The 57,671-nt window shown below is 69.9% G+C and carries 49 protein-coding genes (1 of these 49 running past the window's edge); 21 read left to right on the top strand and 28 right to left on the bottom strand.

Translation table 11 applies throughout. The features are described from left to right. Positions 1-15: 15 nt before the first annotated feature. A complete protein-coding gene (locus RAC69_RS11845) occupies positions 16-432 on the bottom strand; it encodes an ArsR/SmtB family transcription factor (protein WP_375086978.1) in 417 nt (138 codons plus the stop codon). 104 nt (positions 433-536) lie between these two features. Here RAC69_RS11845 and RAC69_RS11850 point away from each other — a divergent pair, with 104 nt between their 5' ends. Then, positions 537-1,967 (top strand): potassium transporter TrkG, encoded by a 1,431-nt coding sequence (locus tag RAC69_RS11850; RefSeq protein ID WP_341935429.1) that lies wholly within the window; start codon positions 537-539, stop codon positions 1,965-1,967. Further along, positions 1,960-2,631 carry a TrkA family potassium uptake protein gene (locus RAC69_RS11855; RefSeq protein ID WP_047520565.1) on the top strand — a complete coding sequence of 224 codons (672 nt, stop codon included), beginning with the start codon at positions 1,960-1,962 and terminating at the stop codon, positions 2,629-2,631. Before RAC69_RS11850 ends, RAC69_RS11855 begins: the two co-directional genes overlap by 8 nt. A 33-nt stretch (positions 2,632-2,664) precedes the next feature. Here RAC69_RS11855 and proC read toward each other — a convergent pair whose 3' ends face one another. Further along, positions 2,665-3,504, bottom strand: a complete 840-nt coding sequence (proC, locus tag RAC69_RS11860) for a pyrroline-5-carboxylate reductase (RefSeq protein ID WP_375086979.1) — start codon at positions 3,502-3,504, stop codon at positions 2,665-2,667. Between the two features lie 60 nt (positions 3,505-3,564). Here proC and RAC69_RS11865 point away from each other — a divergent pair, with 60 nt between their 5' ends. Continuing rightward, the gene (locus RAC69_RS11865; RefSeq protein WP_341935431.1) at positions 3,565-4,536 is read left to right on the top strand and encodes a cation diffusion facilitator family transporter; all 972 of its coding nucleotides are present in this window, start codon (positions 3,565-3,567) and stop codon (positions 4,534-4,536) included. Positions 4,537-4,575: 39 nt separating this feature from the next. On the opposite strand, the gene tadA is transcribed toward RAC69_RS11865, so the two are convergent. Continuing rightward, positions 4,576-5,031, bottom strand: coding sequence for a tRNA adenosine(34) deaminase TadA (gene tadA, locus RAC69_RS11870; protein WP_375086980.1), 456 nt, complete (start codon positions 5,029-5,031; stop codon positions 4,576-4,578). Between the two features lie 59 nt (positions 5,032-5,090). On the opposite strand from tadA, the gene upp reads away from it, so the two are divergent. Further along, the gene (upp, locus tag RAC69_RS11875; RefSeq protein WP_341935433.1) at positions 5,091-5,723 is read left to right on the top strand and encodes a uracil phosphoribosyltransferase; all 633 of its coding nucleotides are present in this window, start codon (positions 5,091-5,093) and stop codon (positions 5,721-5,723) included. 10 nt (positions 5,724-5,733) lie between these two features. Here upp and RAC69_RS11880 read toward each other — a convergent pair whose 3' ends face one another. The 3 genes from RAC69_RS11880 to nadE form a co-directional block, all read right to left on the bottom strand. Then, positions 5,734-6,600 carry a GNAT family N-acetyltransferase gene (locus tag RAC69_RS11880; RefSeq protein ID WP_375086981.1) on the bottom strand — a complete coding sequence of 289 codons (867 nt, stop codon included), beginning with the start codon at positions 6,598-6,600 and terminating at the stop codon, positions 5,734-5,736. Beyond that, complete coding sequence (locus RAC69_RS11885) at positions 6,597-10,067, bottom strand: TM0106 family RecB-like putative nuclease (RefSeq protein ID WP_375086982.1); 3,471 nt, start codon at positions 10,065-10,067, stop codon at positions 6,597-6,599. The genes RAC69_RS11880 and RAC69_RS11885 overlap by 4 nt, the downstream gene beginning before the upstream one ends. A gap of 74 nt (positions 10,068-10,141) precedes the next feature. Beyond that, positions 10,142-10,960 (bottom strand): ammonia-dependent NAD(+) synthetase, encoded by an 819-nt coding sequence (gene nadE / locus RAC69_RS11890; RefSeq protein WP_375086983.1) that lies wholly within the window; start codon positions 10,958-10,960, stop codon positions 10,142-10,144. A gap of 111 nt (positions 10,961-11,071) precedes the next feature. On the opposite strand from nadE, the gene RAC69_RS11895 reads away from it, so the two are divergent. Then, positions 11,072-11,629 (top strand): nucleoside phosphorylase, encoded by a 558-nt coding sequence (locus RAC69_RS11895; RefSeq protein ID WP_375086984.1) that lies wholly within the window; start codon positions 11,072-11,074, stop codon positions 11,627-11,629. A 3-nt stretch (positions 11,630-11,632) separates the two neighbouring features. Here the strand turns inward: RAC69_RS11895 and RAC69_RS11900 are convergent, their stop codons facing one another. From RAC69_RS11900 to RAC69_RS11915, 4 genes are all read right to left on the bottom strand, one after another. Beyond that, positions 11,633-14,638, bottom strand: a complete 3,006-nt coding sequence (locus RAC69_RS11900) for an AAA family ATPase (protein ID WP_375086985.1) — start codon at positions 14,636-14,638, stop codon at positions 11,633-11,635. A gap of 14 nt (positions 14,639-14,652) precedes the next feature. Beyond that, positions 14,653-15,807: an exonuclease SbcCD subunit D gene (locus RAC69_RS11905; RefSeq protein ID WP_375086986.1), complete on the bottom strand. Its 1,155-nt coding sequence runs from the start codon at positions 15,805-15,807 to the stop codon at positions 14,653-14,655. A 280-nt stretch (positions 15,808-16,087) separates the two neighbouring features. Next, positions 16,088-16,555, bottom strand: coding sequence for a DIP1984 family protein (locus tag RAC69_RS11910; RefSeq protein ID WP_341935440.1), 468 nt, complete (start codon positions 16,553-16,555; stop codon positions 16,088-16,090). A gap of 54 nt (positions 16,556-16,609) precedes the next feature. Next, the gene (locus RAC69_RS11915; protein WP_341935441.1) at positions 16,610-16,918 is read right to left on the bottom strand and encodes a GNAT family N-acetyltransferase; all 309 of its coding nucleotides are present in this window, start codon (positions 16,916-16,918) and stop codon (positions 16,610-16,612) included. 327 nt (positions 16,919-17,245) lie between these two features. On the opposite strand from RAC69_RS11915, the gene RAC69_RS11920 reads away from it, so the two are divergent. The 3 genes from RAC69_RS11920 to RAC69_RS11930 are packed head-to-tail and all read left to right on the top strand — an operon-like array spanning position 17,246 to position 19,163. Then, positions 17,246-17,938 carry a winged helix-turn-helix domain-containing protein gene (locus tag RAC69_RS11920; RefSeq protein WP_375086987.1) on the top strand — a complete coding sequence of 231 codons (693 nt, stop codon included), beginning with the start codon at positions 17,246-17,248 and terminating at the stop codon, positions 17,936-17,938. 34 nt (positions 17,939-17,972) lie between these two features. Continuing rightward, a complete protein-coding gene (locus RAC69_RS11925; protein ID WP_375086988.1) occupies positions 17,973-18,929 on the top strand; it encodes a DNA-3-methyladenine glycosylase family protein in 957 nt (318 codons plus the stop codon). Between the two features lie 36 nt (positions 18,930-18,965). Next, a complete protein-coding gene (locus RAC69_RS11930; RefSeq protein ID WP_251589022.1) occupies positions 18,966-19,163 on the top strand; it encodes a hypothetical protein in 198 nt (65 codons plus the stop codon). 19 nt (positions 19,164-19,182) lie between these two features. On the opposite strand, the gene RAC69_RS11935 is transcribed toward RAC69_RS11930, so the two are convergent. The 4 genes from RAC69_RS11935 to RAC69_RS11950 form a co-directional block, all read right to left on the bottom strand. After that, positions 19,183-19,938 carry an ABC transporter ATP-binding protein gene (locus RAC69_RS11935; protein ID WP_375086989.1) on the bottom strand — a complete coding sequence of 252 codons (756 nt, stop codon included), beginning with the start codon at positions 19,936-19,938 and terminating at the stop codon, positions 19,183-19,185. Continuing rightward, positions 19,935-20,966, bottom strand: coding sequence for an iron chelate uptake ABC transporter family permease subunit (locus RAC69_RS11940; protein ID WP_375086990.1), 1,032 nt, complete (start codon positions 20,964-20,966; stop codon positions 19,935-19,937). The genes RAC69_RS11935 and RAC69_RS11940 overlap by 4 nt, the downstream gene beginning before the upstream one ends. After that, positions 20,956-22,005, bottom strand: coding sequence for an ABC transporter permease (locus RAC69_RS11945; RefSeq protein ID WP_375086991.1), 1,050 nt, complete (start codon positions 22,003-22,005; stop codon positions 20,956-20,958). Before RAC69_RS11945 ends, RAC69_RS11940 begins: the two co-directional genes overlap by 11 nt. A gap of 71 nt (positions 22,006-22,076) precedes the next feature. Continuing rightward, on the bottom strand, positions 22,077-23,075 hold the full coding sequence (locus RAC69_RS11950) for an ABC transporter substrate-binding protein (protein ID WP_375086992.1): 999 nt from the start codon (positions 23,073-23,075) through the stop codon (positions 22,077-22,079). A gap of 98 nt (positions 23,076-23,173) precedes the next feature. On the opposite strand from RAC69_RS11950, the gene RAC69_RS11955 reads away from it, so the two are divergent. The 3 genes from RAC69_RS11955 to RAC69_RS11965 all read left to right on the top strand — a co-directional run bounded on the left by RAC69_RS11955 (position 23,174) and on the right by RAC69_RS11965 (position 25,920). Beyond that, positions 23,174-23,941, top strand: coding sequence for a siderophore-interacting protein (locus RAC69_RS11955; RefSeq protein WP_375086993.1), 768 nt, complete (start codon positions 23,174-23,176; stop codon positions 23,939-23,941). Positions 23,942-24,127: 186 nt separating this feature from the next. Continuing rightward, positions 24,128-24,457 carry a hypothetical protein gene (locus RAC69_RS11960; RefSeq protein WP_375086994.1) on the top strand — a complete coding sequence of 110 codons (330 nt, stop codon included), beginning with the start codon at positions 24,128-24,130 and terminating at the stop codon, positions 24,455-24,457. 293 nt (positions 24,458-24,750) lie between these two features. Continuing rightward, entirely contained in the window at positions 24,751-25,920 is a 1,170-nt protein-coding gene (locus RAC69_RS11965) for an RtcB family protein (protein WP_375086995.1), read from the top strand. 37 nt (positions 25,921-25,957) lie between these two features. Here the strand turns inward: RAC69_RS11965 and RAC69_RS11970 are convergent, their stop codons facing one another. Both RAC69_RS11970 and RAC69_RS11975 read right to left on the bottom strand, forming a co-directional pair. Next, a complete protein-coding gene (locus tag RAC69_RS11970; protein WP_375086996.1) occupies positions 25,958-27,412 on the bottom strand; it encodes an MFS transporter in 1,455 nt (484 codons plus the stop codon). Positions 27,413-27,470: 58 nt separating this feature from the next. Then, positions 27,471-28,805 (bottom strand): M20/M25/M40 family metallo-hydrolase, encoded by a 1,335-nt coding sequence (locus tag RAC69_RS11975; protein WP_375086997.1) that lies wholly within the window; start codon positions 28,803-28,805, stop codon positions 27,471-27,473. A 52-nt stretch (positions 28,806-28,857) separates the two neighbouring features. Between RAC69_RS11975 and RAC69_RS11980 the strand changes: the two genes are divergently transcribed. From RAC69_RS11980 to RAC69_RS11990, 3 genes are read left to right on the top strand one after another with little or no spacing between them, the layout of a single operon-like run. Then, the gene (locus RAC69_RS11980; protein WP_375086998.1) at positions 28,858-29,865 is read left to right on the top strand and encodes an FUSC family protein; all 1,008 of its coding nucleotides are present in this window, start codon (positions 28,858-28,860) and stop codon (positions 29,863-29,865) included. 60 nt (positions 29,866-29,925) lie between these two features. Beyond that, positions 29,926-30,189, top strand: a complete 264-nt coding sequence (locus RAC69_RS11985) for a glutaredoxin family protein (RefSeq protein ID WP_375086999.1) — start codon at positions 29,926-29,928, stop codon at positions 30,187-30,189. Then, positions 30,104-30,508, top strand: coding sequence for a VOC family protein (locus RAC69_RS11990; protein WP_375087000.1), 405 nt, complete (start codon positions 30,104-30,106; stop codon positions 30,506-30,508). The genes RAC69_RS11985 and RAC69_RS11990 overlap by 86 nt, the downstream gene beginning before the upstream one ends. 25 nt (positions 30,509-30,533) lie before the next feature. On the opposite strand, the gene thrC is transcribed toward RAC69_RS11990, so the two are convergent. Together thrC and erm are read right to left on the bottom strand one after the other, a co-directional pair. Further along, a complete protein-coding gene (gene thrC, locus RAC69_RS11995; RefSeq protein WP_375087001.1) occupies positions 30,534-31,937 on the bottom strand; it encodes a threonine synthase in 1,404 nt (467 codons plus the stop codon). Positions 31,938-32,000: 63 nt separating this feature from the next. Then, on the bottom strand, positions 32,001-32,774 hold the full coding sequence (gene erm, locus RAC69_RS12000; RefSeq protein WP_375087002.1) for a 23S ribosomal RNA methyltransferase Erm: 774 nt from the start codon (positions 32,772-32,774) through the stop codon (positions 32,001-32,003). A gap of 384 nt (positions 32,775-33,158) precedes the next feature. Here erm and RAC69_RS12005 point away from each other — a divergent pair, with 384 nt between their 5' ends. From RAC69_RS12005 to treZ, 5 genes are all read left to right on the top strand, one after another. Continuing rightward, positions 33,159-37,313, top strand: coding sequence for a discoidin domain-containing protein (locus RAC69_RS12005; protein ID WP_375087003.1), 4,155 nt, complete (start codon positions 33,159-33,161; stop codon positions 37,311-37,313). 152 nt (positions 37,314-37,465) lie between these two features. Continuing rightward, entirely contained in the window at positions 37,466-37,750 is a 285-nt protein-coding gene (locus RAC69_RS12010; protein WP_375087004.1) for a hypothetical protein, read from the top strand. After that, entirely contained in the window at positions 37,747-39,957 is a 2,211-nt protein-coding gene (gene glgX / locus RAC69_RS12015; RefSeq protein ID WP_375087005.1) for a glycogen debranching protein GlgX, read from the top strand. The genes RAC69_RS12010 and glgX overlap by 4 nt, the downstream gene beginning before the upstream one ends. Next, entirely contained in the window at positions 39,954-42,302 is a 2,349-nt protein-coding gene (gene treY / locus RAC69_RS12020) for a malto-oligosyltrehalose synthase (protein WP_375087006.1), read from the top strand. The genes glgX and treY overlap by 4 nt, the downstream gene beginning before the upstream one ends. After that, positions 42,299-44,056, top strand: coding sequence for a malto-oligosyltrehalose trehalohydrolase (gene treZ / locus RAC69_RS12025; protein WP_375087007.1), 1,758 nt, complete (start codon positions 42,299-42,301; stop codon positions 44,054-44,056). The genes treY and treZ overlap by 4 nt, the downstream gene beginning before the upstream one ends. Before the next feature lie 23 nt (positions 44,057-44,079). Here the strand turns inward: treZ and RAC69_RS12030 are convergent, their stop codons facing one another. The 3 genes from RAC69_RS12030 to RAC69_RS12040 all read right to left on the bottom strand — a co-directional run bounded on the left by RAC69_RS12030 (position 44,080) and on the right by RAC69_RS12040 (position 46,451). Next, positions 44,080-44,556 (bottom strand): GNAT family N-acetyltransferase, encoded by a 477-nt coding sequence (locus RAC69_RS12030; protein ID WP_375087008.1) that lies wholly within the window; start codon positions 44,554-44,556, stop codon positions 44,080-44,082. An 81-nt stretch (positions 44,557-44,637) separates the two neighbouring features. Continuing rightward, a complete protein-coding gene (locus RAC69_RS12035) occupies positions 44,638-45,240 on the bottom strand; it encodes a response regulator (protein ID WP_375087009.1) in 603 nt (200 codons plus the stop codon). Continuing rightward, the gene (locus RAC69_RS12040) at positions 45,237-46,451 is read right to left on the bottom strand and encodes a sensor histidine kinase (RefSeq protein ID WP_375087010.1); all 1,215 of its coding nucleotides are present in this window, start codon (positions 46,449-46,451) and stop codon (positions 45,237-45,239) included. The genes RAC69_RS12035 and RAC69_RS12040 overlap by 4 nt, the downstream gene beginning before the upstream one ends. A 156-nt stretch (positions 46,452-46,607) precedes the next feature. Here RAC69_RS12040 and RAC69_RS12045 point away from each other — a divergent pair, with 156 nt between their 5' ends. Continuing rightward, a complete protein-coding gene (locus tag RAC69_RS12045; RefSeq protein WP_341935463.1) occupies positions 46,608-47,141 on the top strand; it encodes a small multidrug efflux protein in 534 nt (177 codons plus the stop codon). Positions 47,142-47,225: 84 nt separating this feature from the next. Here RAC69_RS12045 and RAC69_RS12050 read toward each other — a convergent pair whose 3' ends face one another. Further along, positions 47,226-48,068 (bottom strand): helix-turn-helix transcriptional regulator, encoded by an 843-nt coding sequence (locus RAC69_RS12050; RefSeq protein WP_375087011.1) that lies wholly within the window; start codon positions 48,066-48,068, stop codon positions 47,226-47,228. Between the two features lie 122 nt (positions 48,069-48,190). On the opposite strand from RAC69_RS12050, the gene RAC69_RS12055 reads away from it, so the two are divergent. Beyond that, the gene (locus tag RAC69_RS12055) at positions 48,191-49,135 is read left to right on the top strand and encodes an SDR family oxidoreductase (protein WP_375087012.1); all 945 of its coding nucleotides are present in this window, start codon (positions 48,191-48,193) and stop codon (positions 49,133-49,135) included. A gap of 91 nt (positions 49,136-49,226) precedes the next feature. Here the strand turns inward: RAC69_RS12055 and RAC69_RS12060 are convergent, their stop codons facing one another. The 6 genes from RAC69_RS12060 to RAC69_RS12085 form a co-directional block, all read right to left on the bottom strand. Continuing rightward, on the bottom strand, positions 49,227-53,384 hold the full coding sequence (locus RAC69_RS12060; RefSeq protein WP_375087013.1) for a PQQ-dependent sugar dehydrogenase: 4,158 nt from the start codon (positions 53,382-53,384) through the stop codon (positions 49,227-49,229). A gap of 177 nt (positions 53,385-53,561) precedes the next feature. Next, positions 53,562-54,308, bottom strand: a complete 747-nt coding sequence (locus RAC69_RS12065) for an ABC transporter ATP-binding protein (RefSeq protein ID WP_375087014.1) — start codon at positions 54,306-54,308, stop codon at positions 53,562-53,564. After that, a complete protein-coding gene (locus RAC69_RS12070) occupies positions 54,298-55,050 on the bottom strand; it encodes an ABC transporter ATP-binding protein (RefSeq protein ID WP_341935468.1) in 753 nt (250 codons plus the stop codon). Before RAC69_RS12070 ends, RAC69_RS12065 begins: the two co-directional genes overlap by 11 nt. Further along, on the bottom strand, positions 55,047-56,165 hold the full coding sequence (locus tag RAC69_RS12075; protein WP_375087015.1) for a branched-chain amino acid ABC transporter permease: 1,119 nt from the start codon (positions 56,163-56,165) through the stop codon (positions 55,047-55,049). The genes RAC69_RS12070 and RAC69_RS12075 overlap by 4 nt, the downstream gene beginning before the upstream one ends. Next, the gene (locus RAC69_RS12080) at positions 56,149-57,033 is read right to left on the bottom strand and encodes a branched-chain amino acid ABC transporter permease (protein WP_375087016.1); all 885 of its coding nucleotides are present in this window, start codon (positions 57,031-57,033) and stop codon (positions 56,149-56,151) included. Before RAC69_RS12080 ends, RAC69_RS12075 begins: the two co-directional genes overlap by 17 nt. A gap of 10 nt (positions 57,034-57,043) precedes the next feature. Then, positions 57,044-57,671, bottom strand: partial view of an amino acid ABC transporter substrate-binding protein gene (locus tag RAC69_RS12085; protein ID WP_341935471.1) — the 3' portion only. Its footprint extends 608 nt past the window's final position; the window shows 628 of its 1,236 coding nt (coding positions 609-1,236); its start codon lies off the right edge, out of view; the stop codon is at positions 57,044-57,046.

Raw genomic sequence — 57,671 nt, forward strand, 5'->3', positions numbered from 1 at the left:
CCGTGTCGGGGTGGTTCAGGTGCCGAGGCGCTTCAGCGCCGCCGTGACGACGTGCTTCGCGGATGCCGCGGCGCGGCCGACCACCTCGGCGGCGTGCGCCGCCCCGTCGGGGAGCGGCTGACCCGGGTAGTCGATGTCGGGGGCGCCGTCGCCGTAGGCGTCGACGAGGAACGGGACCAGCCAGTCGTCGACGGCCTCGAGCGGCTCGACGGCCAGGCTGTAGTAGCGGCGCTGACCGTCTTCGCGCACGCTCACGAGCTCCGCCTCGCGGAGGACCTTCAGGTGCTTCGACACGGTCGGCTGACTGATACCGAGGTCGGCGACGATGTGGCTCACGCTGGTACCGGCATCGCCTTCCGAGGTGCGTCGCAGGAGGAGCTGGAGGATGTCGCGCCTCGTGCCGTCTGCGATCACGTCGAAGATGTCGGTCATGTGATCAGGGTAGTCGTCCCCGGCACGGAGTACCATGACGAAGGCTCGGCGAACGCCGCCGTGCCGCCGCCGCTGGGGTGGGGAGTCGGACGAAGGGGGACGCGATGTCGGGCATCGTGTCGGCGTCGTCCCCCGGCCATCGCCTCAAGACCGCCGCGTCCTGGGGCAAGCACATCATCACGTCGTCGCCGTCGCGGTTCGCGATCGTGATCTTCGCCCTCCTGATCCTCGTCTTCACGGTGCTGCTGTCGCTGCCGATCTCGTCGGCGTCACGAACCGTCACACCCCTCGCCGACGCGCTGTTCACGGCCGTGTCGACCATCTGCGTCACGGGTCTCGCGACCGTCGACATGGCGACCCACTGGTCGCCGTTCGGTCACGTGCTGATCTTCATCGGCGTCAACATCGGCGCTCTCGGCGTGCTCACGCTGGCCTCTCTCATGGGCATGCTCATCTCGAAGCGACTGGGGCTCCGCGCCAAACTGCTCGCGGCAGGCGACACGAACCCGCTGCGCGCACACGGCGGCGTCGTGAACGAGAGCCAGACCGTGCGCCTCGGCGAGGTCGGCCAGCTGCTCACCACCGTCGCCCTGTCGGCCCTCATCATCGAGGGCGCACTGGCCGTGCTCCTCTACCCCGCCCTCGTGATGGCGGGCGTCGACCCGATCGCCGCCCTCTGGGAGGCCCCGTACTTCTCGGCCATGGCGTTCACGAACACCGGCTTCGCTCCCAACGACGGGGGCGTGGCGGTGTTCGCCGACGACTACCTCGTGCTGTCGCTGCTCATGGTGGGAGTGTTCCTCGGCAGCATCGGCTTCCCCGTCATCTACACCCTCGCCAAGCATGTGTGGCACGTGCAGAAGTGGTCGCTGCACACCAAGCTCACGCTCGTCACGACCGTGCTCCTCTTCATCCTCGGCGCCGCCGTGTTCCTCGTGCTCGAGTACAACAATCCGAAGACCTTCGGATCGATGGATGCCGCGGACACCACGTTCCAGGCGTTCTTCCTGTCTGCGATGACGCGTTCGGGCGGATTCAGCGTCATCGAGATCGACGACATGAACGGCTCGTCGCTGCTCGCCGCGAGCATGCTCATGTTCGTGGGCGGCGGCTCGGCATCCACCGCCGGCGGCATCAAGGTGACCACCCTCGCGGTGCTCGCCATCGCCGTGTGGTCGGAGGCCAAGGGCCGCCAGTCGGTCGAGGCGTTCGGCCGCCGCATCCCGAGCGACGTGCAGCGCGTGGCGCTCAGCGTCGTCGCCTGGGGCGCGACGATCGTGGCCCTGTCGACGATCGTCATCGCGCAGATCACGAAAGCCGACATCAGTCATGTGCTGTTCGACGTGATCTCCGCGTTCGCGACCGTCGGCCTGTCGTCGGGTCTCACGGCCGAGCTGCCGGACGCCGGCGCCTACGTGCTCGCGGCCACCATCTTCATGGGGCGCGTTGGTACAGTGACACTCGCCGCGGCCGTCGCCGCGACATCGCGAACGCAGTACTACTCACTGCCCGTGGAAAGGCCGATCGTTGGTTGAAGTCCTCCGGGGCGACGCTCCCGTCCTCGTCATCGGTCTCGGCCGTTTCGGTGCAGCCTGCGCCGGCGAGCTCGACCGCCTCGACCGCGAGGTGCTCGCGATCGACGACAACCTCGAACTCGTGCAGAAGTGGTCGGACCGGGTCACCCACACCGTGCAGGCCGATGCGAAGAACATCGACGCCCTGCGTCAGATCGGCGCCCAGGACTTCCAGGTCGCCGTGGTCGCGGTCGGATCGTCGATCGAGGCGTCGGTGCTCATCACCGCGAACCTCGTCGACCTGAAGGTGCCGCAGATCTGGGCGAAGGCCGTGTCGCAGTCGCACGGCAAGATCCTCGCCCGCGTCGGCGCGAACCATGTGATCTACCCGGAGCGCGAGGCGGGTGAACGCGTCGCTCACCTCGTCTCGGGACGGATGCTGGACTTCATCCGCTTCGACGACGACTTCGTGCTCGCGAAGATGTACCCGCCGAAGTTCATCCGCGGAGTCGGTCTCAACGAATCGGGCGTGCGCAGCAAGTACAAGGTGACGGTGGTCGGCGTGAAGAGCCCCGGCAAGCCGTTCCGCTACGCGGAGGCGAACACGATCGTCACCAACCACGACCTCATCATCGTGTCGGGCACCAACAGCGACATCGAGCGCTTCGCCGCCCTCGACCGCTGATATCCGAGCGCTGACGCGCTCGGCGCCCGCCGGTCAGGCGCCTGCGGCGAGCTCCTTGGCCCTGGCGAGAGCCGCCGCCGCGGCATCCGCGAAAGTGCGGTCGAGGTGAGCATCCTGCAGCACGGCGACCGCCCGCTCCGTCGTGCCCTTCGGGCTGGTGACGCGTCGACGCAGCTCAGCGGGCTCCTCCCCCGAGGCGTCGAGCAGCGCGGTCGCGCCGATGAACGTCTGCTCGGCCATGAGCCGCGCGTCGGCACGCTCGAACCCCATGCCCTCCGCCGCCTTGGTGAGCTCCTCGATGAGGAGGAAGACGTACGCCGGGCCGGAGCCCGAGATGGTCGACAGCGCATCGATCTGCGACTCCGGGACCTCCACCACGGCGCCGACGGTCTCGAACAGCCGGCGCACGAGGGCGAGGTCGTCGTCGGAGGCACCGCTGCCGGCCGCGAGGCCGGTGACCGCCTTGCCGACCGTGGCCGGGGTGTTCGGCATGGATCGGATGACGCGGGCGTCCGCCCCCAGTCCCTCGGCGAACGTCGCGAGGGTCACTCCCGCGGCGAGGCTCACAACGATGGTGTCGTCGCCGAGCGACGGGGCGATCTCGCGGAGGAGGTCGGGCACCATGGCCGGCTTGACGCCGACGAGCACGATGCGCGCGTCGGCGACCGCCGCGGCGTTGCCGTCCGGCTGCTCGGAGAGAGCGATGCTGGTGACGCCGTCGAGGTCGGCGAGGGCCGCGGCCTTCTCGGCCGTGCGGTTGGTGGCGGTGATCCCGCCGTCGACGCGGATGCCGGAGGCGACCACTCCGCGGAGGATGGCTCCTCCCATCGATCCGGCACCGACGAACGCGAGAGAGGGAAGAGAGTCAGCCATGTCGTCATCCTACGGCGGGCTCACCCGGCATCCTCCGACAGGCGGTTCTAGACTCGGACCATGAGTGCTTCCGGCGGCAGCAAGGCGATCATCGCGGCGTTCCTGGCGAACCTGGGCATCGCCCTCGCGAAGTTCCTCGCGTGGGCGCTCTCGGGTTCGGCGTCCATGCTCGCCGAGGCCATCCACTCCGTCGCCGACTCCGGCAACCAGCTGCTCCTGATGCTCGGCGGGCGCAAGGCGAAGCGCGAGGCCGACCGCGCGCACCCGTTCGGGTACGGGCGAGAGCGCTACGTGTATGCGTTCGTCGTGTCGATCATCCTCTTCTCCGTCGGCGGTCTGTTCGCCATCTACGAGGGCGTCGAGAAGCTCACGCATCCGCACGAGCTCGACCAGACGTGGTGGTGGCTGCCGATCGTGGTGCTGCTCGTGGCGATCGGACTCGAGTCTTTCTCGCTGCGCACCGCCGTCAAGGAGAGCAACCTCGTCCGCGAAAAGGGCCAGTCGTGGGTGTCGTTCGTGCGCCGTGCGAAGGCGCCGGAACTGCCCGTCGTGCTGCTCGAGGACGTCGGGGCTCTGACGGGTCTCAGCTTCGCGCTGCTCGGCGTCGGTCTCACCGTGATCACCGGCAACCCGGTCTTCGACGCTCTCGGAACCCTCATGATCGGCACACTGCTCGTGCTCATCGCGATCGTGCTGGGCGTCGAGACGAAGAGCCTCCTGATCGGCGAAGGGGCCACGGCCGCCGACCACGATCGTATCGTCGACGCGATCAACGCGGGCGACGAGATCGAGAAGATCATCCACATGAAGACCCTGTACCTGGGTCCGGACGAGCTGATGGTCGCGGTGAAGATCGCCCTCAATGCCGACAAGCCCCTGCGCGAGGCCGCCGACGACATCGACGTGATCGAGGCGCGCATCCGCGAGGCCGTGCCGATCGCCCGAGTCATCTACATCGAGCCCGACGTGTACCGCCCGTCGCTGGACCCCGAGCCGTCGACCGACGTCTTCGTGCTGAAGTCCTCCGACTGAGTCGAGGATCGCCGAGGGATCGCCGAGGGATCGCCGGCGTCAGCGGCGCTGCTCGAAGAAGTCCCGGAGCAGCGCCGTCGCGGCATCCGCCTCCATGCCGGCGACGACCTCGGCGCGGTAGGGCAGTCGCCGATCGCGCAGCACGTCGTACATGGAGCCGGCGGCCCCCGCCTTGTCGTCCCATGCTCCGAACACCACGCGCGCGACGCGCGCCTGCAGGATCGCGCCCGCGCACATCACACACGGTTCGAGCGTGACGACCAGGGTGCACCCCTGCAGATTCCAGGAGCCGAGGGATGCCGCAGCGCGACGCAGCGCCTCGATCTCGGCGTGTCCCGTCGGGTCGTGCGACTCTTCGCGGGTGTTGCGCCCCTCGGCGATGACACGACCGGTCCGGTCGAGGATCACGGCGCCGACGGGGATCTCGTCGACGGCGGCCGCCTCGGCGGCGAGTTCGAGCGCGCGCTGCATGGCTGCGGTGTCGGCCTCGGTCATGCGTCGAGCCTAGGGGGTCGGATGTCGTGCGCGGGCCCGCGGCGCATTAGCCTGTATCCATGCGTGTCCACGTCGCCGACCACCCTCTCATCACCCACAAGCTCTCGGTGCTGCGCGACCATCGCACGCCGTCGCCGGTGTTCCGTCAGCTCACCGAGGAGCTCGTGACGCTCCTCGCGTATGAGGCGACCCGCAGCGTCAAGGTCAGCCCGATCGAGATCACGACCCCGGTCACCACGACCATGGGCGTGAAGATCTCGGAGCCCCGCCCCATCGTGGTCCCCATCCTGCGCGCCGGTCTCGGCATGCTCGAGGGCCTCGTCAAGCTGCTGCCCACCGCCGAGGTCGGCTTCCTCGGCATGGTGCGCGACGAGCAGACGTTCGAGCCCACGACCTACGCCGAGCGCCTTCCCGACGACCTCAGCGACCGCCAGTGCTTCGCGATCGACCCGATGCTCGCCACCGGCGGCTCGCTCGCCGCCGCGATCCAGTTCCTGTTCGACCGCGGGGCCAAGGACGTCACCGCCATCTGCCTGCTCGGCACTCCCGAGGGCGTGGCCGCGATCGAGGAGATGGCCGGCGACCGCGATGTCACACTCGTGCTCGGTGCTCTCGACGAGCGACTGAACGAGAAGGGCTACATCGTTCCCGGACTCGGCGACGCGGGTGACCGCCTCTACGGCACGGTCTGACGCGCACTCCTCACACGGCCAGGCGGTACGCCCGCTCGTCGCCGTAGTGCACGAATCCCGCACGACGGAGGATCGGCGCCGACGTCGAGACCCGGCCCTTCACGAGCGCGGTGGTCGCGCCTCTCTCTGCGCTCGCGCGCAGGCGTTCGGCGAGCACGGCGCGGTACGCCCCGCGTCCCCGCGCGTGCTCCAGAGTCGCCGCTCCCCAGAGTCGGGCGAAGCCGTCGACGATCGTGCAGCCGCCGGTACTGACGGGCATGCCGTCGAGGCGGGCAAGCACACGCAGACCCTCTCCGGCGTCGAGCGCGGCGCTGACCTCGGCGAGCTCGGTGCGGAGTCCCTCGTCGTCGAGCGCGGCCTGTCCCCACACCGGCACGTTCACGCTGTCGACGTCGCGCACCTGCTCGAGGGTGCGCACGATCTCGGCGGTGATACCGGGCGGTACGTCGATCGCCGGGCGGTCGATCGCGCGTGCGAAGACCGCGACCGTGTCGATGTGGTCGGCGCCGCGGCGGCGGAGCTCGTCTTCGAGGTCGGGGGAATCGGACTCGTTCGTCCAGAACGTGAACACGCTCTCACCCCACGCCTGCGTCCGCTCCAGTGCGTGGTCGATCACGGTACTCGAGTCGGCGCGCGAGTCGACCTGCGATCCGCGGACCCCGCCGCCGAAGCGCGCGGGGTAGCGGACGAGCTGCAGGTGGATCTTCTCCTGTTCGCTGTCGCGCGGGAACCACGCCCACGCAGCGGCGGCGCGCAGGATCTGCTCGGTGGTGTGCGCGGTCGGTGCCGCGTCGCCGTGGAGTCCTCGGCGATCGAGAGCCGCGCCGGTCGGCTCCGGCCGCTCCGCGGCGTACTCGCGCGACGCGGAGGCGGTCACGCCACCGCCCCCACGAGTCGTGCGAAGGCGCTGAGCCGCGCGACCCCCTCGGGCGTGCGGGGGAGGTCGTCGAGAAGCGCCGGTGAGTGGATCAGGTAGGCCGCGACCTGCGCCCGAGAGATGGCGACGTTCAGGCGGTTCTGCATGAGCAGGAACTCCGGTCCTCGCGGGGCATCCTTGCCGCTCGACGCCGCGAGCGACGTGATCGAGACGACGGCCTCCTTGCCCTGGAAGTTGTCGACCGTGCCCACGGGCACGTCGGGGAACCCTGCGGCAGCCAGAGCGTCGTGCACGAGCTGCCGTTGCGCGTTGTACGGCGTGACCACGATGATGTCGCTCTGGGTCAGGGGGCGTGTGGGCGTCTCAGCCGTGTGGTCGGTGACGGTGCGGCCCAGCAGCTCCCGCACGAGCGCCACGACCGCATCGGCCTCCTCGGTCGACTGGGTGGCGTTGCCGCGGTGACGCAGCGGAACCACGTGGAGCCCGGGATCGATGCCCTCGATCGAGCGCTTCTCGGTCCCCGGGGCCGACGCCAGACGTCCGGCGTACGCGAGGCGCGAGACCGGGGCCGCGACGAACGGGTGCATGCGCCACGAGCGTTCGAGGAAGTACCCGTATTCCGGCCGCACGACCTCGTCGCCGTCCATGACCCAGCCGAGCGCGGAGGTATCGACAGGCTCGGGGTGCGCGCCCTGACTGACCTGCGGCAGCTGCTGCGGGTCTCCGAGGAGCAGGAGGCTCTTCGCGCCCGCGGCGACGGCGATGGTCGACGCGAGGGAGAACTGGCCGGCCTCATCGACGACGAGCAGGTCGAGCCCGTGCCGGTCGACCCTGGTCGTGTTGCTGAAATCCCAGGCCGTACCGCCGACGACGACGCCCCGGCCCTCGTTCTCGGCGAGGAACGACGCCATGCCGGTCTTGGGGATGACGGTGTACCCCGGCTCGGCGGACGGGTCCTTCGGAGCCTTCCCCACCTGACCAGGCGGCACCCCGTCGGCGACCACGCGCTCGAGCAGGTTCTCGATGATCGAGTGCGACTGGGCCACCACGCCGATGCGGTAGCCGTGCTCGTTCACGAGCCGCGCGATGACCTGCGATCCCGTGTAGGTCTTGCCTGTGCCGGGAGGACCCTGCACAGCCAGGTAGCTGTCGTCGAGATCGAGGACGGCTCGGACGATCGCGTCGACCGTGTCGTCGCCCTGTGCGGGAAGGCTCTGCCCCGACCGCGTGCGCGGCGGGATCCGCCGCAGGATGTCGGTGGCCGCGTCCCGCGGATAGCCGGGTGCGGCGGCGTGCACGGCATCCGCCCACTCGTCGATCGCTCCCTGCAGCGACACGACCCGCGGAGGGGCGGCCGGCGTCAGCGCGAGGGGCAGGTCGTCCCACGTCTGTCCCTGGATCGCCGACTCGGTCACGACGTAGCCGTCATCGAGCACGCCCGTGACCGAGACGGAGTGCGGCACGTGCACGGCGCGTGACGGCACCTCGAGGTCGAACGGAGCAGGGACCTCGTAGAGCGCGAACGGCTGGCCGCCCTCGCCGAGGGTCGTGCCGGGAGAGACCTCGCCCCGGATCTCGATGTCGCGAGACATCACGCGGCGCCCTTCCCCGACGCTCCACTCACGGACCACGCGGGACGCGAGGCGATCGACGCGGACGACGTCACGCGTGTGGTCCCACATCGTGACGGGCTCCCGCAGCCGCTGGAAGTGCGACACCCAGAAGCTCTTCGCCTCTCGGGGGAAGTAGTCGATGGCCGCGGCCGCGATGCGGTGCACCTGGCCGTCGGACCCCGCGGCGACCGCGCGCTCCGCGTCGGCGAGCAGCGCGACAGACCGCGGGGACGGCTCGTAGATCACCTCGTCCGCTTCGTCGGGCGGGGCCGGGTTCACGCCCTCGCGGCGGGCGATCTCGATCAGCCAGTCGCGGAGGCGCCTGGTCGAGACGCAGTCGTACCGGTTGTAGTCGGCGAGGTCGGCGAGCACGGCGTCGGCATCGGCCTGCTCCCCCGCCGCGGCGAGCTCGCGGGCTGCGACGTACTGCACGATCGAGTCGTCGCCCTTCTGCACGTCGCTCGTGCGCACATCGTCGCCCATGTAGAGCGGCTCGAGCTTCTTGATCGAGTACGAGCGCGAACCGACGCGCACGGTCCGCAGCACGAGCGGGTAGAGGTCGACGAACACGCCCTCGCGCAACAACCTGTCGACCTCGGCCTCTCGCACGCCGTACCGAGCGGCCATCGCGATGAGGTGCGACGTCTCGTACGGCGCGTAATGGTAGATGTGCATGCCGGGATGGGCGGTCCGCCGCACGTTCACGAAGTCGAGGAACTGCTCGAAGGCCCGCTTCTCGGCCGCGAAGTCGTGCGCCCACAGTGCCGAGTACTGGTCGTGGTTGTCCACCCAGCCGAAGAGGTAGTCGAGTCCCCACTGCGCCTGACCGTCTGCAGCGGGCTCGGTGTACAGCGGGTCGCCCTCGAAGTCGAAGAAGATGTCGCCGAGGCTCGGCACGGGAAGCGTGTGGATCGCTGCGGCGTAGTGCACGTCGTAGGCGGCCACGCCCTCGGCATCCGCCCGCAGTTGCACACGCGCCTGCGAGCGCAGCGTTTCGAACGTGTCGACGTTCATGCCGTCGGGGGCGGTCGTCGCCGCGGCGAGAGCGTCTATGGTCTCGATCCCCGCCGCGCGGAGTCGCGCTCGCTGCACGGGCCGCATGCGCGCGACCATGAGCAGGTCGCGATGGGCGATCACCTGCTCCTCGCAGGTCGCGCACCGGCCGCAGGCGACGACGTCGAGATCGCCGCGATCGTCTCCCCAGGCGAGCGCGGCGTCGGGACTCGGGTCGTCGATGCGGCGGTCGGCGATCAGGGCGCGCAGCCGAGCGCGGCGGACCTGGAACAGAGGCAGCAGGTCGTCGACGCGATGCGTGCTGAGGGTGCCGTCGCCGAGGATCAGGTCGACCTCATCGGAGCGGGGGACACCGAGGCGATCGAGCTGATCGACGTATGCCGCCAGCTGCATGAGCGCCGTGACTCGCGCCGTTCGGGCCAGCTTGGAATCCTGCACCCGCCAGCGCCCGTCATCATCGCGCTTCAGGAAGTCGGCGAATCCGACGAACTCGTCTGTCGAGAACGCCGCCTGGAACACGACGACCGCATCGGACCCGAGGGCGTCGATCGTCTCGTCGACGGCTGCGGCGAGGGCGTCGGCATCGATCGACGACACCTTCTCGATCCGGTGCACCCGATCATCGCCGAGCTCGGCGATGTAGCGGTCGAGCACGTTCTGCTCGTGCACGTCTCCGAGACGCGCAGCCCGCGCCAGCGTCGCGTCCTCCGGCTCATCGACCGCCGGTACGCGCCCCAGCTTCGCATCGATCGCTCGACACCAGGCGAACTCGCACTCGGCGGCCGCCTTGAGATCACTCGCGCTCCAGATGACGCGCTGCGCCAGGGTGTCGATCCGCACGTTGCTCCCGTTCCTTCGGATGCTTCGACACTAGCCGCGGCATCCGACACGGGCGTTCGATCGGCTCGGACCGGTCAGCGCCACCAGGTGTCGTCCGGCGTGACCGGGAGGTGACGCTTGTGCTGTGTCGCGAGGTACCGGGACTCGATGCGCCCGGCGACATCGGCGTCGACCTGCTCGCCCTCGAGGAACGCGTCGATCTGCTCGTAGGTGAGTCCCAGTTCGTCTTCGTCGGCACGACCGGGCTGCCCGTCGAGCAGGTCAGCGGTGGGCACCTTGTAGGCGAGCCGTTCCGGCGCGTCGAGATGCAGCAGCAGGGACCGCCCCTGGCGCTTGGTCAGGCCGGAGAGCGGCAGGATGTCTGCCGCTCCGTCGCCGAACTTCGTGTAGAAACCGGTCACGGCCTCCGCCGCATGGTCGGTGCCGATCACGAGCAGCCCGTCGTGGCCTGCGAGGGCGTACTGGGTCACCATGCGCAGACGCGCCTTGATGTTCCCCCTGTTGAAGTCGGTGATGTCGCTCGTCACAGCGAACTCGATGTCCTCCTCGACACCGTCGACGCCGTTCTGGATGTTCACCTCGACCGAGGAGTCGGGTTCGATGAACGCCAGCGCCGCCGCCGCGTCCTCCGCGTCGTGCTGCACGCGGTACGGGAGCCGCACGGCGAGGAAGCCGGCCTCGCCGCCTTCGGCGCGCACGCGCTCGACCGCGAGCTGAGCCAGGCGGCCTGCCAGAGTCGAGTCCTGTCCGCCGGAGATGCCGAGGACGAACCCCTTGGCTCCGGTCGTGCGCAGGTAGTCGACGAGGAACTGCACCCGGCGTTCCACTTCGGCTTCCGGGTCGATCTCGGGCTTCACGCCGAGCGCTTCCGCGATCTGCTGCTGCAGGGTCATGGCGGTCCTCCGGTCTTGTCGACATCAGTATCCTCCCCCAGTGTTACATCGGAATGACGTGCCGGGCGTGGAGCAGCACGGGGCGTCGACGCACGATGGGAGAATGGACGGGTGAGACTTCTCGTCGCCGCGATGGCATCCGAACTCGAAGCGTTCCCCGACGACCTGGAGGGCTTCGATCAGCTCGTCACCGGCGAGGGCAAGATGCAGGCGACCTATGCGCTGACCAGGGCGCTGTCCGCGAGGGACTTCGAGGAGATCGTCGTCGTCGGCACCGCGGGTGGCATCGACCCGGAGCTGGACGCGGTGGTGCACGAGGTGGGCAGTGCGCTGCAGCATGACGTCTTCGACCTCGAGGGCGTCGCGGGACAGCACGTGTCGCTGCCCGCGCGCGTGTCGACCGGCCGCGACGGTGTGCTGATCGCGACGGGAGACAGCTTCGTAGGCGATGCGGGGATCACCGCGGTCATCCGCCCGTCCGGTGCCGGGCTGGTCGACATGGAGACGTACGCGTACATCTGGGTCGCGCAGCAGTTCGGCGTGCCTATCCGCGCGTTCAGAGCGATCTCAGATCGCGCTGAGGACGGCGCACTCGTCGACTTCCGTGCGGCGATCGCGCGCTGCAGCGTGATGCTGCGCGAGACGATCCGCCAGGAGTACGGAGTCTGACGCTCAGCGCGTCTCGATGACGCTCGGACCGTTCGGCGTGGCCCGCACCGACAGCTGAGCCGGGATCTGCTCCTTCATCGCTTCGACGTGACTGATGACACCGACCGTCCGGCCGCCCTGGCGCAGCTCGTCGAGGGTGCGCATGGCCACGTCGAGCGTGTCGCCGTCGAGCGATCCGAAGCCCTCGTCGATGAACAGTGTGTCGAGACGGATGCCGCCGGCTCGCGCCGTGACGACCTCGGCGAGTCCGAGCGCGAGCGCGAGCGAGCTGAGGAACGTCTCTCCACCGGACAGCGATTGCGCGGGACGCGTCTGGCCCGTGTAGGCGTCGAACACGACGATGCCGAGGCCGGAGGCGGCACCGCGTGCAGCAAGGGCGTCGGAGTGGCGCAGCTGATACCGTCCGGTGGACATGTCGGCCAGACGGCGATTGGCCGCCTCGACGATCTCTTCGAGCTCTGCGGCGAGCACGAAGGTCTCGAGGGTCATCTTGCGCGTGTTGGCGCCGCGACCCGCGAGAGCGTCGGCGAGCCCCCGCAGCACCTCGAAGTCGGCGGCGCCCGCGGCACTCTCCGCGTGAGCCGCGGACGCGGAGCCGATGAGCGATCCCAGTTGCTCGGCGAGCGCAGCGGCGCGCTCCGCGTCGGCCACAGCCGTCGACCACAGCGACCTCGCCTCGGCGGAACGCTGCTCGATCGGGTCGAGGTCGATCGGCTCCTCGGGCAGGGTCCGCAGTTCGAGGTCGAGGAGGATCGCCCGTTCTTTCTCACGCTCGACGGCGTGGTGGGAGATGCGTGCTTCGAGCTCGGCCTGTACGAGAGGTGAGCGAAGTGCGGCCTCCGCGGCGTCCGCGTCGTCGAACGCGGAGGCGTCGAGCGCTGTGCTCAGCTCCCGGGCGGCCGATGCCGCGGCGTCAGCGCGTCGCGCTCGTTCGTCGGTCGCCTCGATAAGCGTGCGCGCATCGGTGACCTCGCGCTCCGCCGCGGTGATCCGCTCGGCGACCGAGGGGAAGGCTCCACGAGCATCCGCCACCGCGGACGCCGCCTCGATCTCCCTCTGCTCGACGATCGCGTGGGTCTCGCGTGCGGCCGCGAGCGCTGCGGCCGCCGATTCGCGGTCGCTCTGCAGTCCGGCGATGCGCGCAGACAGCTCGGCGGCGCGTCGGTCGAGAGCGGTCACCTGTTCGGCGGCGGCGAGACTCCGAGCGTGCTCGTCCGTCGCTCGGGTCAGCTCGTCAGTCGCGGTGCGGACGTCTCTCCCGTCGGCGCGACTGCTCGCGGCCGCCAGCTCGACGCGCAGCGACGCCACCTTCTCGGCGGCCGACCGCTCGACGTCGACGGCGTGATCGCGTCGTGCTTCCGCGGCGACGATGTCGTCGGCGGATACGGGATCGGTGTGGTCGGCCGGAGCCGGATGCTCATGAGCACCGCACACCGGGCAGGCCTCGCCGTCGACAAGAGCGCTCGCGAGCTCACCCGCGAACCCGTCGAGACGACGCTGCCGCAGGCGCGCGAGCTCTGTCTGCCTCTCCGCGAGCACCGAGCTCGCAGCGACCAGATCCTGCTCAGCCGCCGCGCTCTCCGCCTCCAGCCGCGCGACGTCGTGCGCGGCTGCCACACGGCGCGTCGCTGCCTGCAGGGCCGCGCCGAGGTCGTCCGACCGGTCCGCGATACGACGGAGAGCGTCGCGCTCACGGGTCGTCTCGTCGAGTCGGACCGGGAGGGTCTCGCCTTCTGCGTCGACCGCTGCGAGTCGACCAGCGGCGCCGGCGACGGCCTCCGCCGCCTTGCGCAGTTCGGACTCGCGTGCCGACGCCGACCGCTCGAGCTCGTCTGCGCGCCTCCAGGCCCCGGTCTCTCTGGTCCGCTCGGACGCCCACGCGGCGAGATCCTCGGCGTCGACGTCATGAGCGTCCCAGTCGCGCTGCGCCCGCGCGTGCTCCTCGACCGCCTGGACGAGCGCCGCGTCCGCGCGCGTCGCCGCCACGATCATCGTCCGCAGGGTCTCTGCTTCTCGCGCTCGCGACAGCTCCTCGCGCGCTGCGACGATCTGCGGCTCGACTTCCTCGAGGCGTGCGAGCGCCTGCCTGGCACGGTCGCGCTCCTGCTGCGCTCGGCGCTCCTCCCTGGCGGTACTCAGCGTCGCATCGGCGGCAGCCGACCACGTCGCGGCATCGTCCCGCTCCGCGGCCCGACGCTCCGCCCGATAGTCCGCTCGTGCTCGGGCGAGGGCCAGTTCGTCGAGCCGCTGCGCGGTCGTGAGCGCGGCGGCGGCCTGCGTTCCTTCGCCGCGCGGCGACCCGCCCTCGACGGCTTCGCGGTCCTCGGTCAGGAGCCCGGCGTTCTCGACGAGCCGCTCGGCCTCGTCGAGTCTCGCCGCCACGACGGCGAGCCCCGAGGCGAGCTCCTGCTCGGCAGCCCATCGACGCTCGTCGAACCGGGCCTGCACGTCTTCGAAGCGCTCGGTGCCGAACAACCTCCGCAGCAGCGCCTGCCGCTCGCGACTGCCAGCCAGAAGGAACTCCGAGAAGCGGTTCTGAGCGAGGAGGATGACCTGAAGGAACTGCTCGCGACTCAACTGCAGGATGTCGTCGAGCTCGTACGCCGCCTCTCGCTCTTTGGCGGCGAGACCGATCCACTCACCCGCGACGAGGGCGTCGAGTTGGACGGAGGAGGCCTGAACGGTCATGCCACCGCCGCGCTTCTTGGGCCTCTCGTACTCGGGCGAGCGCCGCACCCGATACCGACCGGCGGGCGTGCTGAATTCGACGACGACCTCGGTGACGTCGTCGGGTTCGCAGTGGTCGCTGCGCAGGCGCTTGTCTCCGCTCTCGTAGCGGGGCACACCGCCGTAGAGCCCGAAGCACACGGCGTCGAGGATGCTCGACTTCCCGGCACCGGTCCGACCCTCGATCAGGAAGATGCCGTCGTCGGCGAATGCGTCGAAGTCGACGATCTGGCGTTCGCGGAAGGGACCGAACCCTTCCACCTCGAGCCGATGGAGCTGCACCAGGACTCTCCGCCTCAGATCAGCGCGTCAGCGCGCACGCGGTCGTCGAGGACCTCGCGAATCAGCTCGCGCTCGCGATCCGTGGGTCCGTGCCCCGCGCGGACATGCTCGAGGAAGGCATCGATGCGCTCGACGTCGGATACCGCTCCGCGCAACCTGTCGACATAGGTGCGCGGCGTCTGATCGCCCGCTTCGGCCGGCTGATGCTGAACCATGGCGCAGTACGGGAAGTGCTCTCGCAGACGACGCATCGGCTCCGTCTGAGCGACCGCATCGGTGTACACCGCAGACACCCAGTGCTCGGCGTGCGCCTCGACGTTCGCGGTCGAGAGGATCTCGTCGAGCGTTCCCGTGAGGGTCACCAGCGGGCGAGGCACGGGCAGGCCGAGCCATGCCACCGTGGCGAGGCCGTCGGCGTCGAGGTCGACGAGCCACGACCCGCGCGGCTTGCTCTGCTCGCCGAAGCTGTAGTGCAGCGGTGCTCCCGAATAGCGCACCCGCTCGCTGACCTGCTGGCGTCCGTGGATGTGACCGAGCGCCACGTAGTCGGGACCGTCGAACACCGCGAGTGGAACGACGTCGAGACCGCCCTGGCGCACTTCGCGCTCGAGCCCGACGGTGGCGTCGACTCCCGCGGAGAAGCAGTGGGAGATCGCGACGGAGCGGCCGGGGTGGTCCCGCATGCCGCTGCGGACGAGGTCCATCGCGTGAGCGACGGTCTGCGCCTGCGTGCGCAGCTCGACATCCGGCCAGTGCTGGCGGACGACCGCCGGCTCGAGGTACGGGATGCCGAAGAACCGCACCAGCCCGTGCTCGTCTTCCACGGTGATGGGCGTGCCGATCGCGCGCGGGTCGGTGAGCACATGGATGCCGTCGCGCAGCAGCCGCGCCTGGAAACCCAGTCGTGCGGCCGAGTCGTGGTTGCCGCTCGTGACGATCACCCGCGCGCCCGTCTCACTCAGGGCGACGAGCGCGTCGCTGAGCAGGGTGTAGGCCGCGCCGGCCGGGGTCGCGGAGTCGAAGACGTCTCCCGCGATCACGACGACGTCGACAGCATGCTCGCGCACCTGCTCTGTGAGCGCTCCGAGCACCTCGGCCAGTGCGTCCATGGTGGAGTTGCCATGGAACGTGCGGCCGATGTGCCAGTCGGAGGTGTGCAGGATGCGCATACTCACACGGTACGAACCCCCACCGACATTCGTTCTGAGGCGTGCCGCCGACAGCGCGGAACGACCGCCGTTCCGGCGCGGTGGAGAGCGCGGAAGGTCCCCTGACCCACCCTCGTCACGACGGTCGGCACGCGGTGATGCGTGGTGCGCGATGCACGATCACCTGTGCGCCGTGCGGGGCTGCGCGATGCGATGCACGGGCTGCCCTCCGCCCACAGGTGCCGGACTTGCCCCTCCGGCTGGGGATGTGCCCGCCCCGTCGTGACTACCGACTTCCGCTCTACTCCTCCAGGTCGCTGGTCCAGTTCGCCTGCTGGATCCGGTTGTCCAGCTCCCGCAGGTCGCGCGCGGTGTCGTCGGCACGGACCCGCAGTGTCGCGACGGGCAGTGCGGCGAGCTGGCGCAGTTCGGAGCGCATCTGCCGGAAGCCCGGCGACGATGCGCCGGACGCCGCGGCTGCGGCATCCGTGAGAAGGGAGTGCTGCAGCCGTAGCACGTCGCGTGCGGCGAGCGCGTCGGTCATGGTGCCGTCCGCACCGAGGTCGAGCCGGGCGTTCGTGGCGTTGATGCGACGGATCAGGTCGCGCAACCGGTCGAGCGCCTCGTCGGCCTCGACGAGGAGTGCCGAGGCGTCTTCGGCCGGCTCCTCGCCCTCCTGGTATCGCGCGTTGGCGGTGATGCGGGCGCGCAGCTGCTCGATGCGGCGCTGCAGGTCGGCTCTGGCGGTGAGTGCCTCTGCGAGTCTCATGGCTTCATCCTCGCAGGGGGCGGTCGTGTAACACGGCGTCACACGACGGAACGTTCATCGGGAGCGCAGGAGTCCGGCGTGCTCGGGGTGCGCGGAGAACCAGTCGGCGACGTACCAGCACACCGCGTCGACCTTGCGATCGCCGCGCGACTCGATGTCGGCGACGGCCCCCTCGACGACAGTCCCCGCATAGCCGTGGCCCCGGAAAGTGGGGATCGTGAAGGCTCTCGTGAGAGCGATGGTGCGGCCGTCGTCACGGTAGTCGAGCACGCTCACGAGCTTGCCGTCGCGCGTCAGCGTGTACCGAGAGGCGTCCTTCTCATCGGTGAGGATGAAACCGGAGGCGAGTGTCGAGCTGGTCACGCCTCCACGTTACGCCGGCCACCCCTGCCGGGGCTCGTTTTGACATACGCGGACTTCTTCGGACATAATCCCTCCCATGACTACCAACGCAAGCCCTTTGTCCGCCCAGGAGGCGAACGGGACTGCCGGGATGATGATGCCCGGTCGCGTTGGCATGTGTTGCCGAATGTGTCGCTGAACGAACAGCCACTCCGTCTGACCTGACCTTTCGCGATCTGCGAGGTCCGGGTCTCCGAGCATCCACCCTTGCTCGCTCCTCCGGCTCGCCCGGTCATTCATGCAACGCATCAGAGCCCCTTCGGCTCACGTCCTGAGGACTTCATCATCATGTCGAACACCGCACTTCTCGAGCGTCCCTCCACCGCTGCCGCCCCGGCCCCCGCCGCCTCGGCACCGCTCGCCGCCGATCTGCCCGCCGTCCGCTCCCCGCGCGGCTTCGCCCTGTACGTCGGACTCGACGAGATCAAGGCCGCCGAAGCCGGCGTGAGCCTCCCGCTCCTCGTCGACGCCCTGCGCCGTACCCTCGCCGAGCTCGCACCCGGCGCCGAGACCCACGCCACCGTGGCGCTCGCCCCGCACGGATCCGGCGGGCGCGACCTCGACGTCGTGCGCCTCGCGCTGCACGAGCCCGGCGCGATCGCCCGCACCAAGGCGGCCGCCGAAGAGGAGACCACCGACGACGAGGGCGGCGTCGTCGTCGACATCTCCCGCAAGCGCGTCCTCATCGACGGCGAATCCGCCGCCTTCACGTACAAGGAGTTCGAGCTGCTGCAGTACCTCGTGCTCCGCGAGGGACGCACGATCGAGCGCAGCGAGCTCGTGTCCGCCCTGTGGCAGGCGCAGGACGACGAGACCCCCGGCGAGCGGACCATCGACGTGCACGTGCGTCGCCTCCGCGCGAAGCTCGGCCGCTACGAGGACATCGTGCGCACGGTGCGCGGCATCGGCTACCGCTTCGACCGCCACGCGGACGTCGTCATCCGCTACGGCCACGGAACGCCGTCGCCCGACCGCTTCTGATCCCGGTGTCAGGCCCGCCGCGTAGGGTGGGCGCATGACCCTGACGCAGGACGCCGCAGCCGCCGAGGCGGCAGCCGCCCCTCGTCGGGAATCGGTCTACCGGCCGGGACACCACGTCGACGTCCGGCGCACGGTGGGCATGCTGCGTCGCGGCCCGGGCGATCCCACCATGGTGTTCGACGGCGCCGTCATCTGGCGCGCGGTGCGCACCTCGCACGGAGCAGCCACGCTCGCTCTCCGCGCCGTCGGCGACGAGATCAGAGCGAGCGCGTGGGGCGCCGGCGCCGACGAGGCGCTCGAGACCGTGCCCGCCCTGTGCGGCGCAGACGACGACCCCACCGGATTCGACCCCTCCCACCACCCCTTCATCGCGGAGGTCGCTCGGCGGTCTCCTGGCATCCGCCTCGCGAGGACCGGCGAGGTGTTCGACGCCCTGGCCTGCGCCATCCTCGAGCAGAAGGTCACCGGTCTGGAGGCGTTCCGCGCCTGGCGTCTGCTCGTCACGAAGTTCGGCCACCGGGCCCCGGGCCCCGCTCCTCGCCCCCTGTACGCCGCGCCCACGGCATCCGAGTGGCATCGCATCCCGTCGTGGGAGTGGCACCGCGCCGGCGTCCAGCCCCCGCAGTCGAAGACGATCGTGAGATCCGCCGCGCGTGCCGACTCCGTCTCCCGCGCCTTCCTCTCCGCGACGACCGGCGACGACCGCGATCGGGTGCTCACGAGCCTCCCCGGGATCGGGGTGTGGACCTCCGCCGAGACCCGACTCCGCGCGCTGGGCGACCCCGACGCCGTGAGCGTCGGCGACTACCACCTCGCTCACGAGGTCGGCCACGCCCTCACCGGCCACCGCACCGACGACGATGGGATGCTCGAGCTCCTCGCCCCCTGGGCCGGCCACCGACAGCGCGTGATCCGCCTCATCTTCGCGAGCGGCGTCAGCGAACCGCGCCGAGGCCCGCGGCTCACCCCGGCCGACCACCGCCGGCACTGATCCCTGCACGACCCGCGGCGGCTCTAGGCTGAGATCATGTCACGCACCGCACTCCGCGTCTCGGTCACCGTCGGTCTGCTCGTCGCCGGCGTCGTGATCGGTCTCGTCTTCCAGAACGTGTGGCTCGGCATCCTGCTCGCGGCGATCGTCTGGCTGGGCTGGTTCCTCGGCTACGAGTCGCGGCGCGGTCGCAACGCCGGTGTGAACGACGAGGATCACGGCATAGAGCTCTGACCTCCGCCGACCGCACCGGTCAGTAGTACACGGCGAGCGGCCCGGCCGGCCCGTCGACCACCCGCACCGGAGTGTCGAACACCCGGGTGAGAACCTCGTCGGTCATGATCTCGGCCGGGGTGCCGAACTCGACGATCGCCCCGTCCTTCATGGCGCAGATGCGGTCGGCGTAGTGCCCCGCGAAGTTGATGTCGTGCAGCACGATGACGATCGTGCGTCCGAGCTCCTCGGCGGCCCGCCGGAGGTGCTTCATCATCTGCACCGCGTGCTTCATGTCGAGGTTGTTGAGCGGTTCGTCGAGCAGCACGAACTCCGTGTCCTGCGCGAGCACCATGGCGACGTACGCGCGCTGCCGTTGGCCACCCGACAGCTCGTCGATGAAGCGCTGCTCGAGGTCGGTCAGACCGAGGAAGTCGATCGCCTCCGAGATCCTGTCCTCGTCGAGCTGCGTGAGACGTCCACCGGAGTGCGGGTAGCGTCCGAAGCCGACGAGCTGACGCACGGTGAGCCGCGTCACGAAATGATTCTCCTGTCGGAGGATCGAGACGATCTTCGCGATCTGCTTCGAGGGCGTGCGCTGGATGTCGAGCCCGGCGATCTCGACCCGACCGTCGTCGGGGACGAGAAGCCGCCCGATCATGGTCAGCAGCGTCGACTTCCCCGCCCCGTTCGGACCGATCAGCGCGACGATTCCGCCGGAGGGCAGGTCGAGCGTGAGCGGTCCGATCTCGGTGTCGCTGCCGTAGCGGTGGACGAGTTCGCGGATGCTGATCACAGCCACCCCTTTCGGAGGATCACGACGAGGAAGACGAGCCCCCCGATCAGTTCGACGATGATCGTCGCCGCGCTGACCAGAGTGAACACGTGCTTGAGAAGGAAGTAGGCGAGCCCGAGCGCGACGTACCCCAGGAGCCAGGCCATCGGGAGCAGGAGCCGGTGATCGTAGGTGTCGGCGATCGCGTAGGCGAGCGTCGCGACGAGGAACCCGAGGAACGTCATCGGGCCGAACAACGAGGTGCTCATCGCCGACAGGACCGCGACCAGGGTGAGCACGAGCATGACCTGACGCTTGTGGTTCAGACCCAGGTTCGTGCTGATGTCGCGGCCGAGCCCGATGAGGTCGAGGCGCTTCGACAGCATCCAGATCGTCCCTCCGACGGCCGCGCAGACCGGGACGACGAACCAGAGGAAGTCGGTGTTCGCGTTCGTGATGCTGCCGAAGAGCCGCGCCGCGAGCACGTCGAACTCGTTGGGGTCGAGCATCTGCTGCAGGAAGGTCGACAGCGCGCCCATCCCCGTGCCGAGGATGATCCCGATCAGCAGCATCACGTGCAGATTCCCGAAGCGCCCGGACAGCAGCCACGAGTACAGAAGCACCGCGAACACCACCATGAGCGCGGACTGCAGCAGGAAGCGGGTGAACGGATCGAAGCCCGAGACCCCCGCGACGCCGAAGAAGAAGACGATCGCGGTCTGGATGAGGACGTACAGCGACTCGAACCCCATGATCGACGGAGTGATGATGCGGTTGTTCGTGGCGGTCTGGAACGCGACGGTCGCGAAAGCCTGGCAGAAGGTGACGACTGCGACGACGAGCACACCCGAGACGCGCATCCGAGAGATGCGCAGCCACCGCTCACTGAACGGCACGTACGGGTTGTCCCAGCACAGCAGGAGAGCGGTGATGACGACCGCGCCCACGATCAGCGCCGCGAGGGCGAACCGGTACCGCCGGCGGTGCGCGGGGTCGGCGAAGGATTGCGTGGTCCTCGCGGACGGACGGATGCCGAGGTCAGCTGACACGGATCCTCCTCGTGCGCAGGAGCATCGCGATGAAGACGGCGGAGCCGACGACGCCGAGCACGAGCGAGATGGGGACCTCGAACGGCATGATGACCGTCCGTCCGATCAGATCGCAGAGCGTGACGATCCAGATCCCGGTGAGGAACACCCACGGCAGATTCGAGCGGAGATCGTCTCCGCGCACCATCGCCACGAGGTTGGGGACGATGAGGCCGAGGAAGGGCAGGGCGCCGACGACCACCGTCACGACGCCGGTCGTCATGGCGACCAGTCCCACCCCCAGCAGCACGACGCGCTCGTAGTGGAGGCCGACGTTCGTCGCGATGTCGCGGCCGAGCCCGGCGACGGTGAATCGGTCGGCGGCGATCCACACCATGATCGAGACTCCCAGCACGATCCAGAGCGGTTCGTAGCGGCCGACCTCGATGCCGGTGAAGCGCCCCAGGAACCATCCCCCGATCACCTGGAGGAGGTTGAAGCGCAGGGCGAGGAACGTCGAGATCGCGCTCACCACGGCGCCGAACATGATGCCGACGATGGGCACGATCAGCGAGGACTTCAGCGTGACCCGACGCAGGAAGACGAAGAACACCAGTGTGCCGGCGAATGCGAAGACGATCGCCACCGCCATCTTCCCGACGATCCCGGATTCCGGCAGCAGGATGTACGTGACGAGGAGGCCGAGTCCCGCCCACTCCGTCGTGCCCACCGTCGTCGGTTCGACGAAGCGGTTCTGGGTCATGAGCTGCATGACCAGACCGGCCATGGCCATGCTCGCCCCCGCCAGCACGAGCGACGCCGTGCGCGGGATACGCGTGATCCACAGGAACTCGCCGCCGTCGCCGTCGGGGGCCGTGATGTCGGCGACGCCCGTGAAAAGCGAGAGGCCGATGAGCCCGACCGTCAGGACGAGGGCGAGCAGCAGCGGCCACGTGCGCCCCCAGTGGGAGCGTCGCCGCCCCCGCTCGGACGCTCCCGCCACCGCGTCGACGTTCGTGATGCGGCGAGGTGCGGGCTCGGCGGGTGTCGTCGAAGTCAAGGTTTCCCTCCGGACGGGGCGCTGCCACCACGCCTGGGGCACGGTGGCAGCGCGCGGTCGGAATCAGCGCGTCAGGCGGACTCGAACAGCTCGGTGAGCCCGTCGAGGACCGCGATGTACGCGAACACGTCCTCCGTCAGGTAGTAATCGGCCGGCATGCCCGAGATCGCCTCGTTGCGCACGGCGGGAACGTTCGCGAGGGCGGCCGACCCCGTGATGAGCTCCCGCGCCGGAACCACCGTCTGCCCCTCCTCCGACACAGCCGCATCGCGGTCGAGCACGAGCAGGTAGTCGGCGTTCGCCTGCGCGAGGGACTCGAGAGACACGTTGTCGCCGGTGTGGCCGGCGGAACCCTCGGCGTCGAGCGCCGGCGTCATCCCGACCAGATCGAAGAAGATGCTCGCTCCGCGCCCGTCCTTCGGGTTCGAGTAGTTGATCTCGCCGCCGGACGTGACGAGGCCCATGACGGTCCTCTCGGAGTCGTAGGCGGCCTTGGCATCATCGAGCGCGGTGTGGAACCGACCGATGAGCTCCTCCGCCTCGGCCGTGCGGTTGAAGATCTCGCCCATGAGCGTGATGCTGTCGACGACGTACTCGTCGGCCGACTGGTCCTCCGGCCCGGTCATCTCGACGAACGCCGCATCAGGCGCGGCATCCTTCACGCCCTGTGCCCTCTCCTCGCTGCTGAAGCGGTAGCCGTTGATGACAAGGTCGGGATCCGCCGCGACGATCTGCTCGAAATCGGGCTCGGTGTGGAGGCCGATGTTCAGGATGTCCGAGGAGTCCTTGAGGGGGTTCTCTGGACTGAACAGGTCGAGCGGTGCGACCGTGACGGGGAGATCCCAGTCGGCGGCCAGCTGGAAGAAGCGGTTGTCCGTGATCGCGACGCTGTCCGCGCTCTCGATCGTGACCTCGTTGCCGGCCATGTCGGTGACGGTGACGGGATAGTAGTCGTCGGCCGCCGTCGTCTCCGCGGCGTCAGGGGCGTCGGCGGAGGCGGCGCAGCCGCCGAGTGCGAGCACGGCGACGAGCCCGAAGGATGCCGCGGAGAGCGTTCTGGGCATGGACATGGAGAGGCTCCTGTTCTGCTGGGCGTCGCGCACGAGCGGCGCGGAATGGGCGGAGTAAGGCTCGCCTAACTCCTTCGAAGATAGGTTAGCCTTACTTTATGAGCGACACGCAATCCGGCTTCTCGATCGAGCGCCGCGGGCTCGACCTGCGGTTCCGCACCGTCACCCTCTCCTCTCGTGAGTGGCTGGCCCCCGACTACGTGCGTGTCCGAGTGACCGGCAGCGATCTCGCCGGCTTCGCCTCACTCGGTTCCGACGACCACATGCGCCTGTTCTTCCCCGCCGGTCCTGTGGGATCCGTCGAGGAGATGCGCGCCGCGCCGAGTCGCGAATACACGCCGCTCGCATGGGGAGACGACTGGCTCGACATCGAGTTCGCCGTCCACGGCGACACCGGCATAGCCGCCCCCTGGGCCGCGACCGCGCCGCTCGGCTCCTCCATCGGCGTGGGCGGCCCTCGCGGCTCCGCGGTGATCGACGGGCAGCCCGGTTCATGGTTCCTCGTCGGCGACGAGACGGCCATCCCGGCGATCCGTCGCTTCTCCGCGCTCATCCCCGACACGACGCCGGCGCGCATCGTCATCGAGACCGTCTCGGCCGGGCGGGAGATCGACATCGACGCACCGGTCGAGGTCGAGTGGCTCCACCGCGGAGCTGCCGCATCCGGTTCGGCCCTGATCGCCTTCCTCGACGGGCTGACCGAGGCGGATGCCGTCGGCTCCGACCCGTTCGTCTTCGTCGCCGCCGAGCAGTCGGTCGTGAAGCCCGGGCGCGCTCTGCTGGAACGCTGGGGCGTCGACGCCCGGAACGCAGTCGTCAAGGGCTACTGGAAGCACGGCGAAGCCGAGTACCACGCACCCCACTGACACGGACGCGGCGGCCTGACGGACCGGGCGCATCGAGTTCATGCACGACCCGCCGAGGGCGGGCTGACGCGCGCACTTCCTCTGCACCGACAGCCGATCTCGCGGCTTGTCCACGGCTCGTGGAATCTCGGAATCCGTTACGCCGGCCCCGTGTCAGACTCCCCTGATCGGTGCGACGATCGGGGTATGGGGTTCATGAACGATGCGCAGACCTGGACGATGATCGGCGTCGTCAGTGCGTTGCTGTTCGGCATGATCGGCGTCGTGTCGACGCTCTTCGTGAGGATACTCAGAGCCGAGATCGGCGGACTGCGCGGAGAGATGAACGCCCAGCTCAGCGGGCTCCGTGGCGAGATGAACGCCCGTTTCGACGCGGTCGACCGCCGGTTCGAGGTCGTGGACAGCCGGTTCGAGGTGGTCGACAGCCGCATCGACGCCCTGGTCACCCGCATCGACGGCATCGACCGCGATGTGCAGGCCCTCGTGAAGCGCACGTTCGGTCTCGATCGCGAGTGACACCGGTACCGAACACTTGACGCCCGGGCGTGTCGTCCCCTACCGTGGCAAAGCTGCGCCGATCGGCCCAGCACGTCAGCCGAGGAGACGACGGATGACCGCTCTGCGGAATCTTCCCATCGCAGCGGTGTCGTTGTTTCAGCAGAAGCACGATGACCGCTACGAGTCGTACCCTCCGGCGCGCGCCGTGTGACAGCATCCGCTCTCGCAACGCCCCGCACCGTCAGGTCCGGGGCGTTTTCCGTGTGGGAGACCCCTGACCTGTGACTGGACACCTCACAAGGAAAGGAATCATGGAGAGGCTCTCCGCACGGCTGCTGTCGTGGGCGTCTCTGATCGACGAGAAGACGCTCGATCAGGCGCGCACCACGGCTCGCATGCCGTTCATCCACCCGCACCTGGCGCTGATGCCGGACGCTCACCTCGGAAAGGGGGCGACGGTCGGCTCGGTCATCCCGACACTCGGCGCGATCATCCCCGCCGCCGTCGGCGTCGACATCGGATGCGGCATGATCGCCGTCCGCACCGCGTTCACGAGAAGCGACCTCGACGGTCGCGACCTCGCCGAGCTGCGGGAGCAGATCGAACGCGCCATCCCGCTGTCCGCCGGTCGCTACAACCGCAAGATCGTCGCGACCGCCGAGCCCCGGGTCGCCGAGCTCGAGCAGCTCGCCGAGAAGAACGGGTTCGACCCTGCGACGTACGCCGGGAACTGGCGCCTGCAGCTCGGCACGCTCGGATCCGGCAACCACTTCATCGAGGTCTCGGTGGACGAACTCGACCGCGTGTGGCTGTTCCTGCACTCGGGATCGCGGGGAGTGGGCAACCGGATCGCTGGCCACCACATCGGCGTCGCGCAGCGGCTCGCGGGACAGTGGTGGATCGATCTCCCCGACCCCGACCTGGCCTACCTCGTCGAGGGCACGCCCGAGTTCACCCGGTACATCAGGGAACTGCGGTGGGCTCAGCGCTTCGCCCTGCTGAACCGGGAGGAGATGATGGACCGCGTGATCCGCCAGGTCTCGGAGTTCCTCGGCTCGCCGGTGCAGGAGCAGGAGAGGATCAACTGCCACCACAATTTCACCGAGTCGGAGAAGCACTTCGGCAAGCAGGTCTGGGTGTCCCGGAAGGGAGCGATCCAGGCCGACCTCGGTCGGCCCGGCCTCATCCCCGGATCGATGGGAACCGCGTCGTATGTCGTCGAGGGCCTCGGGGATCCGCAGTCGTTGAACTCCTCGCCGCACGGCGCAGGCCGCGAGTACTCACGGTCAGCGGCGCGGCGCACCTTCTCCCACGAGCAGCTGCGCGAGGCGATGACGGGCATCGAGTTCCGCGACACCGACGCGTTCGTCGACGAGATCCCGCAGGCCTATAAGCCGATCGACCGGGTGATGGCGGATGCGGCGAGCCTGGTCTCGATCCGGCACACGCTGCGGCAGCTCGTGAATGTGAAGGGCGACTGAACGGAGGGGTGGACGACGCGCGACGTCGTCCACCCCTTCAGAGCACGGGCGCGGCGGTAGCCTCGGCATCCGTCCTGTCGGTGAAAGCGGTCTTCGGCAGGAAAGCGAGCAGTACGGCGGCCGCGAGGGCGGTCACGCCGCACACGACCCACACCGTCACGTAACCGGCGAACGATCCGGCTGTGCCCTCGACCGCGCCGGTGGCGCCGCCCAGGAGGGCGATTCCGAACACGCACGACGCGATCGCGCCGCCGACGGTCTTGACAGAGTTTGTGAGCCCCGTGGCGACGCCGGTCTGCGTCGCGGGAGCGGCCGACGCCGCCGCAGCGGGCAGCGCCGCCACCAGCGCTCCCGACCCGAGACCGACGACGATCATGTTCGCGACCACCTGCATGTACGCGGCGTGGAACGGCAGGAACAGGAGGAATCCGACGCCGACGAGCACCGAGGCGCCCATGAGCGTGATGCGCGGGGTGAGCGCACGGGCGATCACCGGGAACAGAAGGGCGCCGACGATCATGCCGATCAGGTAGATGCCGATGATCAGAGAGGTGGCGAATCCCGTGGTTCCGAGGCCGTACCCGTACATGTCCGGATCGGTCCGCGCGAACGTCGACAGAGGTGCCTGGGCACCCAGCACGCTGACGCCGAAGAGTCCTGCGGTGAGGAAGACCGGCCCGAGAGCCGGCGAGCGGAACATGCGCACGTCGATCAGCGGATCGTCGTTGCGGAGCTCCCACAGCACGAACGGGATCACGAGCAGGATACCGAGCAGCACCACGCCCCACGACAGCGGGTTGACGAGGCCGCCCTCCAGCCGCAGCAGGCTGAGTCCCCCCGTGAAGCAGATGAGTGCCAGCGAGATGAGGACCACGCCGACGGTGTCGAAGACGCCGCCGGCCGGTTCCGGCGACTCGGTCACCCCGAACAGGATGACGAAGAAGCACACCACGATGAGCAGCGCGGGAATGAGCAGCACGACGGTGAGCGGGAGCAGGTCGATGAGCGCGCCACCGGCGAGCGCTCCGATGATGGCCCCCGCCTCGAGCGCGGCGACCAGGAGTCCTGCTGCCTTTGCGGTGATCGAGGCGCGGCCCTCCAGACGACGGGCACGCGACCAGATCAGAGCGATCTCGAGCGGCAGCCACACGACGTAGAAGCCCATCAGCGTCCACCCGATGAGGAACACGGCGAACGAATCGGTGAAGGGCAGCACCATCGCGGCGGCAGCGGTCAGCGCGGTCGAGATCAGCAGCATCCGCTTGTGGCCGACCATGTCGCCGAGCTTCGCGAACGCCGGCACGACGAGCGCCGACAGCATCAGCTGCGTGCCCTCGAGCCAGTTGACGTCGGCGTCATGGATGCCGAGGTGCCGCGCGATGTCGCTGAGCATCGGGGTGTAGTACCCCTGCAGCACACCGCTGGTGAACTCGACGAAGGCGAGGAAGCCGACGACGGCGGCCAGAGTGCCCAGGGTGCGGGTGCGCGTCATCGCGACTCCTCGGTGACAAGGCGGGTCCGGTCGCGGGAGCGTCCGGGGACGGGTGAGATCACCCTAGCCGTTCGAGCAACGCTCGATGGAAGCGCTCGCCGCGCTCGAGAGCCGCGATCTCGACGTGCTCGTCGACCCCGTGGATCGAGGCCCGCTGCGTGTTCGACATCTCCAGCGGCGCGAAACGATAGACGGCCGGGGCGAAGCGGTGGAAGTGCCGGGAGTCGGTCGCCGCCATCATCACGTATGGCACGGCGGGGATGCCGGGGTGGGACACGGCGAGCGCGTCGGCGAGCAGAGCGAACTGCGCGTTGTCGACCGCCGACTCGGGCGAGGGCTCGCTGGCGTCGACCACCGTGACCGTGACGAGCGGATCGCGGATGCGGCGGCGCACCCTCAGCACGGTCTGCTGCGTCGTCTCCCCCAGCGCGATACGGAGGTTCACGGTCGCCGACGCCTGCGAGGGCAGGACGTTCGCGGCCGTGCCGCCGGACTGCATGGTCGGCGCCACAGTGGTGCGCACGAGAGCCGCGGCTTCTCCTCCGAGCGCCGCGAACACCCGCCCCGTCAGCCAGGGCGCACAGCCCAGCAGCCGCAGCAGGTGCCGGGCGGCGCCCGGCGTTTCGGCGGCGAACCGGGTCAGCATCCGCACGATCGCCGTCGAGACCCGCGGCCGGAAGGTCGTCGGCCCGAGGCGGTCCACCGCTCGCGCGACACGGCGCACGGCCGTCAGTGCCGGCGGCGCCGAAGCGTGGCCGCCGTCGCCGCGGGCAGAGAGCCTGAGCGTCATGACCCCCTTCTCGCCGACACCGATCATCGCGGCGCGACCGGGCACGAAGGGCAGCGGGGCGTCGACGACCGCACCTCCCTCGTCGATGACGAGCCACGGGACGATGCCGCGGTCGCGGAGGACGCGGGCGACCTCCTCCGCCGCGCGACCGAAGGTCTCCTCGTTGCCGCCGAACGAGAGGTAGACGTCTCGAGCAGGGGTGAACCCGTCGGCGAGGAGGTTCTCGACGGCTTCGAGCACGACGATGAGGGGGCCCTTGTCGTCGAGTGCGCCGCGCCCGTAGACGACGCCGTCGGCGACGACACCGGCGAAGGGCGGGTGGGTCCAGGCGTCGCTCTCGTCGACCGGCACCACGTCGTAGTGCGCCATGAGCACGACGGGGTCCTCCGGGCGCCCCGCGCGTCCCCGCCAGTGGAGGAGCAGCCCGGGGTCGGTGTGACGCTCGACGGTGAGAGCCTCGTGCGTCAACGGGTAGAGCTCGCGGAGGAGGGCGACGAAGTCCTCGAAGGGCTGCATCCCGCGCGCATCGAGCTCGGCCGACACCGTCGGAAGCTGGATCATCCGCGAGAGGCGGTCGGCGATTCCGGGGCGGGGATCTGTCACGAGGGCCATGGTATCGGCGGAGGCTCGTTCCGGAACGCGAGAGAATCGAGGAGTGAGCCTGTTCGCCTTCGCCCCGTCCCGCGGCCCGCGATGGCCCCTCGCCACACAGGCCGCACTGGGAATCGCCGCACCGATAGCCATCATGACGCTGCTCGGTCAGCCGTCACTCGGCTACATCGCGGCATCCGGAGCGTTCACGGTGCTGTTCGCCGGCTCGGCGCCGACGATCGACCGGGCACGCGTGCTTCCGTTCGTCGCCATCGGCCTCATCGCCAGCGCAGCGCTCGGCGTCGCCGCGTCGGGCAGCCCCTGGCTGGTGAGCATCGGTGTCGTGGTCGTCGCGATCGCCAGCGCCGCGCTGTCGTTCGGTTTCCGCCTGGGGCCGCCGGGTCCTCTGTTCTTCGTGCTCGTGTTCGGGCTCTCCGCCCACGTCGCCGCCAGTTCCCCCGTGGCGCCGCTCGTCTACCTGGCCGCCCTCGCCGGTGGGTGCGCCTTCTCGTACACGGTGGCGATGGCACCGCTGCTGCTCCCCCGCGCGCGGTCTGAGAGTGCGCGTCCGCTGCGCGAGCTGCTCCCCGGGCCGTCGCTCGACGCCGACTCGCGCCTGCTGCTTCTCCGCGTCGCCATCGTGGCGGTGCTCGGCGTGCTGCTCGGTCTCGTCGTCGACCCGGCCCGCACCTACTGGATCGTCGGGTCGGCCGTCGCGGTGATCGGCATCGCCGCAGCCCGCCGGGCGGCCGTGCAGCGGGGTCTGCATCGGATGCTGGGCACGCTCGTCGGCGCTGGCCTGTATGCGCTGCTCGCCCTCCTGCACCCGAGCGGGCTGTGGCTGGCGCTGCTGCTCGGCGCTCTGCAGTTCGCGATCGAACTCGTCGTCGTACGTCACTACGCGCTCGCGCTCGTCTTCATCACCCCGCTCGTGCTGCTCCTCACCGGGGCCGCCACCGGCGACATCGGCTCGATGGGCGTGGCCGGCGAGCGCATCGTCGACACCGTGGTCGGGGCGGCTCTCGGCGCCGCATCCGGTTTCCTGCATCCGCGCGCGACCGCGCAGGCGTGACTGCATCGGGAACAGCCGCGGGCGGCACCCTGTTCTCCCCCGTGTGAGAGGACGACGAGCATGGAGCTGACCCTGGTGACGTCCGCATTCTGCGGCGCCTGCGCGCGTACCCGCACGGTGCTCGCGGAAGCGACCCGTTATCTTCCGGACGCGACGGTGACCGAGATCGACGTGGCCCTCGACCCCGACGCCGCGGAAGCGCTCGACATCCGCTTCACGCCCACCGTCATCATCCGCGATGCCGAGGGAACGCAGGTGTTCCGCGCGGAGGGCGTGCCCACCGTGCCGCAGGTGCTCACCGCGGCGGTCAAGGCTCTGCCCTAGCGACAGCTCTTGCGCACGTGGCCGCCCGGTGCAGGACCCGGACCAGGCGGACCTCGTGATGCACGCCCAGCTCACGACCGATGACGGCCTCGTGCTCATGGCGGCGGACACGCCGAACGGGATGACGTACGAGGCTCCAGCCGGCATCTCGGTCTCGCTCAGCGGCAACACCCAGGCGCGCACGCAAGAGGTGTGGGACGCGCTGGCCGCGGGGGCGACGGTCACGATGCCGCTCGACATTCCGCCATGGGGAGGGACGTTCGGGATGCTCGTCGACCGCTTCGGCATCGCGTGGATGCTGCACGGCGCCCCCGAATGACGGGACCGCTGCGAGGCAGCCTGGCTCAGTGCAGCGCGTTCTCCGCGATGAAGGCGCGCAGGGCCTGCTCGTCGTCGGCCATCTCGGTCACGTGCTGCGGGGCGTCGAGCATCTCGCGGAGCTCGTCCGAGTAGTCGAGCTCGATGCCGATCGCCTCGCGGATCGTGTCGGCGAACTTCTGCGGCTTCGCCGTCTCGAGCACCAGCATGGGGACACCCGACTCGACGTACTCGCGGGCCACCTTCACACCATCGGCCGTGTGCGGGTCGATCACGTCGTCCGATGTCTCGTAGACCGAGCGGATCGTCGCGAGCCGATCGTCGTGCGTCGAGGTGCCGCTGACGATGCCGTACTCGTCGACGAAGCGCGCGAGATCGGCGGTGAAGTCGAAGTGGCCCTGCGTGTCGAGGTCGTTCCACGCGCTCACCACGCGGGCGGCATCGCGGCCGACGAGCTCGAAGATGAACCGCTCGAGGTTCGAGGCCTTCGAGATGTCCATCGACGGGCTCGAGGTCGCCAGGGTCTGCGCGGCGCTCCGCGGACGGTACACGCCCGTGCGGAAGAACTCGTCGAGCACGTTGTTCTCGTTCGCTGCCAGCACGAGGCGCCGGATCGGGAGCCCCATCTCCTTCGCGAAGAACCCGGAGAGGATGTTGCCGAAGTTGCCGGACGGAACCGTGAACGACACCTCGGTCCAGCCCCCGGCATCGGTCGCTCGCAACCACGCCCAGAAGTAGTAGACGACCTGCGCGGTGATGCGGGCGAGGTTGATCGAGTTCACCGCGCCCAGGTGCTGCGTCCGCTTGAAGTCGAGGTCGCCGGCGAGCGCCTTGACGAGGTTCTGGCAGTCGTCGAAGACGCCGTCGATCGCGATGTTGTGGATGTTGTCGTCGTCGAGGGAGAACATCTGCGCACGCTGGAACGTGCTCATGCGCCCCTGCGGCGACAGCATGAAGACCGAAATGCGGTCCTTGCCGCGCAGCGCGTGCTCGGCAGCCGATCCGGTGTCGCCCGAGGTCGCACCGAGCACGTTCAGCACGGCGCCCTTGCGCTCCAGCGCGTACTCGACGACCTGGCCGAGGAACTGCATAGCGAGGTCCTTGAACGCCAGCGTCGGGCCCTCGGAGAGTCCGACCAGCGTGAGGCCACCGTCGATCTCGCGGAGCGGCACGACCTCCTCGGGGAACGGCGCGTAGGCGGCCGCCGTCATTCGGGCGAGATCCTCGCGCGGGATGTCGGTGGCGAACAGTCCGAGCACCTCGGTCGCCAGCTGCGGGTAGGTGAGGGCGCGCCAGCGCTCCAGCGTCTCCCCGTCGACCGTCGGCATCACCTCGGGCACGGCGAGACCGCCGTCGGGTGCGAGGCCTTCGAGCAGCGTCTCGCAGTACGGCAGCGGCTGCATGCCGCCTCGGGTGGAGATGTACTGCACGGGAGCTCCTCGGTTCGGGATCGGCACGGGATCTCCATTGTCGCAGGTGAGCCGTCGGTGGTGTCACGATCGACGCCCTCCGCCGAGCGCGCGCCACAGTCCGGCCCACTCCTCGGCGCCGAGATCGCGCGGCAGACGCCGACCCGATGCACCCGCGTCGCGCAGGGCCGCTCGTGCGCGCGCAGCGCCGACCTGCGTCGCCGCGGACACCATCGCGGGCAGGCTCGCGCCCCGCGCGGTGAAGACGGCGCGCACGAAGGCGTCGTATGCTCGGCGGTCGCCCACCGGTACGAGCGGTTCGTCGCGACGGGCGATCGTGAGCAGCCCTCCGTCGACACTCGGCTGGGGCGCGAAGGCCCACGCCGGGATGCGACCCTCCAGCGCGACCGTGAACCACGGCGCGACCTGGGCGGTCATCATCGAACTGCCGCCGACGCCGGCGCGCTTGCGCGCGACCTCCCACTGGGTGAGCAGCACGGCATGCGTCCAGCGCCGTGACGACAGCACCCGACGCAGGATCGGGGTCGTCAGGTGGAACGGGATGTTCCCGACCACCACGTCGGCGTCGAGCGGATACTGCAGCGCATCTCCTGTGCGGACGGAGACGCGCGGCAGAGCGGCGTCGAGTCGGCGCGCTCTGTGCTCGTCGAGTTCGAGAGCCGTGAGGGGTCGGCACAGGCGCGCCAGCGGTCTGGTGAGGGCCCCGTCACCGGCTCCGAGTTCGAGAATCGACCCGGAGGTCGCTCCGACGAGGGCGACGATGCGGCGGATAGTGGGCGTGTGGGTGAGGAAGTTCTGGCCGAGCTCGTGGCGGCCGCCATGGTGTGAACGAGGCATGAGTGCGCTCCGGAAGAGTGATCGGAGCACCTCTGGAGGGTGGACGCGAAGCGTCGGGAGACAGCCCGTCCCGAGGTGCGTTGACATCTCTAGGGACGGCGCGCTGATGCGTGCGGATGCGAGCGCGCCGTCAGGCGCGGCGGTCGCGGAACACGGCGATGCGCCCCATCACGGGCGCGCTGTCTATCATGCGTGCCATCGTACCCGACGGACCGCGACGGGCGTCGCGCGGCGATCGCCGACGAACTCCTTGACGGCGTGCGACCGACGCGGCTAGGTTGGACAACACCATTCTGACAGCGTTGTCATACCCCGGTGGATCCTCATCGGGCAGCGGAGTCGGAACACGCAGAGTTCCCGAGACTCTCTTCCCGAGGAGACCCCATGGCCCGTCCCGGCCGCACCCGCCGCCCGCGTCCGTTCTGGCACCGCGCCCTCGCCGTCGCCCTCGGCACGGTGCTCGCCGCACCGCTCGGCCTCGTCGCCGCAGCACCCGCAGCCGCCGCTCCCCCGGCCTCGACGCGTGCCGCGGCCTTCGGCGCCCCCGACGACATCGCCGCCGACTACTACGCGGCGCTGCTGCGGCACACCCGGTGGGTCAACTCCGTGTGGGACCCCGCGATCGGCGCCTACCAGTTCAAGGACTTCAACTTCGCGGTGGTGCTCGGCAACGCCGTGATCCTGACCCACGGGGACTACGACGCGTCCGTGGCGGGCATCGCGAAGGACGATCTGCGCCAGCGCACCGTCGACACCATCCGCTACTACGCCGCCAAGAACCGCTTCGTCGATCCGAACGGGACCTGGGGCAAGCGTCTGTTCTGGGATTCGACGTTCCAGTCGTACTTCCTCGACGCCGGACGCGTGCTCTGGGACCAGCTCGACGCGCAGACCCAGCGGAACCTCGAGACGATCGCCGTCGGCCAGTCGTCGTACACCGCCGACCTCGACTACGAGAACGATCCGCTGTCCGGATCGTGGACGGCCGATTGGCCCACCGGCAAGTTCGAGGGCGACACCGCGCAGGAGGAAGCGGGCGTCTACACGCAGGCGCTCGCCCCGGGACTCGCCTGGGCACCCGACCACGCCGACGCCGCCCGCTGGAGCGAGCAGCTCGGCGACTGGGCGCGCAACGCCGCAGGACAGCCGACCGCCGACCTCAACAACCCGGCCGTCGTCGCCGGGAAGCCCGTGTCGACCAACACCCTGCACACGATCTGGGACACCTACCTCGTCGAGAACCACGGCTCGTTCGGCCCGCACTACCAGTCCGACATCTGGCGCTCCGGCGGCCGCAACGCCATCCAGTTCGTGCTCAACGACCGGCCGGTGCCCGAGTACCTCATGCACCAGCCCAACTCGGCCGAGCTCTGGACCGCCATCAAGATGGTCATGTCGAACCAGGGCGAGCCCTTCATGCCCATGGTCAACGACCGCGAGTACCTCTACGGGCGCGACGTGATCCCCATGGCCTTCCTCGGGCAGGTGCTCCGCGATCCGGACGCCGTCCGTGCCGAGGCGAACATGGCGGCCTCGCTCGAGGCGTATCAGGCCTACGCGCCGGTCGACCGACTCGCCAAGTTCTCGGGCGAGCCCAAGTACGAGCCCGAAGCGCGCGCCGAGATCGCCATCTCCTACCTCCTGCACGTCGCCGCCGCCGAATCCGACGAGGGCGTGGTGCAGCCCACCCCGCAGGACGAGTTCTTCGCGCGCCTCTCCGGCGTGCGGGACTTCGGTCAGGGCCCCGGTCTGACGGTGCAGCAGACGGCCCGATCGTGGGCTGCGGCGGCGAGTCGCAAGGGCTTCGTGAAGTTCCCGTGGGTGCCCGGTCACGACTCCTGGCTGTTCGCGCTGTCCGGCGCGACACCGTACCTGTATCCGAACTCGTCGGCGACCGTCGACGAGCGCAGCACCTCGACCTACACCGCGCCGCGGGACGGCTTCGAGGGCACGGCATCCGTCTTCCGCATCGGCAGCGAGTACGCCGGGCAGGCGACGCTGCCGACCGGCGCCGCCGTGTACGCCTCGACAGGCGCCGGATGGCAGGACGGCACGGTCTCGGTGCGGAATCTCGACCTCGGCGGCTACAACGATCTGGACGGCACCCGCACGTACTACACGGCAGACGGCGAGGCGACCGACACCCTCCCGGTCGTGACGCCACCCGACCCCGCCGACGTCAACGCCGCCCGCGTGGACGACCTGGACTTCGACCCCGTGGCGGCACGCTACGTGCGCATCCAGGGCCAGCAGGGCAACGCGCGGTACGGCTACTCGCTGTATTCGCTGCACGCCTACGGGACGGGTGCCGAAGCCACGACCGACCTCGCGGCGGGGCGCGCAGCCACTGCCTCGAGCGAGGATCCGACCCGACCCGCGTCATCGGTCACCGACGCCAGCCCGACCACCCGCTGGGCGGTCTCGACCGCTGAGAGGACCAGGGCCGACTCGTGGATCCAGGTCGACCTCGGGTCGGAGCGCACCGTCGGATCCGTGCGTCTCGCGTGGGAGGCCAGCGCCGGCGAGCGCTACCTCGTGCAGACCTCGTCGGACGGGCAGACGTGGACGACACGGACCGCCTACACGGGCTCGGTCGACGCGAACGTCGCTCGCCTCGACACCGTCGACCTGACTCTGCCCGACGGCGCCGCCCCGGCCCCCGTCGAGACCCGGTTCATCCGCATGCAGGGCGTGCAGGGCGACCCCGCCTACGGGTACTCGCTGTACTCGCTCCGCGCGCTGACCGCGGCCGGCGTCGACGCCGCCGCAGGACGACCGGCGACGGCATCCAGCGCCGATACCGGCCGCGCGCCCTCCAGCGTCACCGACAGCGATCCCGCATCGCGCTGGGCGGTGTCGCGCGCCGACCGCACGCGCGCCGACTCCTGGATCCAGGTCGACCTCGGCGCGCCGACCGCCATCAGCCAGGTGCAGCTCGGGTGGGAGTCCTCCGCCGGGCGCGAATATCGTATCCAGGTGTCCGACGACGGCACCACGTGGCGGGATGCCGCGAGCTTCCGATACACGGGAGACCAGGTGACGTCGACCGACGGATCGTGGATCAACGTCGAAGGCGAGGCGGGGTACGTCGTGCGCGGTGGCCAGGCGCCAATCACGGTCTCGACCGAGACCGCCGGGATGAACGTCGTGCGCCTCGGCGGCGGCGAGCAGCCGTTCCTCGTGGAGATGGTCGCGGGCGACGCCGCCGCCACCGTGGCCCAGCAGTCGACGCCGCAGCCCACCGCGGACGGGCTCCTGGTGAGCTCCGTCGACGGATACCTCGTCGCGTTCAACCTGTCGGGCGCTCCGGTGACGTCGACCGTGACCGTCCCGTACACCGGCGACACGGTCTCGCTCTTCGGCGGCGATCAGGTGCTCGGCGCTGACTCCTCGCAGCTCACCGTGACCGTGGGCGCGGGAGCGGCCATGGTGCTCGCGCCGCGCGCGACGGTCGCGACGGATGCCGCCCGCGCGGCGAACACATCGGTGTCGGTCGTCGACGCCCGCACGGTGCTCCTCGGGACAGGCGCCGACCTCCGCGCGGCCGCCGACTCGCCGGCGCTCGACGTCACAAACGTCGAGACCGGTCGGACGGTGACGCTGTCGGGCGCGCCCGCCGTCGCCGGCGCCGCGACCTTCCCCGGCGCGACGCCGTTCCCCGTGCCCGATCTCGCCCTGAGCACGCTCACGTTCCCGGCATCCGTGCTCCCGGACGGCATGACCTCGCCGCAGAACGCCGTCGACGGCGACCCGGCGACGGTCTGGACGCCCGGCGAGGACGGACGCATGGTGACGGATCTCGGGAGCAGCAGGGAGATCGGATCGGTCACCACCCTGTGGGCCGCGGCCGGCGCGCCCGCCGCGACGGTCTCGATCAGTGACGACGGCCGCACGTTCCGCGACGTCGGGTCGATCGCCGCGGGCGAGACCCACGGCATCGTGCCCGTCGGCACCGCGGCGCGCTACGTCGCCCTCACCACCGCCTGGACGAGCGGCGACCCCGGCCTGCAGGCGCTCCGCGTACTCGCCCCCGGTGTGACCGACGACTCCGCCCCCGGAGCGATCGGCGGCGGACCCGGTGCCCTCACCGTGGGCCGCGAGGCGTCGGGAGCGGTGACCGCAGCGGGGTCGCCCACGCCGACCTACGCGGTCACCGTCGGATCGCTGCCGGCGGGGCTCGCCTTCGACCAGGCGACCGGGACGTTCGGCGGCACGCCGACAGCCGCCGGGCGCTACTCCTTCACGATCACGGCCGACAACGGCATCGGCGCACCCGCCGTGCAGGAGTTCACCGGCGAGGTCGCTGCGGCACCGACCGACGGCGGGCCGGGCACGCCGGGCGGGGGCACGGGGGACCCGGGCACCCCGGGAGGCGGCGCGGGCTCCGGCGGCGGCGATGCGTCGACCCCGACGGACGGCGCGCTCGCCGTCACGGGCCTCGTGCTCGGATGGTCGCTCGTGGTCGCGGTCCTGCTGTCGGCGATCGGCGGCATCCTGATGCTGCGGCGGCGGCGCCTCGCACTCGGCGAGGAGGACTGACGGCGCGCGGCATCGCCGGGCGCGCACGCAGACCGCGTGGGGCTCTCCGCCCCACGCGGTATAGCGCGTGTGTCGCTCCAAGGCAATGGGATATTCCTTCTCGTCCCGAACTCGTAGCGTGAGGCTCACCAACTACAGAACCGGGAGCACTCATGTCTGCGAACACCCCCACCGCACATGACCAACGCACGCAGACGCGGGATGTCCCCCCGCAGCCGGCCCCCGCTCCCGAGCCCCTGTACGAGCGCGTCGACATCGACCGCTACGTTGTGTTGCATGAGGGTCCCGTCGGATACATCGAGCACGTCGCCCCGGTCTTCGTCTGCTACGTCGGAGTGCCGTACCCCCGCGCGGAGGAGGTGGCGCAGGTGCACGATTTCCACGAAGCGGTGAAGACGGTCCTGCACCGCGCAGCGTCTGTTCGGCGCGCTCTGTGAGCCTCGAGGTCTGGCCCGGGTCGCCGTATCCCCTCGGGGCGACGTTCGACGGTCAGGGCACGAACTTCGCGCTGTTCAGCGAAGGGGCCGAGAAGGTCGAGCTGTGCCTGTTCGACGAAGACGGCACCGAGCACCGCGTGGAGCTCGAAGAGGTCGACGCCTTCGTGTGGCACGGCTACCTGCCGTCCATCCAGCCCGGTCGTCTCTACGGCTACCGCGTGCACGGACCGTTCGACCCCGCGCAGGGGCAGCGCTTCAACCCGAACAAGCTCCTGCTCGACCCGTACGCGAAGGCGGTCTCCGGCCGCCTCGACTGGGGCCAGCCGCTGTTCGGATACGACTTCGGCGAGCCCGACTCCCGCAACGACGAGGACTCGGCGGCGGCGATGGTGAAGGGCGTGGTCGTGAACCCGTTCTTCGAGTGGGCCGGGGATCGTCTGCCGAAGACCCCCTACGCCCAGACGGTCATCTACGAAGCCCACGTGAAGGGCCTGACGATCCAGCATCCGGAGGTGCCCGAGGATCTCCGCGGCACCTACGCCGGCATCGCGCACCCCGCCGTCATCGAGCACCTGGTGCACCTCGGCATCACCGCCATCGAGCTCATGCCCGTGCACCAGTTCGTGCACGACTCGATCCTCGAGGAGAAGGGCCTGTCGAACTATTGGGGGTACAACACCCTCGGCTTCTTCGCGCCGCACAACGACTACGCGTCGAGCGGTCAGCACGGCGAGCAGGTGCAGGAGTTCAAGGCCATGGTGCGCGCGCTGCACGCGGCGGGCATCGAGGTGATCCTCGACGTGGTCTACAACCACACCGCCGAGGGCAACCACCTGGGTCCGATGCTGTCGATGAAGGGCATCGACAACGAGGCGTACTACCGCCTCGAAGAGGACCGCCGCTACTACACCGACTACACCGGCACGGGGAACAGCCTCAACGCCGGAAACCCGCACGCGCTGCAGCTCATCATGGACTCGCTGCGCTACTGGGTGACCGAGATGCACGTCGACGGCTTCCGCTTCGACCTCGCATCGACCCTGGCCCGGGAGTTCTACGACGTCGACCGCCTCGCGGCGTTCTTCGAGCTGGTGCAGCAGGATCCGGTGGTCTCGCAGGTCAAGCTCATCGCCGAACCGTGGGACGTCGGTCCCGGTGGATACCAGGTCGGCAACTTCCCCCCGCAGTGGACGGAGTGGAACGGCAAGTACCGCGACACCGTGCGCGATTTCTGGCGCGGAGAGCCGCAGGCGCTCGGCGAGTTCGCCTCGCGCCTGACGGGGTCCGCCGACCTCTATGAACACTCGGGCCGCCGCCCCGTGGCGTCGATCAACTTCGTGACCGCCCACGACGGCTTCACTCTGCGCGACCTCGTGTCGTATGACGAGAAGCACAACGAGGCCAACGGCGAAGACAACAACGACGGCGAATCGCACAACCGGTCGTCCAACAACGGCGTCGAGGGTCCGACCGACGACGAGGGCATCAACCGTCTCCGCGCCCGACAGCAGCGGAACTTCCTCGCGACTCTGCTGCTGTCGCAGGGCGTGCCGATGATCGCGCACGGCGACGAGCTCGGCCGCACCCAGCACGGCAACAACAACGGCTACGCGCAGGACAACGAGATCACCTGGGTGGACTGGGAAGCGGCCGACCACCCGCTCATCGAGTTCACCGCCGCGCTCGCCCGGTTGCGTCGCAACCACCCGACGTTCCGTCGCAGCCGCTTCTTCGACGGGCGCCCCGTGCGCTCGGAGGACGGCGAGCGCACGCCCGACGTCATCTGGCTGCGACCGGACGGCCGCCGCATGGAGCCGGAGGACTGGGACAACGGCTTCGGCCTCGCGGTCGGCGTGTTCTTGAACGGCCACGGCATCCGCGAGAAGGACCGCCGGGGCCAGCCGGTGTCGGATCAGAACTTCCTCGTCTACTTCCACAGCGGGACGGATGCCGTCGACGCGGTGCTCCCCGACGAGCGTCTGGGCAGCGGCTGGGACGTGGTCGTCGACACCTTCGGCGAGCGCGCAGGCGAGACCGGGCTCGCTCCCGGCTCGGCGGTCACGCTCGAGGCGACCTCGCTGCTCGTGCTGCGCGAGGCCGCGGAGGAGGAGCCGCCGACCGACGACTCCGTCGAAGCGTCGCTGCGCATGCAGACCGAGCGCGCCGAGGCTCCGGCACCGGCGCCGACCCCGGAGCTCCCTCGATGACGCGGCGTCCGCTGTCGACGTATCGCCTGCAGATCCGCGCCGGGTTCACGCTCGACGACGCCGCGGCGACGACGGAGTACCTATCGGCGCTCGGTGCGTCGTGGGCGTACCTCTCGCCTCTGCTGGCTGCGACCCCGGGCTCGGACCACGGCTACGACGTCGTCGACCACTCGCGCGTCGACGAGTCGCGCGGCGGGCGGGAGGGCCTCGACCGGTTCGCCGCCGCGGCGCGCGCAGCGGGCCTCGGCATCCTCGTCGACATCGTGCCGAACCACGTCGGCGTCGGCAGTCCCCGCGAGAACCCGTGGTGGTGGGACGTGCTGCGTCTCGGCCGCGCATCGCGGCACGCCGTCGCGTTCGACGTCGACCGGCGCCTGGGCGACGGTCGCATCCGTCTGCCGATCCTCGGCTCGTCTCTCGACGACGTGCTCGCGGCGGGCGACATCGTCGTCGACACGACCCGGGCGGACGACGCGCCGGACGGCACCCTGCACTACTTCGAGCACGTGCTGCCCCTCGCCCCCGGCACAGGCGATCTCGCCGACGACCTGCCTGCGCTGCTCGACGCGCAGAACTACGAGCTGCGGTTCTGGGAGGACCAGAACGCCGAGCTGAACTACCGCCGGTTCTTCGCGGTGCCCGAACTGGCCGGCATCCGCGTCGAGCTCCCCGACGTGTTCGAGGAATCGCACCGCGAGATCGTGCGCTGGATCACCGACGGTCTCGCCGACGGTCTGCGGGTCGACCACCCCGACGGGCTCGTCGATCCGGCCGGCTACCTCGAGAGCCTCGCGGATGCCACGGGCGCGGCTTACACGCTCGTCGAGAAGATCTTGGAACCGGGTGAGGAGCTGCCGTCGTGGTGGCGCACCGACGGGACCACGGGGTACGACGCGCTGGCCGAGATCGACCGCGTCCTCGTCGACGGCGACGGCGTCGCACAGCTCGACGTGCTCGACGCCCGCCTGCGCGAGGAGTCGGGTCTGCCCGTGCTGGAGGACTGGCACGACCTCACCGTGTCGACGAAGCGCATGGTCGCCGAGACCATCCTGCAGTCCGAGGTGCACCGGCTCGTGCGGTCGCTGCCGCACGGCGTCGTCGCAGCGAAGTACGCCCTCGCCGAGATCATCGCCGGATTCCCGGTCTACCGGTCGTACCTCCCCGCGGGACGCGAGCACCTGCAGGACGCCATCGACGCGGCGGTCGCCCGCAGACCCGATCTCGCGGAGGCGATCGGCGAACTGACGCCGTTGCTCTTCGACACGGCGCTCGAGGTGTCGGAGCGCTTCCCCCAGGTGAGCGGCGCGGTCATGGCGAAGGGCGTCGAGGACACCGCGTTCTACCGGTTCACCCGGCTGGGCACGCTGACGGAGGTCGGCGCCGACCCGTCGATCGCGTCGCTGTCGGTCGAGGCGTTCCACGAGGCGCAACGCGCTCGACTGGCGTCCTGGCCGCACTCGATGACGACGCTGTCGACGCATGACACGAAGCGCTCGGAGGACGTACGAGCGCGCCTCGCCGTGCTCGCCGAGATCCCGGATCGATGGGCCGAAGTGCTGTCGGATCTCCGCACCGTCGCGTCGACCGGACACGGACCGTTCGACTCCCTGCTGTGGCAGGCGGCCGTGGGCGCGTGGCCGATCTCGACCGAGCGACTGCGAGAGTACGGGCTGAAGGCCGCGCGCGAAGCCGCAGAGGGCACCACCTGGCAGCATCCGGACGAGGAGTTCGAGAAGGGCCTCGTCGCGATCGCCGAGGCGGCGAACGGCGCGGCCCGCGGCATCCTCGACGGATTCGTCGGCGAGATCGTCGGCCACGGGCGCAGCAACTCGCTCTCCGCGAAGGTGCTGCAGCTCGCCGCGCCCGGCGTGCCCGACGTCTATCAGGGCACCGAGCTGTGGGACCACTCGCTGGTCGACCCCGACAACCGCCGCCCCGTCGACTTCGCCGAGCGCGAGAGGATGCTGCGCAGCCTCGACGCCGACGTGGCTCGCGGTGCGCTGCCCCCGGTCGACGACTCCGGGCTCGCGAAGATGCTCGTCACCTCGCGCACCCTGCGGCTCCGCCGCGACAACCCCGAGCTGTTCGACCGGTACCGCGCGGGCGTCGCCGCAGGGCCGGCATCCGATCACGTGGTCGCGATGGACCGCGGCGGCGTGCTCGCCGTCGCGACGCGTCTGCCGGTCGCGCTCAAGCGGCGCGGCGGATGGGGTGACACGGTGCTGCTACGACGCGACCTGCCCGCGACCGACGTCTTCACGGGGCGTCGCATCGAGCCGGGGCCCGTGCGGCTCGCCGAGCTGCTCGACACCTACCCCGTCGCACTGCTGGTGGACGAGCGATGATCGGCGTCTGGGCTCCCCGGGCCGAGCGCGTGCGCCTGCGACGCCTGACGCCGGGCGGCGCCGTGATCGGCGAGCACGAGCTCGCCCGCGACGATCGCCGCGAGGGCTGGTGGGTGTCGTCGCTCGACCTCCCCGAGGGCGAGCGATACGGGTTCGTGCTGGGCGACGGCGACGACCTGCGCCCCGACCCCCGTTCGCTGCGTCAGCCGGGCGGCGTGCACGGCCCCTCGGCGGTGTTCGACACGGGCCTGTTCGAATGGGACGACTCCAACTGGACCGGTCGCCAGCTCGCCGGTGGCGTGATCTACGAGCTGCACGTCGGCACCTTCACGCCGGACGGCACACTGGACGCGCTGATCGGGCGGCTCGACCACCTCGCAGGTCTCGGCGTCACGCACGTCGAGCTGCTCCCGGTCAACGCCTTCAACGGCCAGTGGAACTGGGGCTACGACGGCGTGCTCTGGTACGCCGTGCACGAGGGGTACGGCGGCCCTGCCGGGTATCAGCGGTTCGTGGAGGCTGCGCACGAACGCGGCCTCGCCGTGATCCAGGACGTCGTGTACAACCACCTCGGCCCGAGCGGCAACTACCTGCCCGAGTTCGGTCCGTACCTGAGCGACGGCCAGAGCAACACGTGGGGCGCCTCCGTGAACCTCGACGAGCACGAGGTGCGCGAGTACATCATCGAGAACGCGCTGATGTGGCTGCGCGACTTCCACGTCGACGGCTTGCGCCTCGACGCCGTGCACGCCCTGCACGACTCGAGCCCGACGCACCTGCTGCGTGAGCTCGCGGAGCGGGTCGATGCGCTCTCGGCGCATCTCGGCCGCCCGCTGACGCTGATCGCCGAGTCGGACATGAACGACCCGACGCTGATCCTGCCCCGCGAGGCCGGGGGCTACGGCCTCACCGCCCAGTGGTCGGACGACTGGCATCACTCCGCCCACGTCGCGCTGACCGGCGAGACCGCCGGGTACTACGAGGACTTCGCCGATCCCGAAGCGCTCGTGAAGGTGTCGCAGAGCGGGTTCTTCCACGACGGCACCTACTCGTCGTTCCGGGAGCGGAACCACGGCTCGCGGATCCCCGAGACGGTTCCGTCGTGGCGTCTGGTCACGTTCGCGCAGGACCACGATCAGATCGGCAACCGTGCTGCCGGAGACCGCCTGTCGGCGATGCTGTCGCCCGAGCGGCTCGCGGTCGCCGCGGTGCTGACCCTCACCACTCCCGGCACGCCGATGCTGTTCATGGGCGAGGAGTGGGGCGCGTCGACTCCATGGCAGTTCTTCACCTCGCATCCCGAGCCGGAACTCGGCCGCGCGACCGCTGAGGGACGCATCGCCGAGTTCGCGAAGATGGGCTGGGATCCGGCGCAGGTACCCGACCCGCAGGATCCGGCGACCTTCGAGCGCTCGCATCTGCGCTGGGAGGAGCAGGAGGATCCCGCGCACGCCGGTCTGCTGTCGCTCTATCGCCGCCTGACCGCGCTGCGACGCGAGCGATCCGAGCTCACCGATCCCGACATGACGCACACGCTGGCCGCCGTCGAGCACGCGGACGCGGCCCCGGACGCCCGGGCGTTCCGCATCGACAGGGGTGCAGTGGCCGTGCTCGTGAACCTCACCGGCACAGACGTCGACTTCGAGATCCGCCCCGGTGACTCGGTGCTGCTGGAGACCGCGGACTCCCGCCTGCAGGAGGACCGGATCACCCTCGGCCCCGACTCGGCCGCGATCGTCGGACCCCCGCTCTGAGGCGACTCACCGTCTGGGCCTTCTCAGACGGTGAGTTCCTTCGCGAAGCAGAGCGACAGGTCGCTGCCGACGTAATGCCCGTACAGCGGGATCGCGGTGTATCCCTCGCGCGTGTAGAACCGTATCGCGTCAGGTTGGGCGTCGCCGGTCTCGAGCACCAGTCGACGGATGCCGAGGCGTCGCGCCTCCTCCTCCAGCCCGCGGAGCAGGGATGCGGCAGCACCGGTGCCCCGCGCCTCCGGCGCCGCGTACATGCGCTTGATCTCGGCGACCGCGTCTCCGAGCTCGGGTTCGTCGAGGGGGCGGAGGCCGCCGCAGACGATCGCCTCCCCCGCGGAGTCCCGCGCGAGGAGGAACACCGGGACGTCGTCTGCCGAGGGGATGACGCCGGGCTCGTGATCGTCGCTCCCGTACCGCTCGTCGAGCTCCCGACGCTGTGCAGCGCGCAGCCGCACGGCATCCGCATGGTCCCACTCGACACGGTGGATCGTCACGCCCATCTGTCCCTCTCCCTCATCGCTGTGCCCAGGCTACCGACGCGACGTTTCGCCGATGTTGCGCACGGGACGCCCGGGGGCGGGTCAGATCCAGCCGCGCTCCTCGGCGAGGAGCACGGCCTGCTGACGCGTGGCGACCGAGAGCTTCGCGAGCACGGCGGAGATGTGATTGCGCACGGTCCCCGGCGCGAGCGACAGGGCGCGGGCGATCTGCCCCGTCGTCTCTCCCCGTCTGCCGGCACGCAGCACGTCGAGCTCGCGGTCGGTGAGGGGCGAGCGCTCGTCGCTCAGCGCGTCGGCGGCGATCTCGGGGTCCACGTAGCGCGCCCCCGCAGCCACGCGACGGATGACGTCGGCGACCTCGTCGGCGCCGCGCGACTTCGGCAGGAAACCCGAGACCCCCGAAGCGAGCGCTCGTCGGAGCACGCCGGGACGCGCGTGCCGGGTGACGACCACGCAGCGGGTGGCGATCGAGCGGTTCAGACGCTCGGCGACCTCGACGCCGTCGAGACCCGGCATCTCCAGGTCGAGCAGGCACACGTCGGGGGTGAGCCGCAGCGCCTCGGCGACGGCCTGCACACCGTCTTCGCATTCCGCGACTACGTCGATGTCGCCCTCGAGTCGCAGCAACGCGGCGAGCGCTGACCTGATCATCCCCTCGTCGTCGGCGAGCAGCACCCGGATCATCGTCGCCCTCCCCGTGGATCGTCCGTCGCCGGCACGGTGACGACGACCGCGAACTCGCAGCCCTCGTCTCGCACCTCGAGCGTGCCACCGGCCTCGGCGATGCGCCGTTTCACGCCGTCAAGCCCGGACCCCGTGTGCTCGCGCTGCGCGGCGGGGTCGACGTCGTTCACCACCTCGTACCGCCATTCGTCCCCCGCCCGCGCGAAGGTGAGCCGCGCGCGGCGTCCCGCGCCGTGCCGGAGCACGTTCGTGGTCGTCTCGCGGATCACGGGACCGAGCGCGGATGCCGGTGCCTCACCGGCATCCGGTGCGATCTCCGCCTCGACGGCGATGCCTGCGGCACTCAGCAGGTCGCGGGCGTTGGCGACCTCGTCGCCGAGCGGCACCGACCGGAACCGGGTGGCGAGGTCGCGCGTGCCCTGTCTGGCGTCGTCGACGCTGGCGCGGGCGGCACGGAGCTGGTCCAGTGCGGCGTCCGGGTCGCGCGCCATCAGCCGTTCGGCGAGCTCCAGCTGCAGCGCGATGACCTGCAGGTGATGCCCCTGCAGGTCGTGCACGTCTGTCGCGATGCGCAGACGCTCCTGCGTCGCGGCGAGGCGCGCCTCCGACGCGCGCGCCCTGTCGAGGGTGACGAGCACGTCCCACCACCACAGCGACGACACCGACATCGCCGGGATGACGATCGCGTAGAGCGTGGGGACCCAGTCGGCGACGCCACCGCCCAGAGCGCCGCGCGCACCGTCGATGAACGCGAAGCCGATCATCACGAGAGTGGCGAGGCCCACGACCCGCACCCGCACACCGCGCTGCCAGTTCAGCAGGACGACCGACTGGGCGACGGGCATGATTCCGAAGAGCCAGCTGTCGGCGGCGAGACCGGCCGCCACCCCGTAGGCGACGGCGACGAGCAGCGGCGCGGCGATCCGCGCCCACGGGAATCCCGGCCCGTTCTCGACCCGGTGCCGATACGCCGACAGCAGCACCACCGTCGACAGCAGCCAGACGATGCCGCCGATGCCGACCACGACGATCGCGATCGGGTCGGCGGGGGTCGCGAGCACACGGAGCGCCCAGGCGAACACGAGGAACAGCTCGATGAAGACGACGGCGGTGACCGTGTACCACCAGGTCGCGGTGATGCCGCGGGCGAGCGCGCGCTCCCCGGGAGGCGGGTCGCCGAGCGGACCGGCGACGGCGGAAGGGCTGCTCACCCCTCCCACCATAGGGGCGTGACAGTTGTCATGGATGCCGCGTGCGAACCGTCCGGAAACCGGTGACGGTGCGACACTGCCGCCGCATCCGTCGACGCGATGGACTGGTGTCATCAGGGCGGAGACACCGCCTCCCCAGAACCACAGGAGCCCATCATGAACCTCGTCGAGACGTTCCAGAACCTCGTCGCGCAGGTCCCCGAACTCGTGCAGCCGCTCATCGTCGCGCTCGCCGGCGCGATCCCCTTCATCGAGGGCGAGGGCGCCGCCGCGATCGGCATCATCGGCGGCATCCACCCGGTCGTCGCGGCGATCGCGGCGATGGCGGGCAACTTCCTCTGCGTCGCGATCCTCGTGATCGCCGGCGCGGGGGCCCGCAAGGCGATCGTCACCCGCTCGCGCAACCGCGAGGCCGTCGCGGCCGGCGGCGGTTCGCTCGCCGAGGTGGATGCCGAGACCGACCGCGGCTCCGCGCGCCGCGCCAAGTTCCAGCGCGCGTTCGAGCGCTACGGCGTTCCCGGCGTGAGCCTGCTCGGCCCCCTGCTGCTGCCGACCCACTTCACCGCGACCATGCTCGCCGCCGCCGGCGTCGGCAAGGGCCGCGTGCTCATCTGGCAGGCCGCTGCGATCATCCTCTGGACCACGGCGGTGTCGATCATCGTCGGCGGCGCGGTCTACGCGATCCGCTGACGCGCGGTCCCCGCACCCCGGTCGCAGTTGGTGCCGTCGAGATCGCATCTCGGCGGCACGGACTGCGACCGGGGCAGGTGCGCCTCAGCGGGCCGTGCGCGGCGCGAGCGTCGAGAGCAGCTGCAGCTTCTCGTGACTCTCCGTGCCGGGCACTGCCGTGTACACGAGCAGCAGGTGCGACTGCACCGGGTCGACGAGCGTCTGGCAGGTGAGCTCGATCTCGCCGAGGTCCGGGTGCACGAATCGCTTCGTGTCGCGGGGGCGGATGCCGACCTCCTGTCGTTCCCACGCCGCGCGGAACTCCGCACTCCGCTCGGCGAGCAGGCGGGCGTACTCGGCCGCCCGCGACTGCGGACCCCGCAGCGACACCAGCTCACGGAGCCCGGAGGCCCAGAGCCGCACGAGGAAGTCGTGGTCGTCGGGGTGGTACAGCGCCCTCGTGCGCGCGTCGGTGAACCACCGGAACCCGAGACTGCGCTGCGGGCCGGTGAGAGCGGCCGTGTCTCCGGTCAGCGCGACGCCGAGCGGCGTCTGCCGCAGCGTCTCGCCCAGCTCGGTCACGATCTCGGCCGGGGTGTCTTCGAGCCGGTCGAGGATGCGCAGCATGCCGGGGCTGATGTGCTCCGAGCCGGCCCCGCTCTGCGGCGGACGATGCCCGGCCAGACGGAACAGGTGGTCGCGCTCATCGAGCGTCAGGTGCAGACCCTGCGCGATCGACGACAGCATCTGCTCCGACGGCTGCGGACCGCTGCCCCGCTCGAGCCGCGCGAGATAGTCCGGCGACATATGGCTGAGCGCCGCGACCTCCTCCCGGCGGAGGCCCGCGGTGCGACGGCGGCTCCCCCGCGGCAGACCGACGTCCTCCGGCTGCAGCACCTCGCGGCGGTGGCGCAGGAACTCGGCGAGCGCGTCGCGGTCGATCGGCATGTGTCCCCCTGATTCGTCTGATCGATCCTCACACGGTGCGCTCTCGGCATCCACTGATCGTCATGTCCTGGATACGGCGTCGTCACCTCGCGAGAGTGGACGAAGACACCGAGGAGCACACCATGCCACGACGCACCATCGACATCACCCTTCCCTCCCTGACCGGCCGACGCGCCGTCGTCACCGGCGGCAGCGACGGCATCGGCCTGCGCATCGCCACCCGGCTCGCACGAGCGGGCGCCGAGGTGATCCTGCCGGTGCGCAACAGCACGAAGGGGGATGCCGCGGTGCGCTCGATCCGCGCCGACACCCCCGCCGCGGAGGTGCGCACACTGCCGCTCGACCTCTCGTCACTGGAGTCGGTCGAGTCGTTCGGCGCCGCCATGCGTGCCGAGGGCGCGCCCATCCACCTGCTGGTGAACAACGCGGGCGTCATGACGCCTCCGGAGCGTCAGACCACGGCCGACGGCTTCGAGCTGCAGTTCGGCACGAACCACCTGGGGCACTTCGCGCTCGTCGCGCACCTGCTGCCGCTCCTGCGCGAGGGCCGGGCGCGCGTGACCACCCAGATCAGCGTCTCGGCGAACCAGGGGGCGATCAACTGGGACGACCCGAACTGGGAGACGTCGTATCGCGGCGGCCGGGCCTACAGCCACTCGAAGATCGCGTTCGGACTGTTCGGCCTCGAACTCGAACGACGCAGCCGGGCGCGGGACTGGGGTATCACCAGCAACCTCGCGCATCCCGGCGTGGCGCCGACGAGCCTGCTCGCCGCCCGCCCGGAACTCGGCCGCGCCGAGGACGGTTTCGACGTGCGCCTGATCCGCTGGCTGTCGGCGCGCGGCATCCTGCTGGGGACTCCGGAGTCCGCCGCGCTGCCCGCGCTCTACGCCTGCGTCTCTCCCGATGCGAGTGGCGGAGCGTTCTACGGTCCGAGCGGACCCGCCCACCTCGGCGGCGCTCCCGCCGAGCAGCCGCTGTACTCGCGACTGCGGAGCGAGGACGACGCTCGCCGCATCTGGACGCTGTCGGAAGAGCTCACGGGCGTCGAGTACCCGCGGAGCTGACCGCGTTTCGTCTCGTCGCTGCGCGCCTCGCTCAACGACCCGCGGGGAGAGACCCCGGGGTCGTTGAGCGAGCGCAGCGAGACGAAACGCGCTACTCCGTCAGAGTGAATCGGACGGTGGTCGCGTTGCCGGCGACGTCGCGCACCACGAGCGTGTTGTCGCCGGCCACGGCGCCCATCGATCCGGCGACGACGTTGTTCACGTCCGACCAGACGGCATCCGTGAGGTTCTTCACGACCCCGTTCAGCACCACGAGGTCGACCTTGCCCGGATCGTGCAGCTTCAACGAGACCTTGCTGTAGACGCCGTCAGCCCCCACGGTCTGCGTCGCTCCGCCCTTGACCGTCACGGTGGGCGGAGTGACGTCGAGCGTGAAGGTGACGGTCGTGGCGTTGCCGGCGAGGTCGGACACCACGAGGGTGTTCGATCCCTCGACGGCGCCGAAGGCCCCGGGGACCACGCCGTTGAGGTCGGACCAGACGGCATCCGTGAGGTCCTTCTCCACACCGTTCAGCGTCAGGCGGTCGATCCTGCCCTCGTCGTGGAGCTTGAACGACACCCTGCTGTAGACGCCGTCGCGTCCGACCGTCGCGCCCGCTTCGCTCTTGACCGTGACGCCGGGGGCGACGTCGTCGACAGTCGCCGCGGTGACCGTCAGGTCGCGCAGCCGACCGACGTTGTCGAACGAGCCGAAGCCCACTCGCCCGGTGGGGAAGGTCGTGTCGGTCGCGGTCAGCAGCGGCGACGGCAGCCCGTCGAGGTAGACGGCGACCTGACCGGTGTCGGCGCACCGGATGAGCCGCACGTCGTGCCACTCCTCGTCGGTCACCGCCGGTGGAGCGCCGATCGTGCCGTTCCACTGATCGTCGATGCGGACGCGGTCGGCCCCGTCGACCTTGAAGATGCCGTTGTGCGGGTAGATCGTGTTGTCCTTCGACAGGTGGGCGTAGTAGTACTCCGTGTCGGACTGCCAGCCGAAGACGATGATGACGTCGCGGTTGTTGACCGACGCCTTCTCGTCGAGACGCACCTGCGCCGTGAGGTCGAACGAGCCGAGCTCGTCGCCCTCGGTCAGCACGGCGTACTCGAAGGGACGGCGGATGCCGTCGCCCGGGTCGGTTCCCGGCTCCGTGAGCACGATCTCGTCGCCGGGGAAGTCCCACTTCGCAGGGGTGCGCGGCGCCCAGTCCGCGGCATCCATGACGTCGGTGATGACCTCGCCGTCCGGCGTGCACGGGGCGGGCGCCGGCGGCTCGCTCGGCGCGGCGCCGTAGAGCGCGTACTGCGCGGCGATCTGCTCGCCCGTCGGCACGGTGTCGAGCAGCATCACGTCGTCCATGCGGCCGTGGAACGGGTTGGCCTCGCGCGTGTTCTGCGGGAAGCTTCCGCCGATCTTGATGCCGGCGGGTGCGGTGTCGGACGTCGCGCCTCCGCCCCAGGGGTTGGCGGCCGTGTACCGACCGGCCAGCTCCTCGCCGTTCATGAACAGCTTCATCTCGCCGGCGGCGAAGTCGAACGTCGCGGCGAGGTGCACCCAATGCCCCTTCTTCAGGATCTCGTCCCAGGGCAGGTCGGCCGCGAAGGTCCACGACCCTCCCCCGTCGACGCGGCGACCGAGGGCGACGAGCTTGAGCTCGCCGTCGACCGTGATGACCTCGAGCAGCGCACGCACCGCATGTCCGTCCGAGGTTCCGGTGAGGACGCCGGCGAGTCCGATCGCGTTGTACACGTCGTCGGGGTTCGCCGTGTTCGAGTTCGGCGCCGGGTGGTCGCCGGTGGGCTTGAACCACCCCATGACCGAGACCTGTTCGGCTCCGGCGGACGCCGAGAGCGAGTCGACGCCCGAGGAGTCATAGACGCCCGCCTTCCAGTCGTCGTTCGAGGCGGTACGCGGACTCATCTGCTGTGTCTGCAGCGCCCTGCCCGCGCCGGGGTAGGCGCTGTCGGCGACGCGCATCTCGACACCGCCGTTGACGAGCGCGATGTCGGTGCCGGAGCGTCCCTGGTCGAGCTCGACCGTCGGCGTCGCGGCATCGGCGTGATCGAAGTCGTGACGCGTCACGACGTTCGGAGCGAGCTCGGGGAGGACGAACGGCGATGCCGGGACGGTCGCATCGCGGGCACCCGTCACCTTCCAGATCTTCCCGTTCGCCTTCGACACGAGGTACAGCTCGCCGTCGGCATCCGACCCGAATCGCAGGTCGACGCGCGTGTCGCCGACGAGGTCCTGGAACGTCGTCTCGACGCCGTCGGCGAAGACGCGGAGCTGCTCGATCGTCGCCAGATCGTCGATGTCGCCGTCGTTGCGGACCATCTCGTCGGCCTGCGTCGAGAGCACCCATCCGCGCACGAGGTCGGTGAACAGATAGCGCCCCTGCAGCTCGGCGATGTCGCCGCGGTACACGAAGCCGCCGTTCACGGCCACTCCGGCGTCACCGGTCTGACCGGGGTCTCGATTGTGGTCGTAGGCGGCGACCGGGTAGGTGAACCCGTACTGCGCGTCGTCGGCGGGGAGCGGGAAGATCTGCCGGTTCTCGGCGAGGAAGGATCCCTCGCGCACCGACCAGCCGAAGTTGTCGCCCGGCTCGACGGCGTAGATCGACTCGACCTGCCACTCGCCGATGTGGGCGAGGTACATGGTGTGGTCGCCCTCGGGGTCCCAGCTGATCCGATGCGGGTCGCGGAGACCGAGCGCGTAGATCTCGGGGAGCGCGCCGGCCTGACCGACGAAGGGGTTGTCGGCGGGGATGCCGTACTCGCCATTCGCGCTGTCGGACCCTGTCGGGTCGATCCGCAGCACGGTGCCCTGCGGCGTCGCGAGATCCTGCGGGTTGCCGTTGCCGACGCCGTTGCCGCCGTCTCCGACGAGGATGTACAGGATGCCGTGCTCCGCGCTGCCCGGCTCTGCGGTGGGGTTGAAGGAGATCTGCTGCACCGTGTGCACGCGGCCGCCGAAGGGGATGCGCATGATCTCGCGGTGGGTACCCGCGAAGGTCTCGGCGGAGGGATCGGTGGCCTTCCACTCGGTGATGACGCTGTGGAACTGCGTGTTGCCGTAGGCGGGGAAGTCGGGGGCATCCTCGGTCAGCGCCGTTCCGCCCTCGGTGTGCACCGTGTAGAACAGGCCGTTGTCGGCGAAGTCGGGATGGAACTCCGCGGCGCCGAGTCCGGTGCCGAGCCCCGCGCTGTTGTGGAAGTTGTCGACGAACTGATCCCGCACGTTCAGATACGGCACGTACTCGCCCGACGCCTTGTCGACGAGGTAGAGGATCGCGTTGTTGTCCGGCACCATCAGGCGACCCGATCCGTCCGGCACCTCGTCGAGGTGCGTGATGCGGTTGTGGCGCACGAGCCGCGGATCCTGCGTCGCGGGGGTCGTCTGCGACGCCGGCAGCTGTGCGAGCTCGGTGACCTCGATGCCGAGGGAGGCGAGCTGGGGGTCGGGCAGCGGGTTGAGCAGCGGCTGCGCCGGCGTCTCCCCCGGCGCGCAGTCGCCCTCGTTGCCGGTGGCGATCGCGAGGTTCTCGCGGGCGGTGTCGACCGCGACGTCATCGAGCAGCAGGCGACCGGCGCTCGATGAGCCGTTCTTCCAGAAGAAGCGGTCGAGCGAGCCGTCGACGGCCTGACGGAACCCGAACTGCTCCTCGGTGCCCTCCGGCAGTCGGGTGATCTGCTCGTACGGGCCGCCCTGACTGTAGACGGCGACCTGGTCGTTCGCGTTGTCGGCGACGATCCACACGCACTGCCAGGCGTCGCGCGACCACACGCCGGCGGGCTGGAACGCCCCTCCGTCACGGACGCGCAGCACGTCGTCGTTCTGGTTGTTCACGTAGGCGCGGCTGTGGGTGTAGTCGTTCGGAGCGTCGACGTCGGTGAGGCCGAACGAGGTATCGACGCTGCCGATGCGCAGAAAACGGAAGAACAGCGTGCCGGTGTCGCCCTCGGCGATGGCCGGGATCTCCCGGTAGGCCTGCTGTCCTCCGCCGACCGATTCGACCACCTGGTTGTTGCCGTTCAGCGGATCGGCGACCACCTGCGGCGCGGTCGAGGAGACCCATCCGTCCTGACCGTTCAGGGCCGCGCGCTGGTAGTCCTCGAAGTCGATCAGCTCGGTGAACGGCTCGGCGGCCACGGCCGGGGATGCGGCGAGCAGCCCACCCGCCATGATCGCGGCGACCGCTCCGGCGGCCACGCGTCTGCGTGCTCGGCGGGTCGGCGGAGCACCGCCCGTCCGTCGGTTCGTGCTCATCGATCGCATGCTTCGTTCCTGCATCGGAGACCTCTCAACGTCGTCGTCGTGCGGTGTCGTGCCGGGGTGACTGATGCCTCGCTCCGGGGCGGCACTGCAGCGGAGCGGGCGATCGGGGCAGGTGGACGGACGGACCGCCCGACGGGCCTCGTGGGTGACGGACCTGCGGATGGCGGACTAGTGGTTGGCGGCGGGCTTCCCTCCGAGGTAGAGCGCGGCCAGCGTGGGATCGGCCAGCAGCTCGGATGCCGGACCCGAGATGTGCACGCGCCCGAGGTCGAGCACGCAGCCGATGTCGGCGGTCTCGAGTGCGCGCCGGGCGTTCTGCTCGACGAGCAGCACGGCGGTGCCGGCATCCCGCATCCTGACCACCTGCTCGAACACCTTCTCGGTGGTCTTCGGGTCGAGGCCCATCGACGGCTCGTCGAGCAGCACCACCTTCGGGCTGACCATGAGCGACCGTGCGAACTCGACCTGCTTCTGCTGTCCGCCCGAGAGGAGGCCCGCGAGCTGCTTCCACCGCTCCCCCACGATCGGGAAGAGGTTCTGCACGAAGTCGACGCGCTCCTGGATGACCTTCTGGTCCTTGAGGGTGAACGCGCCGAGCATGACGTTCTCGCCGACCGTCATCTCGCGGAACACGCTGTGCCCCTGCAGCACGTGCGCGAGGCCGTTGCGCAGCATCGACTGCGGACCGTCGCCGGTGATGTCGCGCCCGTCGACCGAGATGCGCCCCGATCGCGGTTTCAGCATGCCGCTCGCGACCTTCAGCACGGTCGACTTGCCCGCGCCGTTGGGACCGACGAGGCAGACGACCGAACCGGGGGGCACCTCGACCGTGAGCCCTCGGAGCACGAGCGCGGCGCGGCCGTAGCCCGCCTCGATGTCGCGCAGCTCGAGCAGTTTCTTCGCTTCAGACTCCAAGGTAGGCCTCCAGGACTCGCGGATCTTGCTGGATGATCTCGGGGGTGCCCTCGGCGATCGGTCGGCCGCGGTCGAACACCACGACGTGATCGCACAGGCTCATGACCATCTCCATGTTGTGCTCGACGATGATGAAGGTCTTGCCCTCCTCGTTGAGCTCGCGGACGAGCGTGGCGATGCGACCGATGAGCGCCGGGTTCACGCCGCCGGCCGGCTCGTCGAGCATGATCGTGTCCGGCTCGCCCATGAGCACGCCCGCGAGCTCGAGGAGCTTCTGCTGGCCGTAGCTGAGGTTGCGCGCCTCGGCGTGCTCGAGGTGGTCGATGCCGACGCGACGCAGCCATCCGCGGGCTCGTTCCAGCTCGTCGGGATCGTGCGCCGAGCGCAGCTGCTGACGGATGCTCGTGCTCCGCACCGCGACGAGCAGGTTCTCCATCACGGTCATCCGCGGGAAGACACGGCACAGCTGGAAGCTGCGTCCGATTCCCGCCCGCGCGATGCGGTCGGGCGATTTCCTGGCGATCGACTGGCCCCGGTAGCGCACCTCGCCCGAGTCCGGCTTGATCATGCCTGTGACGCAGTTGAAGAACGTCGTCTTGCCTGACCCGTTCGGTCCGATCAGGCCGTTGACCTTGCCCTCCTGGAAGCGGACGGACGCCGCGTCGACGGCGGTGACGCCGCCGAACCGCTTGGTCATCTCGACGGTGCTGAGGCTCTCGAGCGTGGTGGTGGCGGCGTTCATGCTGACGTCTCCCTGTTCGCGGCATCCGCCGTGCGCTTCTCGTTCTGCTCCAGCAGCTCGGCCGCGGTGACCTCGCGGATCGACGCCTGGTCGGACCTGCGCCGGAAGAGCGATCCGACGGCAGGGATCACGCCGTCGGGCATGAAGAGCACGACGACGCCGAGCAGGATGCCGGTGGCGATGAGGTGGAACTGCGTGTCGCCGAACTCGAGCTTGAAGTACTCGAGCGCGATGCCGACGACCACAGCGCCCAGCAGCGGGCCGAACAGGTTGCGCACCCCGCCGAGCAGCGCCATGAGCACCATGTACGACCCGATCAGGATCGAGAACTGGAAGATCGGGTCGAGGTCGCCGAACCACAGTGCGTACAGGCCGCCGCCCAGTGCCACGAAGAACGCGGACAGGATGTAGGCGATGAGCTTGTAGCGGGTGGTCGGGACGCCGAGCGACTGCGCCTTGTCCTCGTCCTCGCGGATCGACTTCAACGCCGTGCCGAACTTCGACCGGTCGATGATCCACCAGGTGAGCAGGGCGAAGGCGAGCACGGCGACGAAGAGGTAGAAGAACACGCGGTGGTGCTCCGGGCGCAGCATGCCGGGGAACGGCCGGGGGACGTTGAGTCCCTCGGAGCCGCCCGTGACGTCGCGCCAGCTCTGGAACACCAGGAGCATGATGAGCACGAAGGCGATGGAGACGATCACGAACGACGCCCCTCGCACGCGCAGGGCGGCGATGCCGATCGGGATGGCGACGACCGCGACGAGCACCGTGGCGAGGATCCAGGCCACGAAGCCGGGCAGGGCGAGGTACTTGATGAGGAGCCCGGTCCCGTAGGCGCCGAGGCCGAAGTAGGCCGCGTGCCCGAGCGAGATGTACCCGGTGAAGCCGCCCATGAAGTTCCACCCGGTCGACAGCACGGCGTAGTTCAGGATCACCACGCCGGCCGACAGGATGTACGGGTTGGGGGCGATCGTCGGGAACGACAGCACGAGGGCTGCGCCGACGACGAGGAGCACGAGGCGCACCCACCTGGCCGCCGGGCGGCGGACGGGCGCGGGCGGAGCGATGACGACCGTCTCGGTCGCGATCGGTTCGCGGCTAGAAACGCTGGGCAAGACGACCTCCGAAGAATCCCTGCGGGCGGAACATGAGCGTGGCGAACAGGGCGACGTAGAACACCGTCTGCGCCCAGGTCGGCCCGAGAGGCAGCTGCAGCAGACTCTGCGCGATGCCGAGCACCAGTGCGGCGATCGCCGCACCGGGGATGCTGCCGAGACCGCCGACCACGATGATGGCCATGAGCGGGCCGATCCAGTGCCAGTGCAGCGACGGGTAGATCGTCGCGTCGAGCGAGAGCGCCGTGCCGCCGATCGCGGCGGTCGCGAGCCCGAGCCCGAACCCGTACCCCGCCACCCGGTCGGTGTTGATGCCGACCAGACGCGCGGCCTCCGGATGCTGGATGGTGGCGCGCAGCGCCTGTCCGAACTTCGTGTACTTCAGCAGCACGAACAGACCGGCGAGAGCGACCGCCGCGAGGCCGAAGGCGATCAGCTTGACCACGGGGACCTGCGCGCCGAACACCTCGAGGCTCGCACTCGCGTACGGCAGCGGGATGCGCCGCTGCGTGCCGGTGAAGAAGAAGCCGAGGGCGCCCTCGATGATGAGCGCGACCGCGAAGGTGAGCAGCACGGACATCATCGTGAGGGTCAGCGGCTTGAGCCTCGACACGAGCAGCCGCTGCATCACGACGCCGGTGAGGAAGAACAGCGGCACGGTGACCACGAGCGACACGAGGGGGTCGATGCCGGTCTCCCGGTTGAACCACCACGCGAGGTAGGCGGCGAGGATGAGGAACGCGGAGTGCGCGATCATCACCACTCGCATGATGCCGAAGTAGAGGGTGAGGCCGGCGGCCAGGAGGGCGTAGAGCCCGCCCAGCAGCACACCGAGGATGAGGCTTTGGAGGAGGAGGGATCCGCTCACGATCTGCGGATCACCACGTCGGCTTCGGGAAGAGGAACTCGGTCTCCTTGACGTCCTCGGGGAGGACGATGAGGATCTCGCCGCCGACCCACTGCTGGATCAGGTGCGCACCGGTGGGCTTGCCCGTCTCGTCCCAGCTGAGCGGGCCGACCACGGTCTCGACCTCGTTGTCGCGGAGCCAGTCGATGAGCTCCTGCTGGCACTCTCCCTGCTCGGCGCAGCCGACGGCTTCGACGGCTGCCGCGACGACCTGACCGGTCGTGTAGGCGTTCGCCTCGTCCTCCGACGGCGGGTTGCCGTGCATCTCGGTGTACTTCTCGACGAACTCGACGTTGCTGGGGAACTGCGACTTGGGCGAGTAACCGGTCGGCGCGAGGATGCCCTCGGTCGCCCCGCCGATCGCGGCGGCGAACTCCGGGTTGGTGGGGGCGGTGGAGAACGCCGCGAGCTCCGGCTGGTAGTTCAGCTGCTGCAACGCGATGATCAGGTTGACCGCATCCTGGTACTGCGTGCCGCCGATGACGATGTCGGCGTCGGACTGGGCGATCTTGGCGGCGATGGTCGAGAAGTCCGTCGTGTTCGGCGGGTACACCTCGTCGACGAGGATCTCGACGCCGGCCTCTTCGAGCTTGTCGCGG

The sequence above is a fragment of the Microbacterium sp. LS_15 genome (assembly GCF_041954735.1).
Classification (GTDB): Bacteria; Actinomycetota; Actinomycetes; order Actinomycetales; family Microbacteriaceae; genus Microbacterium.

What these genes read in the sequence shown, in the direction of transcription:
- RAC69_RS11845 (WP_375086978.1), bottom strand. Translation starts at nt 432, where the DNA reads ATGACCGACATCTTCGACGTGATCGCAGACGGCACGAGGCGCGACATC.
- RAC69_RS11850 (WP_341935429.1), top strand. Translation starts at nt 537, where the DNA reads ATGTCGGGCATCGTGTCGGCGTCGTCCCCCGGCCATCGCCTCAAGACC.
- proC (WP_375086979.1), bottom strand. Translation starts at nt 3,504, where the DNA reads ATGGCTGACTCTCTTCCCTCTCTCGCGTTCGTCGGTGCCGGATCGATG.
- RAC69_RS11865 (WP_341935431.1), top strand. Translation starts at nt 3,565, where the DNA reads ATGAGTGCTTCCGGCGGCAGCAAGGCGATCATCGCGGCGTTCCTGGCG.
- tadA (WP_375086980.1), bottom strand. Translation starts at nt 5,031, where the DNA reads ATGACCGAGGCCGACACCGCAGCCATGCAGCGCGCGCTCGAACTCGCC.
- upp (WP_341935433.1), top strand. Translation starts at nt 5,091, where the DNA reads ATGCGTGTCCACGTCGCCGACCACCCTCTCATCACCCACAAGCTCTCG.
- nadE (WP_375086983.1), bottom strand. Translation starts at nt 10,960, where the DNA reads ATGACCCTGCAGCAGCAGATCGCGGAAGCGCTCGGCGTGAAGCCCGAG.
- RAC69_RS11905 (WP_375086986.1), bottom strand. Translation starts at nt 15,807, where the DNA reads ATGCGCATCCTGCACACCTCCGACTGGCACATCGGCCGCACGTTCCAT.
- RAC69_RS11910 (WP_341935440.1), bottom strand. Translation starts at nt 16,555, where the DNA reads ATGAGACTCGCAGAGGCACTCACCGCCAGAGCCGACCTGCAGCGCCGC.
- RAC69_RS11920 (WP_375086987.1), top strand. Translation starts at nt 17,246, where the DNA reads ATGTCGAACACCGCACTTCTCGAGCGTCCCTCCACCGCTGCCGCCCCG.
- RAC69_RS11925 (WP_375086988.1), top strand. Translation starts at nt 17,973, where the DNA reads ATGACCCTGACGCAGGACGCCGCAGCCGCCGAGGCGGCAGCCGCCCCT.
- RAC69_RS11930 (WP_251589022.1), top strand. Translation starts at nt 18,966, where the DNA reads ATGTCACGCACCGCACTCCGCGTCTCGGTCACCGTCGGTCTGCTCGTC.
- RAC69_RS11950 (WP_375086992.1), bottom strand. Translation starts at nt 23,075, where the DNA reads ATGTCCATGCCCAGAACGCTCTCCGCGGCATCCTTCGGGCTCGTCGCC.
- RAC69_RS11955 (WP_375086993.1), top strand. Translation starts at nt 23,174, where the DNA reads ATGAGCGACACGCAATCCGGCTTCTCGATCGAGCGCCGCGGGCTCGAC.
- RAC69_RS11960 (WP_375086994.1), top strand. Translation starts at nt 24,128, where the DNA reads ATGGGGTTCATGAACGATGCGCAGACCTGGACGATGATCGGCGTCGTC.
- RAC69_RS11965 (WP_375086995.1), top strand. Translation starts at nt 24,751, where the DNA reads ATGGAGAGGCTCTCCGCACGGCTGCTGTCGTGGGCGTCTCTGATCGAC.
- RAC69_RS11970 (WP_375086996.1), bottom strand. Translation starts at nt 27,412, where the DNA reads ATGACGCGCACCCGCACCCTGGGCACTCTGGCCGCCGTCGTCGGCTTC.
- RAC69_RS11985 (WP_375086999.1), top strand. Translation starts at nt 29,926, where the DNA reads ATGGAGCTGACCCTGGTGACGTCCGCATTCTGCGGCGCCTGCGCGCGT.
- RAC69_RS11990 (WP_375087000.1), top strand. Translation starts at nt 30,104, where the DNA reads ATGCCGAGGGAACGCAGGTGTTCCGCGCGGAGGGCGTGCCCACCGTGC.
- erm (WP_375087002.1), bottom strand. Translation starts at nt 32,774, where the DNA reads ATGCCTCGTTCACACCATGGCGGCCGCCACGAGCTCGGCCAGAACTTC.
- RAC69_RS12005 (WP_375087003.1), top strand. Translation starts at nt 33,159, where the DNA reads ATGGCCCGTCCCGGCCGCACCCGCCGCCCGCGTCCGTTCTGGCACCGC.
- RAC69_RS12010 (WP_375087004.1), top strand. Translation starts at nt 37,466, where the DNA reads ATGTCTGCGAACACCCCCACCGCACATGACCAACGCACGCAGACGCGG.
- treY (WP_375087006.1), top strand. Translation starts at nt 39,954, where the DNA reads ATGACGCGGCGTCCGCTGTCGACGTATCGCCTGCAGATCCGCGCCGGG.
- treZ (WP_375087007.1), top strand. Translation starts at nt 42,299, where the DNA reads ATGATCGGCGTCTGGGCTCCCCGGGCCGAGCGCGTGCGCCTGCGACGC.
- RAC69_RS12030 (WP_375087008.1), bottom strand. Translation starts at nt 44,556, where the DNA reads ATGGGCGTGACGATCCACCGTGTCGAGTGGGACCATGCGGATGCCGTG.
- RAC69_RS12035 (WP_375087009.1), bottom strand. Translation starts at nt 45,240, where the DNA reads ATGATCCGGGTGCTGCTCGCCGACGACGAGGGGATGATCAGGTCAGCG.
- RAC69_RS12045 (WP_341935463.1), top strand. Translation starts at nt 46,608, where the DNA reads ATGAACCTCGTCGAGACGTTCCAGAACCTCGTCGCGCAGGTCCCCGAA.
- RAC69_RS12050 (WP_375087011.1), bottom strand. Translation starts at nt 48,068, where the DNA reads ATGCCGATCGACCGCGACGCGCTCGCCGAGTTCCTGCGCCACCGCCGC.
- RAC69_RS12055 (WP_375087012.1), top strand. Translation starts at nt 48,191, where the DNA reads ATGCCACGACGCACCATCGACATCACCCTTCCCTCCCTGACCGGCCGA.
- RAC69_RS12060 (WP_375087013.1), bottom strand. Translation starts at nt 53,384, where the DNA reads ATGAGCACGAACCGACGGACGGGCGGTGCTCCGCCGACCCGCCGAGCA.
- RAC69_RS12070 (WP_341935468.1), bottom strand. Translation starts at nt 55,050, where the DNA reads ATGAACGCCGCCACCACCACGCTCGAGAGCCTCAGCACCGTCGAGATG.